The following is a 57,671-nucleotide window of genomic DNA, read 5'->3' as shown; positions in this document are numbered from 1 at the left end:
CTATTTTTCGGTTGTTAGTTTTCGAGAATATTTTCAAATAAATGTAGAAGTGGATGTCACAAATAAACCATCCCGATTGTTATACGACTGAATAAAGGAGGCGAGCGAACATGCCGGATGCTTCAAATCGAAGCGAACATGCCCGAGTACAATCGATTGTAGAGCAGGTGCAGCAGGGCAGCACCGAAGCCTACAGTGAACTTATACACATATTTCAAAGACGCATCTATGTCTATTGCCATTACCTGCTTAGCAATAACGAAGAGGCAGAGGATGCCTTACAGGAAGTGCTGGTGAAAGGATTTTACGAGATCCGCCGCTTCCAGCCCGGTGTATCTTATTCGGCCTGGCTCTACCGGATTGCCTATAATCACTGCATGAATGTGCTGAAAAAAAGAAAACGACAGCGCTCTATCATACAAGATTATATCTATAGTTCCAGCAACCGAATAACCGGCGAAATGGATCATTCCGACCAGATTGATCAGCTGCTGGAGCAGTTGAAGCCGGAAGAAAAGCATATTCTGATCCTGAAAGTCATTGAGCAGTATACCTTTGATGAGATAGAAGCCATTACCGGTATCCGCAATGCCACACTTCGCAAAAAGTACGAACGAATACGCAAAAAGCTTAGCTCTACCAAGCAAAAAGGAGGAATACTGCATGCACGATCCTACGGAACGACCAAATGAGGAACAACTCAAATTATGGGAAGCGAGTATTCGAACCATGCATAAAAGCGATGTAGATTTAACCGACCAGATTATGAACCGCATTCGTGAGCAATCCACCAGCAATCGTAACAACGAACGACCAGAGATCAAGCTCGCCCGGACCGGCCTGATTGCCGTATCTGTAGCTGCCGTACTGTTTTTGGGGTTGGCCAGCAGCGCCTATGTCTCACCCTCCATGGCCAAAGCGCTCAAAGAAATTCCGGGGGCCAGTCGTATTTTCGCCATGACTGGAGATGCCGGACTCAAAACGGCAGACGAACAGGAATTGCTCACCCGTACCTCACTGGCTGACAGCCATGATGGTATCCATCTGATGGCACCCGAATTTATGTATGATGGCACACGGTTGTCAATTGCATTGAAGCGCCAGCCGGGTGATGGACAGACACCGCAGCAGAGCCTGATCCAATCGATTCACGATGTGCAGCTGCAGATTGATGGAGAACCGATGAGTAGGTATGCCGGCGCCAATGGAGATAACACGGTCGATCCGATGATGATACCCGGCTACGATCCCGATACGCTTATTATGGAATTCTCGGATCGGCGTAATCAGCAGGGGCCAGCTTTTCCGGATCAATTTCAATTAACCGTACAAATGAAAATCGATGGAGCCAAGCAGCCTTTCACTATTCATCTGCCGATTCAGAAAAATACGCAGGCGATGAAGATCGTTACGCCAAATATACAACGTCAGGACAAACATGTTCAGTTTACTGTAGCCAAAATGGAGTTTACACCGGTCACTACGAATATTACGACCAAAATCCAGTTGTCTGGCGGGCAGAAGATCGATTTGGATACTATCATGATACATTATGATGTGGTGGATGATCAGGGCCACAAGCTGTCTGAGCTAAGTGGAGGAAATGGTTATTACGAACATGACGGCAGTACACTGACTACGGATAGTCGCTTTGCTCCTTTTACTACTCTGCCCAAATCCATTACGATCAAGCCTTATCGACAGCTGCTGAAGAAAGATGATCCCAGCCAGTTCCAAATGGACGCAAATGGAAATATCAAAGTCGAATATTTACCGGAACTAGAGGTTACCATTCCACTGAGCCAATAAACCCAAAAAGCAAGGAAGCGTTCATCCGCTTCCTTGCTTCTTTATGTTCGCTTATTTATGCCTGCTATTTCTGTCAGCCAGGTACTACAGTAAATGTATATACACCCAGTGGTTGGCCATTTGCTTTGTATGCTTGTACATGTGCTGTACCATAGCCAATCATGATCGCATCATTGCCTGACAACCTCACCACATTGCTGCCCTGCAAAATACGCCAGCTAGAACCGTTCATACCGAATCTACCACCCAGTCCCCGGAAAGTTTGCGACAGATCCTGTGTATACATGCCTCCAGAACCGGCATGTATATCGGGCGTAAATGTAACCGTCACCGTAGCATCCTGCAGTGCAGATGCTTCCACTGCTGTAGGTTGGAAGGATGCTGCAGATACTTCCGCTGCTCCGCTAACCGACCAGGCAAGCGCTGCCGCTGTTAAGACCACAATTACTTTTTTCATTCTAATTTCTCCCTTTTATGTAAATTTAAGTAAATATAGAAATCTAGTCTATCCTTGTACGCAGGTCAACACTTTTAATTTTAAATACGCTAACCAGAAAAATTCGTCAACTGTGGTCCACAAATCACCTTAAAATCCAAGTCTTATATTTGTCATTTTTTACATTTAAAATAGAAGGTGCAGCTTGTATTAGGTTGCTTCTTTCTATGCCTATTTGCAGATGCTGCTCAACCACCATGTGATCTCACCAACCAAGAAGGAGTTGTATGATGTCTAACCCTATTCAACATGCAGTTGTTATCGGAGCCGGAATCGGAGGATTATCTGCTGCGATTTCCCTGCGAAAAATCGGTCTCCATGTAACAGTATGCGAAGCCAGCGCCGAAGATGCACCTGCCGGAACCGGAATTACCCAGCCTCAGAACACATTCAAAGTACTCAAAGATCTGGGCATCTATGAACAATGTCTGCAAGAAGGTATCCAGCTGGACAGCATGCAGATCCTGAGCCGGGAAGGCCGGGTATTACTGGAAGTAAACCAGAAGTTCCTGAATGAAGACCTCCCCGGACGCAACTCGATCTGGCGCTCCAGCCTGAACCGGATTCTGCTATCTACTGCACTTTCTCTTGGCGTAAACGTCCAGTGGGATCGCAAGCTGAAAACCTACGAAGAAAGCGACACGGGCGTGACGATTTACTTTGAAGATGACCATATCCTTCATACCGATCTGCTCGTGGGCTTTGACGGTATCCGTTCCCGGGTACGTAATATTATGCTGCAGCGTGAAGTGAAGTCCCGCTTCCTCGGTATGGGTTCGTGGCGTGTGCCGATTGAATTCCCGGCAGGCACGCTCACGACAACCAGCTATATGCTGCTGAATGGCAGCAGTAAAGTAGGGATCTTCCCGTTAACATCAACCACGGGCTATCTGTTTATCCTGAAGCCGGTTGCCGAAGATTACTGGGACCCTAGAGAGCAGCGCTACGAGACTGTCCGCGCCATGCTGGACCCATTCCAGTGGAAGCCGGATTTCCTGCGCAGCTGTTTCCAACCGGATAGTCCCATTCTGTTTAATATGATTCGTGAAGTGGTACTGGAGGAGAAGTGGTTCAGCCAGCGCGTCGTCATCGGCGGCGATGCTGCTCATGCCAGTGCACCGAATCTGGCCCAAGGAGCAGCGATGGCTATGGAGGATGCTATTGTACTGTCAGAAGAAATTGCACGTGGCGATTCCCTGAACGAGGGGCTGTCGGCTTATTACAATAGAAGATATCCACGGGCGAGCGAAGTTCAGCGCCTGTCTGCCGAACTTCTGGCAAATGAAATGTCGGGCAATTCCGACCAGCAGACTATTATTCAGCAGTGCGACGCGCTACTGGAAGAAGCCTATTAACCCATAGATTGCCATCTGTAAATAAAGCAATCGGTAATACCATCTTCATTTCAACCGATATTCGATTCAAAAAGCACCTGTAAAGGTGCTTTTCATTTGCTCTGATTTGCTCCAAAGATGATAAATTCCTTCCGATTATGATACGCTGGTTATAAGCCATTTTTTTGCCGGCATACTGGCACACTATTTTACTATCCGCTGGATGTCGCCGACAACAGCGTAATGGACTTACTATATAACCGGAGGTACATGTATGAATTTGATTATTTTCGGCGCTACTGGCCGGACTGGACGTGAGCTGGTCTCCCAGGCATTGGAACAGGGACACGCCGTAACTGCCTTCGTACGTGATTCAACCCGGATGCATATGACCCACGATAATCTGAAGATCGTTCACGGCAATATCGATAGCTATCCGGATATCCTGAGCGTTGTACAGGCTACCCGCTATGATGCTGCCCTGTTCGCATTGGGTTCCAAAAGCCCATTTCGACGTAATCCTGTACTGAATAACGCCATGCAAAATATTATTCGCGCCATGGAAGACAGCGGCACCGAGCGTTTTATTCATATTTCCTTCGTCGGTACCCGTTCGGATGCAGGCAGACTCGGTATGATGTACCGATTCGTTATTCCGGTCTTCATGCGCAATCTGCTGGCCGATCACCGGGAAAAGGAACAGCTGCTTCAGAGCAGCAGCCTGGACTGGATGATCGCCCAGCCACCGATGCTGACGAATGGCCCGCGTACCGGACAGTATACGTACAGCGCTGGTATCGATAAAAGCAAAGCCGGCAAGCTCAAGCTTTCCCGTGCCAATCTTGCCGAGTTCATGCTCAAGCAGCTGGAAGACCATGCCTACAGCCGCAAAGAAGTTTTCGTAACCGAATAGATAGGATCACACACCAAACAGACCACTTCGCCATGAAGCGGCCTGTTTCTTTTTTTGGGGGAGGTGATCTACTGATGCAGGGTCTGCACATATTCGTCCAGCCGATCCCATGTCTCGGCAATGCCCTGCTCCATTCCCATATCGAGTACCGTACGCAGCGCTTCGGCAGAGTCATAGCTGGCCCGGCTGATCAGCTTCGTCGAACCATTGTGTTCTTCGAACAGCATCGTGATCCGGCTGGAAGGCATTTCTTCGCTCTCCTTGCCTTCCGTATCCGAAAAGTAATCCGTATAGACAAATTGGTCAGGTTCGGCAATCTCTCCGTAGACTGCTTTTCCCCAGGACTCATATCCGTAAAAGTCTCCCTGGCTCTCATCTACACACTTCATACAGTAATGCCAGACACCGCCTGGACGAAAATCAATATTGCACACCGTTAGCGTCCAACCGCGCGGCCCCCACCAGTTCTTAAGATGCTCGGCTTCTGCAAAAGCGCGAAATACCAACTCTTTCGGTGCATTAAACTCCCGTTCCAGTACAAGTGACTGCCCTTCTACTCTAGAGACCATTTGATTCGACATAGACCATCCTCCTGAAATTGGATTTGATATACGGAAGATACGGATACGGCTGCGAATGCATTCTATGGCTGCTATTTCTTCTCCTTACGTATTCTCCGGTGACTCGCAGCTTTCCTCTGTCATTTCCATGTTATTACAACAGATGATGGCGATCTTCGATCAGCGTCTTCATGCTGACATGGGATTTGGATGGCCCTAGCTGTACCAGCCGCTCCTGAAGACTGGCCAGTTCCTGCATGGAAGACGTCTGCACCTTGATCATATAGTTGAACTCGCCGCTGATCCGGTGCATATCGGTCACCTCTACAGCCTGCTCGCAGAAATCCACGATCTCCTGATCCCGTTCGGTTTTGACCATGATAAAAGTAGTCATCGAACGATCCAGCTTGGCCCAGTTGAATATGGCGCTGTAGCCCGTAATAACTCCTTCTTCCTCCAAACGGATAATCCGCTCACGGATCGATGGTGCCGACAGATTCAGTTCCTTGCTCAGCTGGGCGGCGGTAATGCGGCCATGCTGCTGTAATTTTTGCATAATCTTCAGATCCATTTCGTCGATGGAAGATGGCATGATATCAATTCTCCTCTGTGTACAACACACGAATGTCAATAAAAGGGCAAACCAGGCGAGTTTTTTTGTTCCATATTCCGGTTCGCTAATTTCCTTGGTTTGCTTATCTTGTCAGAACGGTCTCTTTTTATACTAACGCTATCATACCACGAAGAAGAACCCACCATGGGAATAAACAGATGGGCTCATAAGGCTATTCAGGTAGCTGAATTGTAGAGTCTTATAATCTCTGTATATTTGAATGATTTCGGTAATCCAACCAATCAAGAATATCTCGGTACTGCAGCTGCGATATTCTTTTTGCATTTTCAGCAAGGATGCGTAATGATATCTACAGACAGCACTATACGGAAAGGAAGCGATGACCGATGAAAAAGGAGCAATCTTCGCCTCTAGGACACTTTATCAAATCACGCAGGGAACGCCTGCAACCGGACCAGGCAGGGATTCAGCCGCTGCCGGGGCGCCGCCGTACACCCGGATTACGGCGGGAAGAAGTCGCTTATCTCGCCAATATGAGTGTGACCTACTATACCTGGCTGGAGCAGGGACGTGAGACCCGCCCATCTCCCGAAGTACTGGGCAGTATCAGTACCGCGCTGCAGCTGAGTGCGGATGAGCACCAATATCTGCTTGATCTCGCCCGCAGCGAATCTGTCCACCATGCTGACTCTGCAGCAGAGGTTTCCTCGGATACCGGATTTCTGCAAAATATCGTTGATCAGCTGTATTATCCTTCCTTTATTACGGATGAAGGTACTGATGTGATCGCCTGGAACCGGGCAGCCGAGCTGTTTATCACGGATTTCGGCAGTCTTCCACCGCAGGATCGCCATATGATCCATGTGATATTTTTCGATGAAGATTACCGCAGGCGGCTGCTGAACTGGGAAGAGTTCGCGCGTTACAGCGTAGCCATTATGCGCACACGTTTTGAAGATTATCAGAAGCATCCGGTCTATATGGATCGATTCAACAAGCTGCTGAACGATAGTGATGTATTCGCTTCACTATGGGACAAGTACGAAATTCAGCAAAAGCGCGTAACTACTGCGCGGTATCAGTTGGAAGACGGCCAGATCATGGAGTTCACGATTCACTACACCGCTGTTATTGATAATGATCCAGGACTGCACTGGTGCTTTTTCGTTCCGGTTCCCGGATCGGGTACAGAAGAGAGATTGCTGCAGAAGCTGGAGCAGGATCGACAGCAATCACTTTAAAATTTTCAAAAAAAATCATTTCTATCGTTATTAAATTAAGCTAAAATAAAATAGCCTTTAGACTTGCGATTGGAGTGAAAACAATGGATCAGTATAAGTTTAAGCAGACTCATAGCCAAATGATTGTAGATGCAATTGTCAGTGGATATCGTGACTATATCGAACATCGCAAAGATCGTAGAGCACATATGAAAATCAGCTCTGCTTTTGCATGGACAAAAGGTAATTTTATTGAAAGTAAAGTTGCTGATGAATGCGAGGAGCTTGGATTTACATATAAGAAATCGAAAGCTGGACTCACTTGGGATTATTTGCAATTCATTCATGATGAGTCTAAAATTCTTTTTCTTATTAAAAATGCAGCTTACTTTAATCCCAATCATTTTGCTCAAGCCAGCTTGCCTATAGTCACTGATTCCCAAAAGGCTAATCGAACCTATCTTCACGAATTATCAAAAATTAATAAAAACGTTGAATTCCCACTGCAACAATCTGTTCAACAATCTATGCAATTTGAAGAACAATTGGAACAGCTGGCTTTTTCCTTTATACGGGAAAATCAAATACGTGATGAATTGGAGCATTTCAAAGCCTCTTATAATGAATTTCATATTCTTACTTATACGCTGGATGATGCACACCAAATCTCTGCCATAACGCATTATATGCCTAATCCAGAAGATAATATCGCTTATTTGGTGGAGGATCTATCTTCTCTCATCTCGGGTGCAGAACTGGATGATGAAGACCTCGAGATATTTGCACCAGAAGCAGATGAAGATATTATGGACCCTGCTGCATTCGATATCGGCATCATAGAAGAAGAAAAACAAAATTAAGAATGTATATTGTGGTCATTCAAACAAGGAGTGAAGCGGCATGTTCATTGGTTCTAATCTGACCAATCTACGAATCATGCACGGATATTCAAGAAAGCAACTCGCTGAAATGCTCGGAGTCACAGAGCAGGCAGTCTGGCAGTATGAGAACGAATATACTGCCCCAAAATTGCAGACTATTAATGAATTAAAGCGCATTTTTCATGTAAAAAACAAATATTTTTATCATCAAGACAAGCTTGCTACCGGAACAAAATCGGCTAATATTAACATCACTAATATTGCCTACCGTTCAAAAATTCTGAATACGATTTATAAAACACAGGCAGAAGCCAAACATGTAGAGTATTTAGACGCCTTTATAGACGATATTACATCCGGTGTACGAATTCCCTCACTTCAGATTATCCATTTAAGAGATGAGGTAATCGCTTATCTCAATGCGTCACAGGATGACCGAACAACCCAGATTTACCGGGTGGCTGAACTCGCACGAACTAGCCTTGGAATGGCCAAAGATCATAATAAGGACCTAATATTCCTGATCGAAAAAAGCGGTGTGTTTATTTTTGAAAAAGCTATTGGCGAAAAGATTGATGCGTACAGTCTCTGGACACAAAATAATCGACCTTATATTATACTTGGTAATCTAAAGCGTTCATCCGTACGGAGACATTTTGATATCGCTCATGAATTAGGACACTTATTGTTGCATTATCGTATGGAATTTACTCACATGGACCGTAAAGAACATAAAACTATCGAAGAGGAAGCAAATTTGTTTGCTGGTGCATTCCTGCTGCCAGAAGCTGAATTTATCTCAGATATGAAAAATGTTAAGCGGCCTACTCAGCCAGACAGTTATATCGATTTGAAAAAAAAATGGACTACTTCGATTCAGGCACTCGGGTATCGAGCAGCCCACCTTGGCATTATTGATACTCGGGAACGCCGTAACTTCTATGCTGCGCTGCATCGCAAGAGTTATTTGCAAATCGAGCCCTTGGACGAGGTACTGCCTGTTCCAAAACCTACCCGAATCAAGACTATTATAGATCTTATTGCGACCAAAGGAATGCTAGATCTACGCCAGATGATTGAGCATGAATGGAATGTAGATATTGAGTTCTTTTATAAAATGACGGGAATTGAACTTTCATTTTTTCAAAAATATATGACTGACAAGGCAAATTCCAACCTTTATAATGTGACTAGTATGGAAGATCGATTGGTAACAGCTAAACAATAATCTGTCTCAATATATTCAAGTTAACTAGTCAGAATATTATGTTGAGTAGCGTATGAAAATGTATATTTGACGATCAAAAAAAGCCTGTTCGATTGACACGTTGGTCAAACGAACAGGCTTCTTCTGTTTCTTCTGCTGTAGATTTCCTGAATCGGCTGCTACTTCAGTCTTTGTTTTTACTTTTGCGTCGCCGAGGCAATATCACCGGATGCCCAGTATGCTGCCGGAACATCCACCCAGCGGGAAGCTGCTGTGCCAGATGCCGGCGGTATGTTCAGTACCCGGTTGAACAGGGTAACCGCTTCGGCGCGGCTGAGCGCCTGGCTCGGAGCAAACTGTCCATTCGGCATTCCCTGCATATAACCGGCCTGCTGTACTGCTGCAATATCTGCTGCAGCCCAGTGTCCGGCTGTATCTGTAAATGCAGCGTCATCTGTGCTGTGCAGCTGCTGCCAGCGTGCCAGAATAGTCGCCATTTCAGCACGGCTTACCGGACGGTCAGGGGCAAATACATTGCTAGTGTATCCTTTCATCCAGCCCCTTTTTGCTGCTTGTTCAATCGCTGCTGCAGCCCAGCTGTGAGTGTCCACATCCGTATAGGATGGGCTGTTGTTTGGAGACGGAATGATATCAGTTGTATCTCTTGAATCGGCTGCTGGATCTGCCGTATTCGACGATGACCCAGCCAGACGGGACAAGATAGCTGCCAGTTCGGCACGTGTTACCGTGCGCTCCGGCTGGAATGTTCCATTCGGATATCCGTTCATATACGGTTCAGCAGACGCTAGCTTGGAATTACCTACTGGAATATGACGGCCAGCTAATGGCTGTGCCAGCTTGAGCACGGTAAAAGTACTGAATTTGTTCACCTCGAACTGCAGTCCGGCAGGCTGATCCTTCTCCCGTATAACCTTCGGCGTAATCAGCTCTTGTGTACCGTCGCTGTGCTCCACATAGATCGCTAGCTGTTGCAGGAAGATCTCCTGCTGCTGTGGATCGGAAGGCAGGTTCTGCAGGGATAATGGCAGTGTGAGTTGTACCTTCTGTCCTTGCAGATCGCTATCAATCCGGAGCGGTTGCCCGATGACCTGAATATCTGCTGATCCGGCAGCCTGCTGTACCTGTGAATTTTGCCTGGCTCGTGCAGTCATAACATCGAGAGCAGCAGCGGTTTGGATTGGAGCAATCGTGAACTGGTGACTGCTGCTTAGTGCTGATAATGTATTCTCCGGCAGACGCAGGCTGACGTAATGGGTCGCCAATTCCATACTGACTGCACTGTCAGCGAGTATTCGTGCCGTATCCTGCGGCAGGATAAATTGCAGCTCCTTCACGGTATTCGGAGCAACGGGCATCACCAGACGAATCGCAGAGCCTCCGGCTGCCTTCACTTGGTCTGCAGCTTGGCGTGCCTGTGAAGCAGTATAACTGACAAGATCTTTTTGCGTACCATCTGCTCGTGTCGTACGCTGAATAGAAAGGTTCGACAACGTGCTGCCATCGGTACCGCTATCCACACTGCCTGTCAGGGTCTCGTTCCGTCCTGCCGAAGCACTGCCGCCGGATGAACCGCCGGAAGATCCTTTATCCGGTGCGGGGACAGGATTCTCCGGAGTAGGCTGTGGTCCAGGTATAGGATCTGGATTGGTACCCGGATCTGGCACCGGCTGGCTGCCATGGCCCGGTTCACTGCTGTCCAGCTCGCGGGCAAAGGTCAGATAGAAGTCATCCAACGATCCCCATGCACCACCATCTGCCTGAATCGATGCACCTACGCGCAGATGACCATCGGTCACTTTGATCTCGCGGATAACCGGCTGATTCCACTGTGTCCAGCCACTTACACTGGTCTCCTGCTGGACATCCAGACCGTCTGTATGAGCAAACAGATTCATCTTCGCATTGCGGGCATCTCCGCCCTGAATAGACATGGATAACTCGTAATAACCCGGCTTCAGATCATATACATCCTGCTGTACCCGGAAGTTCACCGGCTCTGCCGAATAGTAATGAAGAGAATACTGGCCGGTCCGTGCATCGGAGGCCTTGTTCTGATAATCGGCATGCGGTGAAGCACCCGCTCCGTAACTGATCTGCCACATGCTACGGTCATTGTCTTCAAAGCTGCCGTTACGCAGCAGATTGGCACGCCGAATCTCCAGCTTCGCCTGTGCTGGATAGCCACCTGCTACTGTGCCGGCAATCATGTAACTGCCCGCTCCCTGACGAACAGCTTGCTCCATGGCTTCCTGATCCCATTCCACTGCCAAAGTACCTGTACTGCCATCGTTATACGTCACCGTCACCGAACTTGGCAAGGCGACAGGGTCTCCGGCATTGACGGTTACCGCTGCCGGTTGGATCTGATCCACCTGTAGTGTTGCCACTGCTCCGGTATTCACATAGTTGAATACGTGGAGTGAAGGTAGCGGATGACCGGTAAAGTCGAACAGCGCCTGATTATCGACAGCACTGCCGCCATACCATTTGCCTGCATCATCGGGATCATATTCACCTGCATAGCTGGCTGCCCAGCCGGAGCCATACTTTTCCCATAGCTGCTTGTTCTGCTCCAGATTGGTCTTGGGTCCTACCGGCAGCCATGCGGGTTCCCAGTAGAATACGCCAATTCCTGCACTTCCCACATTGGATACCGCTTCGATTACATTGCGAACCGAAGTTGCCTGACCCTGTACGCTGATCGGGTAATCCAGCACCTGACCGGAACTTCGCGGCGCTGTATTCTCATGTCCGTCGCCATCTTCTGCCGTATAGGCATATGATGTCTCGGCGACCATGACTTTTTTGTTATACGTATCGGCAACCTGCTTCAGCACCGAGGTCAGATTGCCCAGCGTTCCATGCCAGAATGGATAATACGAACTGGCAAATACGTCATAATCCACGCCATTATCTGCGAGAGCTTTGGCATACGAAGCATACCGGCCTGCCGATTCCGGGTTGGTAAAATGCAGCGCGATCAGGATATTCGGATCTACCGCCCGTACTGCCTGACTGCCTTTATTGAAGAGTGCGCTAATATGGGTCCAATTCTTCTCTCCGATAAAAGACTGATTCGTCTCGTTACCGACCTGCACCATGCCTACATCGATCCCCTGCGCAATCAGCTGTTCCAGACTGTGATGGGTAAATGCATACACCTGCTCACCCTTCTGCTCCAGACTCAAGTTTGCCCATGCTTTTGGAGTATGCTGCTTGCCCGGATCTGCCCAGAAGTCGGAATAATGGAAATCAACCAGCAGCTTCATGCCATTAGCCGTTGCCCGTTTGCCAATTTCGATAGCTTTGGCCAGATCATTGGTACCCCCGCCGTACCCTCTGCCATTTGTATCATAAGGATCGTTCCAGATACGCACACGTACATAGTTCACGCCGGACTCATGCAGGGTGGTGAAAATATCCTGCTCGGCTCCCTGTTCGTTGTAGAAGCGCACGCCGCTCTGCTCCAGCGAGATAATACTCGATATATCGACACCCTTGATAAAGTCCGGGCTCAGTCCCTCCACTTTTTTAACAAAAATATCGGCCGCGACCGGCTGGCTCGTATCGGTACTGGTCTGCTTGAGCTCTAATCGATCCAGATAGCCCCATGCTCCTGCCTGACCACGGATGCGGGCACCAATAGTCAGATGGGATACCGGCTCAGTCAGTACAAATTTCAGTGTCACTGTACCCCATTGATTGTAGCCAGTTGTAGCCACTTCACTGCCTTGATAGGTATCTGCGAATACCTGTACATGACCGGCCTCCACATCTGTTCCGCCCATCGATTGTACAGACAGCTCATAGCTGCCCGCCGGAAGCTGGGATAACGTCTGGCTTACCTTGATCTGCTGCTCAGCAGATGCTCCGTTATTGATCCAGTATTTAAAAGCATATGTATCCTCGGAAGGTGTAATAAATGGATCGCTGGCATAGGCATAATGCTGAATATCCGCCTGCTGCCAGTCCGATGCATCGACCTGCCAGGAATGATCCTGCCAGAAGTCTGTCTCGAATCCTCCATTCACAATCGCCGGGCTGGCTGTAAGTGGTGCTGCCGCCACCACTGCTGTATGTACCGGCCATAGACCAAGCACCATAATCATAATCAGCAGCAGAAATGCTGCCTGTCTGTTTCTTCTCATTCCTTTATCCCCTTTCAAAGCAAATACTCTGCGATCCGCTTATTGTAAAGCGCTTACATCATAACCATGATCAATATAGCAGACGCTTATCGTCCGGGACATGAGAAGATTGCAACATTTTGTGTGCTTAGGCAATCATTTGGAGCCAGCAGTGCATTTTGCTTTTACTTTTAACATGATGCCTGGGGTAGGGCATCCATAACTTATGCCTATACAGACAGAACCCCCTTAGCTCCTGGGCTGAAGGGGGTTCATTTGGAACCAGTTTTCTGTTGTTCACGTTCAGGTATAGGCATGACCTGCAGCCAGACGGGAATAGACTATTTGTCTTGACGTTTGGATCGTTATTTAACCGGTTCTCCAAATACCTTGGGCTCGGTGACCATTTTCAGCGAGTCGATATCGGGATGTTTTTCTTCGCTCAATTCCAGCGTTTGGGTGGTAGACACGAAGATCTCATGGAACATGTCCGGATGATCCGCCAGTGCTATGCCGTAGGAAGGAATCATCTCCTTGATCTTCGGTTCCCACTCGTTCATCCGCTGCGGGAAGCATCTTTGCAGTACTTCCAGCATGACATGTACAGCTGTCGAAGCGCCTGGAGAAGCGCCCAGTAGCGCAGCGACCGAGCCGTCGGCCGCACTGACTACTTCCGTACCGAACTGCAGGGTTCCTTTGCCGCTAGGTGTATCCTTGATTACCTGTACACGCTGACCGGCGACGACAATCTCCCACTCGTCCAGCTTGGCATCAGGAATAAATTCACGCAGTTCTTCCAGTCGTTTGTCATTGGACAACATTACCTGCTGGATCAGATACTTGGTCAGTCCCATTTCCTTGGCACCGGCAGCCAGCATCGTGAACAGGTTATTCGGCTTGACCGATCCGATCAGATCCAGATTGGAACCGGTCTTCAGGAACTTCGGCGAGAATCCGGCGAATGGACCGAACAGCAATGCTTTCTTGTTGCCGATATAGCGGGTGTCCAGATGCGGAACCGACATTGGCGGCGCACCGACCTTGGCTTTGCCGTATACTTTGGCATGATGACGGGCGACCACATCCGGGTTGTTGCAGACCATGAACAGTCCACTGACCGGGAATCCGCCGATATAGCGGGACTCGGGAATGCCTGTTTTTTGCAGCAGGGGCAGACTGCCGCCGCCAGCACCGATAAAGATAAACTTGGTAATATGATGCTCCACTTTACCATTATCCAGATTTTGCACTTTGACCGACCACAGACCATCGCTCGTGCGCTTAATATCCTTGATGCTATGTTTATAATGAATCTCTACATTTTTGCTTTTGAGATGATCGAACAGCATGCGTGTCAGCGCACCAAAGTTCACGTCCGTACCGGAATCAATCTTGGTTGCTGCAATCGGCTCATTGGACGAACGACCTTCCATAATGAGCGGAATCCACTCTTTGAGCTTGTTCGGATCGTCCGAATACTCCATACCTTCAAACAATGGCAGTTTTGATAGCGCTTTAAATCTTTTGTTCAGAAAAGATACATTTTTCTCGCCCATGACCAGACTCATATGAGGAATAGGCTTGATAAAGTCCTGTGGATTGCGGATCAGATTGCTCTTCACCAGGAAGGACCAGAATTGCCGGGACAGCTGGAATTGCTCATTGATCTGTACCGCCTTGCTGATATCTACCGAACCGTCCGGTTTCTCGGTCGTATAGTTCAGCTCGCATAGGGCAGCATGACCTGTACCCGCATTATTCCATTCGTTGGAGCTTTCTTCTCCAGCGCTTGCGAGTTTCTCAAACACTTTAATTTCCCACTCCGGTGCTAACTCTTTCAGCAATGATCCCAGCGTCGCACTCATGACTCCGGCACCAATTAAGATAATGTCTGTTTTTTTCTGTATGCTGCTCATAAAAACCTTCCTTATCTCTTATATTTGCAAAAAAGAGCAGGCCCTCCTGCTTAGGTGATACAAGAAGCAAGGCTCCACTCAGGAACATCCCTTTTCTGTATACAGTATAACTAATAATTTCACTCTATTAAAATTTTATCGACATTGTTCCTCTAATTATAAACCATTTGCAGTTGGAAAAAAAAGTGAGAAGTTTACCCATATAGCATTAATAATACAAAACCGACGGTTTAACTCAGCTATTCAGAAATAAGTTCCTTATTCTCATCCGGATGCCGCAATTGCCCCCATTTACTTGTCGGGAGGCAGCTTGCGTTATTTTTTCTGCCGAATGCAGCGGTATGCCGGCTAACCTTTTACCCGGAAAAGGTCGCCGGTATCCTCCATTTCGTATAGAATGCATCTCGAATCCGGCATTCAGAATAGATGATAGAAAGACAATATACGAACCTTTCTACTCCGACAGATCAATACTCTGTAGACAAAGATCCTATAAAGATCCATAGCATTCCGCTCCGGCGGTCTACCAGTGTATAGATAACACATCTGATTTTTTTCATCCCTCAGCACAAACCGATCGTGGGCAGAAATATGCTCCAGACAGTGACCCTGCTGCGGATGGTATACATCCGAGGCTACGTTGTAAATAAGCATAGCGATCAGCTTATTTGGTTACGTTTTCATTTTAAAAGTATATCACTATCTAGCATAGCAATACAGTCAGCTCACTGATAAAAATGCTGCTTCGTAACAAGACATTTATAAAGGCAGCAGATCAGTGGGCGGCTGGCACATAAATATACTGTGCTGATCGGTCATTTTCTCTGAGAATTATACGCCCAGCTGCTGACCCTGCAGTTCCCTAAACAGATCACCGGATTCGGACTGCTCGAAGCCAGTCATCCGCAAGATATAAAGATTAACGACACCCAGCCAGCAGTGATACGTGCTTTGAATCACCTGCTGGACAGTGACTGAACAATCAGCAGAAGCTTGTACAGCTCAGCCGATACGACAAACAGATATTGGCGAAGCGGACACTTTCCCTAGTTTACCGAGTGGTACCTAGCGCTGCAGACGATCCGTGAGTGCATCTCTTGCTGTGATAACAGAACATGAAATCGCGCCGAAATTTCGGTTGGCAGCTTTAACCAAATATATCACTATTTTAGGCGTTTACTAGTATCCATCAGCAGCAAAGGAACCTAAAACAAGGAGGACCTGTCATGCAAAATCTGCATACCAAACCTGTCATTTCCCTGCTCATTGTTATCTTTCTGCAGTGGATCATTTTACAGCTTGCTCTCGGCGTTCATCCATAGAAAGTACAATTGATCATTTATCTCAGATGATTTTATACCTGTCTAATTTGCTTTTTTATTTTTGAAATAACTTCTAAACAATGAGTAATTTAGCTCTATATAATTCATTTATAAAAAATAAATTCTATAATTAATCTATTATTTATAGTGTCAATGATTACATAAGTTTATTTTTTCGACATTTATTTACAAAATAAAAATGATTTTTTAGTAGGGTATAAAATTAACCCCATAATAATTATACTAACTATTGCATTTAAATTTAACTTTATGAAGGAGTATCTAATTTGAAAAAATTTATTTCTACTACTTTATCATTAAGCCTACTATCTATAGTAAGTACGAGCTTAGCTTTTGCCCAGCCCAATGCTTCAATTCAGCTACAAGAGACACCTATATCAGAAAGATCTGCTATTACTGTTTTCAATGATACATATACTACTGTTAAAAGTGATACTTATGCTTTGGAAACAGAGACTACAGTTTCAAATCCAGAATCTATATTCAAAGAAAGAATAAAGGAATTAAATTTAGATTATAAAGTAGGTTCTTCTGAATACTCAAAATTTGTCAATAATTTTTTGTGGGATATGGATTCAAAATTAGCAAATTCACCTCAACATGAAGAACTAGTCGAATATGCTATAAATTATAATGAAACTCAAGCTCCTGTCGCTGATCCTCATGCAAGTAAGAGTCCAAACAACTTTTCTATCACTCATAATGGCCCTTCAATAGCAGCTTCAGCTACTGCCTCTTTGTCTTACAATAGACAGCAAGCTGTTAATTACGCATATAAGTGGGCAGCTAATGGCGCAGTAAAAAGAAATGGTGGTTTTAACGAATGGGGAAATGATTGTACTAATTTTATATCCCAAGTATGGTTGGCTGGTGGTCATTTTAAAAGGATACCTAAAGGCGGGCCATCAGGATATGAAGGTATGTTATATGTAACAACTAAATATTGGTATAGCCAATTATCTGGGGCAGGCGCTTCTAGATTCTCTGAAACTTCTTCTTGGACTGCGGTAGATGATTTTTATACTTTTTGGACTTCTCAAGGCTCAGCTGGTTCTTATTATCCTCATACTCAAGTTTCTTCTTTAATCAGTAAAGCTCAACCTGGAGACATAGTACAATTATCGTATACTTCAGGAAATAAATATGATAGAACCCATTCGATGGTAGTTACGAAAAAAGTAGGTTCTACAGTCTACTTAACCTACCATTCTGGACCAAATAATAAAGATGTAGTAGATAAATCTATTAAAGATTCTGCTTTTGCTAATAGAGATTTCTGGCTAATCAAATTTGATTAATTAATTAAATTGTAATAAAGTACATGAGTATACTCATGTACTTTATTACAATTTTAAGAGGTAACATATGAATAAAAAAATTATAACTTTAATTGTCTTAATTTACCTGATCGCAGAATCGGTTTTTGGCTTTACCACGTTTGCGATTTTTCCTCCCTCTATTCAAGTGACTTCAATAACAGATACAGCTTTAAAAAATGATGAAGACTCCCTAGCTTATTTACAAAAAGGGAAAAATGCTGAAGTGGCCGATGGGCATCATTGGTTAAGCAAAATACCCAATGATATTAATTATGCTGACTATAAGTTAGTTAACCTACCTATCCAAATCACTAATTCTAACTGGATAAGAAGTATGCGTGATGTGCGTATATATTTTATTCCTTCAAACAATGAAGGGTATCTTTACTATACTAATGAAGCAGTAATGATAAATGTGGAGCGTTTTTCTGATCAACAGTATACTTTAACAGTTCTAATGAAAAATTCTTTATATAATGATTTTAAGAATAAAAAAGTTTTAGGTACATTAAATTTAAAATGGGGTCTCGGTTTGACTAAAAGTTTCGAACTTAATCAAGTTCTGAACTACTAAAAAAACCTTGAAGCAATACTTATAATAGTATTACTTCAAGGTTTTTTTGATACTGAACATACTACAAATCTTACTTCGCTTTATCTTTCTAATGAAAGTACTATCATTTTAAAAGTTAATTTAGAAATGATATGCCTATTACTTCAAAATCAACAGCCGGTCATCATTCGCTCCCGGATTGCCGTTGCCACCTGATGTATTGTTGGTCAGCACATAAATCTTGCCGTTATGTACGGCAACATCACGCACACGACCCACACCGGTCAGCACATTGGTCATTTTTTTCGTTTTCGGATCAAATTCCTTGAGGCTCTCGCCTGCCAGTGTGGCTACGAGAATCGTATCATCCGGCGTAACCGCAATACCGGATGGAGCAATCGCTTTGGAGCTTGCTACGTACAGCGGCGGGGTCATTCCTTTGGCGGTTTCTTTGCCCATCACTTCCGGCCAGCCGTAGTTGGCGCCGGGCTTGATCAGGTTGATCTCGTCCAGACCGGTACGGTCGGTACCGCCGCCGGGTATCGGTGCACCGCTCGGACCGTGATCGGAAGCGTACAGCTTGCCGTCAGACGTCCAGGCGATACCCTGGGAATTGCGCAGACCGTAGGCGTAGACATAGGAATTTTTGATCGGATTGTCTTTCGGAATTTTGCCGGCTGTGGTCATGCGCAGGATTTTGCCGCCATAGCTGTCCAGATCCTGGGACAGTTCACGCCGGTTGGTCTCGCCGGAGGTGCTGTACAGCATACCATCCGGTCCGATCGCCAGACGTCCGCCTTCGTGAATACGTCCACCCGGGATGCCTTTTAGCAGTTCGCTCTGCTCTTTCCATGTATTGCCGGTCAGCTTGACCTTGACGATCCGGTTGAATCCTTCGCCGTTCTCTTCATAGGCATGGTAGATATAGGCAGACTTGTTTTTGGCGAAATTCGGATCAAGTACAAAACCGGTCAGACCTGCCTCGCCTACTACCCGGAGCGGTTTTTTGGTCTGTACGTTTTGCAGGGTTTGCTTGCCGTTCTTAACCTGTACGATGCCGCCGACACGCTGCGTAATATAGACGGTATCTCCGGCAAACTGCATCGACCATGGCACCCTCATTTTGGTGGCTGCGGTGGTATAGCCACCTTTGAGTGAATCGGTAAGGCTGGCTTTGGTCTTGGCAGCGGATGATGCCGTATTAGAGGATGATGTGGATGTACTGGTTTCTGATGACGCTGGTGCTGTCTGTTCCGCCGCAGGGGTCACCTGCGGTTCCGCTGCGTAGGCAGAAGCCGGCAGGGCGAGCAGCAGAGCGAGCGCAACCATTTTACCTTTTGTATGCATCTTGAACATTATATTCCTCCTTGGTTCTTTTTCCATTTTTTACTCATTACTACCGGGTTTAATCGGAATTGGACCCAAATTGGACATGAAGGTTTGAAATTATATGCTGCCAGCCGATGATTCACTGTATTCTTTTCTGCGTATACTACCATAATTCTATTATATGATTTGTCTATTTCTCGCTGTGGGTCTCGGACTGATCTGGTGCTTTGAGTACTTCCTGGATCACCGTCAGAGCTGCTGCAGCACGGGGCCAGCCTGTATAAAAGGCCAGATGGGTGATTGCTTCTACCAACTCGTAGGACTGCACTCCATTCTGCATAGCCAGACGCATATGATATGGCATCTGCTCCACTATTCCTCCAGCTGTAAGTGCCGCTACAGTAATCAGGCTGCGGTCCCGCAGGGAAAGCTCCTCACGTCTCCATACTTCTCCAAATAATACTTCTTCCGAATAACGGACAAATTCCGGCGCGATCTCTCCATAAGCTTCTCTGGCGCTGGATCGAATTGCTGGATGAGTCATTCAGACACCTCCTCTGAAACAAGGAGCATCTGGGCGATTCCATTACCGAATGACCAATCGGCGAACTCATTTTCGTTAATAATGATAAATACATCTTCCTGGCGCATCGGTACCATTTTGCTGAGCTGATGTGCCAGCTGACGATACAGTCCTGTTTTCTGCCTGACCGTGCGGCCGGACTTGCAGGTGATATAAATAAATACCAATCCATCGCTCCGCGACACGTTCAGATAATCCGGACTGTAATAAAATTCTCCCTTTCCATGAGCATGGAACACCTGAAAACAATCATCGGTAGGTACATCAAAATGATCTACTAACGCTTCCATCATAACCTGACTCATACGCTGCAGTTGAGCGTCGTCATACTGCTGCTCCATATAACCAACCCGGATAAAAGGCATCTTTCACCACTCCTTAAATAGAATGGTTTCAGTGTACGCCATCCTTCTTCATCTATATAATGGAATAAATACATACAATCAATCGATTTTGTCGATAGAGGTGATGAAGATGGATTTAAAAGAGCTTATTGCTTTTCAAACTATTGTGCAGGAGCGAACTTTCTCCCGTGCAGCAGAGAAATTGAACTACGCCCAGTCCACGATCACTAACCAGATCCAGCGTTTGGAAAAGGAGCTGGGCATCCAGTTATTCCAGCGCGGTTGGGAGGTGCAGCTTACTCCGGCGGGACGGATTTTTGCTGCGGAGGTCGATCATCTGATCCAGCATTGGCAGGATACCGCCAAGCTGGCCCGGGCGCTGCAGCATGACGAGATTGGCAGTCTGCGTATAGGTGGCATCGAGTCTGTGATCCATACCGTAATACCGGATGCCGTGCGTCAATTCCAACAGCACAAACCACGGGTCGCCTGCCAGATTACGGCTGGCAATACCGATATGCTGGCCAGAGAGCTGCTTGAAGAAAAGCTGGATTTTGCGATTTGCGGTTCTCCGTCCGATGCGTCTGCTTTTTACTTTGAGCCTCTATATGAAGAGACCACCATTCTGGTCGTTGATCAGGAACACCCACTGTGCGGGCAGCAGGGAATTTTTTTCGATAATGTTCTGGATTATCCGATGACTGCAGGAGGCCATACATGTCTGTATCATCTGCAGCTAGCCAAATATATGTCCAGCTATCGCAAATCTCCGGCTCTACTGAATACGATGACGCCTATCTCGCTAATCCCCCAGATGGTCAGGAACACGCTGGCAATCGGTGTTGTACTGGAGTCCACACCTTTGATCCCAGGGGTGCAGAAGATTGATGTACAGATGGAATTGCCCTCCATTCCGGTCGGGCTGCTGCAGCTGCGCAAACAGCATTACTCTCCGGAATCTTCGGTGGGATTGCTGCAAAGCATTATCAAAAAGCAAATCAACGGCTGAATCCTTTTCCCCCATACAAAGCAAAAGACCGGAGAATCTCTCCGGTCTCATGCTCGTGCTATATAGCTGTACACTTACAGCAATGCTTACTTAATAACAACGTAATCCAGGTTCACCAGCTTGGCATACGTAATGATCTGATCGGTAGTCAGATTGAGGGATACCACGGTGTGGTGACCGCCGCCATTTTCGATCCATGCTCTTACGCCGTCTTGGAAGTTCGGTTTCACTTCCCACAGTACGCGTGCTACCGGCAGGTTCGGTGCTGGAACAGTAGGTTCGAATGCGGATACTTCGTTGATCAGCAGTTTGTAATGCGTACCAAAGTCAGCCATCGATACAACAACACCTTCGCCTGCTTTACCGTCGAATACGAGACGGGCAGGGTCTTCACGATCGCCGATACCCAGTGGGGACACGACTACTTTTGGCTTGCTGCTTGCCAGGGTAGGATCTACTTCCAGCATGTGAGACTGCAGGATCGCTTCCTGTCCGGCTGCCATTTCGTAAGTGTAGTCTTCCATGAAGCCTGTGTTGAGGTTGTGGCTCATGATTTTCAGCTGGCGATCCAGGGCAGCTGTTTTCCAGTCGCCTTCACCGGCAAAGCCGTAGCCCTGTGCCATCAGGCGCTGAACTGCCAGACCCGGCAGCTGCTTCATACCATGCAGATCTTCAAAGTTCGTTGTAAACGCTGTGTATCCACCGTTATCCAGGAAGCGCTTGATCGCGATCTCGTAGCTCGCCTGTACGCGTACACTGGCTTCCCAGTCTTCTTTGCTGTTGGAACCATATTCAAAGTCGTACAGCTCGGCATATTCTGCCATCAGCGCATCGATTTCCTGCTCGGTTACGGCATTAACGTATTCCACGAGGTCGCCGATACCGTAGTAGTCCACGGTCCAACCGAACTGGATCTGTGCTTCCACTTTATCGCCTTCGGTTACGCCAACGTTGCGCATGTTATCGCCGAAACGGGCTACTTTCAGGTTGAATCCTTCGTTGTAGGCAACTGCTACGTCCATCCAGTCAGCGATTTGTTTTTGTACCGCTTCACGTTCCCAGTAGCCGACAACGATTTTGTTTTGCTTTTTGAGGCGGGCATTGATGAAGCCGTATTCGCGGTCACCGTGCGCTGCCTGGTTGAGGTTCATAAAGTCCATGTCGATCGTCGCCCATGGGATGCTTTCGTTGTACTGTGTCGCCAGGTGAAGCAGCGGTTTTTGCAGCAGTTTCGTACCACGAATCCACATTTTCGCCGGGGAGAAGGTGTGCATCCAGGTGATTACGCCTGCCACTTCATCACGGTAGTTGACTTCTTTCATGATGTTGGTGATTTTGTCTGCTGTTACAGCCAGATCCTGCAATACGAGTGGATAAGGCAGTACGCCGCTTGCGTTCAGGGAGTCCGCGATTTTTTGTGCATTGGCTTTGACTTCACCGAGTGCTTCTTCTCCGTACAGATGCTGGGAACCTACGACAAACCAGAATTGTTTTTCTACTGCTGCTGACATGTAATCATCCTCTTTTCCATAATATATGATGTGTGAAAAGGTCGGGCTGGAGCTACGTTACACTGTGGCCGATAGCCAGTCACAGTGTAACGCACCGATGAACAACTTCTTATTTCTGACCGTAGTAAGCGTCTTTACCGTGTTTGCGCAGGTAGTGCTTATCCAGAATATTCTGCGGCAGCTCCTTGGCAAAATGATTCAGTTCACGTGCATACAGGTTCATTTTGCAGACTTCCTCGAGTACAACGCTGTTCACAACAGCAGACTTGGCATCCTTGCCCCATGTGAATGGTGCATGGCCGTGCAGCAGCACTGCCGGAATCGCCATGACGTCCAGTCCGCGCTGTTCGAATGTCTCGATAATCACGCGTCCGGTCTCTGCTTCGTAGCCACGGTCGATCTCTTTCTGATTCAGGAAGCGGGCACATGGTACAGCACCGTAGAATGTATCTGCATGCGTTGTTCCCATAACAGGCACGTCCAGTCCTGCTTGTGCCCAGATCGTTGCCCAGGTGGAGTGAGTATGCACAATACCGCCGATTTGCGGATAGTGCTTATAGAGAACCGCATGTGTCGCTGTATCGGAGGAAGGTCTCATCTCGCCTTCCACTACATTGCCATCCAGATCGACAACGACCATATCGCTTGGCTTCATCGTCTCGTAGCTGACGCCGCTTGGTTTGATAACGAACAGTCCGCTTTCACGGTCGACTGCACTGGCATTGCCCCATGTGAATTTCACCAATCCATGCTTGGGTAGTTCCAGATTCGCCTGATATACTTCTTCTTTCAGTTGCTCTAACATATTAGTTTCCTCCGTTCTCTAACAGATGATCGATAGCTGCCTGCTCAATCGCCAGGCCCTGACGGTAACGTTCCAGGAAGATCTCGAATCCGTGTACATCGGTATCGTCCGGTGTCACTTCTTCGCCTTCTACATCGTGGAATACTTTTTGCTCCAGGAATACATCCAGACTCTCTTCGGCATCCTTGTTGATCATGTAGGATGCCAGCAGCGCCATACCCCATGCTCCGCCTTCACCGGCTGTGGACATTACTGCTACAGGCACGTTCAGTGCTGCCGATACGATACGCTGTCCGACCAGCGGCGTCTTGAACAGACCACCGTGTGCCAGAACGCTGTCGATCTGTACCTGTTCGTTAGTCAGAATATCCATACCGATTCGCAGTGCACCGAATGCCGTGAACAGATGGGTACGCATGAAGTTCGCCAGGTTGAACTTGCTTTCCGGGGAGCGAACGAATAGCGGACGTCCTTTTTCCATACCGGTAATGTTCTCGCCGGAATAGTAACCGTAGCTCAGCAGTCCGCCGCCATCCGGGTCGGCTTCCAGTGCTTTGTTGAACAATACGCCGAACAATTTTTCTTTATCCGATCCGTAGCCCATGGCTTCCGAGAATTCGAGGAACAATCCGAGCCATGCATTGATATCACTGGAGCAGTTATTGGCATGTACCATACCGACAGGACTGCCATCCGGTGTAGTGACCATATCGATCTCCGGATAGACTTTGGACAGTTCCTTTTCCAGGACGATCATGGCAAATACGGATGTGCCGACCGAGATATTACCCGTGCGCTTGCGTACACTGTTGGTCGCAACCATACCGGTACCGGCATCGCCTTCCGGCGGACATAGTGGAATGCCTGTCTGCAGATCGCCATCCGGGTCAAGCAGCTTGGCACCTTCTTCAGTCAATGTGCCGGCCTGCTCGCCTGCACGATATACGTTCGGCAGCAGATCTTCGACTTTCCATGTGTAACCTTTGCCGGCTACATGTTCATTGAACTGCTTGATCATGGACGGGTGATAATTGTGCGAAGTCTCTTCGATCGGGAACATCCCGGAAGCATCGCCGATCCCGATTGCATGATTGCCGGTCATCCGCCAGTGGATATAACCTGCCAGCGTTGTAATGGAAGACAGCTGAGGTACATGCGTCTCTTCATTCAGAATCGCCTGATACAGATGGGCAATGCTCCAGCGCTCCGGAATATTGAACTGGAACATTTCGGTCAGCTCTCTGGCTGCGGCGCCGGTATTGGCATTGCGCCATGTACGGAAAGGAACCAGCAGTTCGCCGCTGCTATCCAGTGCGACATAGCCGTGCATCATAGCGGAGAATCCGATCGATCCTATGGTCTGCAGATTGACACTGTACTGCTCCTGCACGCTTTGCTTCATTTTGCGATAAGCTGTCTGCATACCGTCAATGATCGTCTCCAGATCGTATGTCCAGAATCCATCTTTGAGCTGGTTCTCCCATTCATAGCTACCGGATGCGATCGTCTCAAAGCGCTTGTTGATCAGTACCGCCTTGATCCGTGTCGATCCAAATTCGATACCAAGCGACGTTGCTCCCGCTGTGATCGCTTCCTTCATATCTACCTGACTCATGATCCTGTATCCCCTCTCTGATTGCCGCTTTACATCCATTGGATGGCGTTGTACGCATGCCTTATTGATTTCAGAAAAGCGCTTTCTAAATTGCTCATATCCATAGGATATCTTCTCTGAATTCATACGGGGTCATGCCAATGTATAAATAGATTCTTCGGAATTCAGCACATCTGTCTATCTGAATTCATGTATGTGTTCATGTATGTGATATAGCAACTTGGGGCTGTTCCATTCTCCGGATGAACCAATATTGTCTGTCCTCTCAAAAAGAATGCGCTCTCTTTTTTCGACAGTTCAAGTATATTTTTTGTACGTACATTTGTCAACATTATCTATAATTTATACCTACATAATAACCGTATTAACCTGATTCACTAGAATTTAAGGATTGATTTAGACAAAAATATAGGGTACATTTCTTTACAGAAAGCCATATTTGTACGGTTAATTTGGAGAAAAAAGTCATTTCATTTCCATCCATACCTAATCATGCTAAAATGTGTACGTACAACTATTTAAAAATGAACGGTGTATGGATGAACAACGATGAAAGAAGTGGTTACGTGAAGCCTAAATATCAGGTCATCATTGATGATATAAAAAGTCATATTCTCTCGGGAACGTACAGTGTAGGGACACAGATTCCTACGGAATCAGCTCTGCAGGACAGTTACAATGTGAGCCGGCAGACAGTACGCAAAGCGATTCTGGAGCTGTCGAACGAAGGATTCCTGCGCAGTGAAAAAGGATCGGGAACGTATGTCAGCAATCAGTACCGTATCCGCTCCGGCGGACATACGGCTACCCGAACGATCGGTGTGATTACTACCTACATCTCGGATTACATTTTCCCGTCCATTATTCGCGGCATCGAGAGCCGTCTGAATGAAGACAATTATTCACTGCTGCTGGCCAGCACTAATAATGACGTAGCCCAGGAAAAGAAAGCGCTGGAGATGATGCTTTCTTACGGCGTAGAAGGCCTGATCGTCGAGCCGACCAAGAGCAATCTGTACAATCCCAATATTGCGTACTACCTGTCGTTCAAGGAGCAGGATGTTCCTTTTACGATGATCAATGCCTTTTACGAGGAACTGGAAGTGCCGTTCTTCCGTCTGGATGATGTACAATCCAGCTATCTCGCTACGCGGGAGCTGATCGCCAAAGGCCATACCCAGATCGGTATTATTGCCAAAATGGATGATCTGCAAGGCAAGTACCGGATGAAAGGATATATCAAAGCACTCGGTGAAGCCAAACTGCGTTTTCATCCGGAGCAGGTACTGTCTTTTGATACAGACTCCAAGCCGGATCTCGCCCAGCATCTGGATACTTTTCTCAAGGAGAATCGGGATATGATGACAGCCATAGTGTGTTATAACGATGAGGTAGGGCTGGAAGTGGTACATGCCTGTCGAAGGCTGGAGATTTCCATTCCGGATGACATGTCGATTATCGGCCAGGACAATTCCTATATCGCCAAAAATGCCAGCATCAAGCTGACGACACTCACCCATCCACAGGAACAGATGGGGCGCGATGCCGCTGAGTGGATCATCAAGAAGCTGCAGGGCAAAAAGGATCTGCCGGATAATACGTGCTATGAGCCGGTACTGATCGAAGGCGAGACGGTGAAAGAGATGGAGATTGAATAATTGCGATTTATAGTTAGTGTCACAGCATAATAAAAAAAGACCGCAGAGAAAACTGGCGGTCTTTTCTTTAACTTACATATAATCAACAATCTTGTATTCTTTGGTGGCATTGATCCAATTCAAAGTAAATGTATGATGATCTTTCGTAATAAATCGATAGGACTGGGGATCACCCTCTACGATAAAGTTTGCAAGATCCAGTTGTTCCGGTTGGTGAATATGAAAATAAGAATCTACTGCTCCATGCTTATTAGCTCTTAGAAGAATAAACTCGCCCCGAGTCTGATCGGTTAAATAATGATTCATTAATTTCTTGGTTATTTTCTCATCGAAATTTTGGTTTAGGGTCGCTTTTACTTTCTTTAAATCTGTACCGTATTGAGGATTTAGCACAGGTTCAACCTTAGGTTGATATGTAGTATTTTTTTCGAAAATATCAGTTGTATTCGATACAGCCTCTTTTAATACTTGGAATGCTTCTTGCTTGGAATCCGGTAATTTTTCTTCCTTGGAGCAGCCGGACAATATTAAAAACAAGATCATTAATACACTCAAAAACCGAAAAAAATTCATCCATCAATCCTCCCTAATGATTTCATTTATATATATTTTTAACATATTTAGTAACTTTAATATACTATAAATAAAATCCCTACCTATACTTTGGCAACCATATGTATATCACATATACGCTTATATCGGCTATTACACTCAACACCATATTACCCGCATTGACCCCTAACTATATGCAACAAAAAGACGCCATTTCAGGCGTCTTTATTTTTATGTTGAAGTATTGGAAGAGCACTGTTCAAAAGCTCACGTTACCGACAATTATTCCATCGACTCAAAATGACTGATCAGTGCCAGTGCTTCTTCATGATCCGGCTCAACCTCCAGCAGTTTGCGCAGGTACTTCTCTCCCTCTTCGATCTGATCCAGTTCAAAGCAGCTGATCGCGAGGCAGTAATAGACGGTCGATACGACTTCTTCCTTTTCCCCGGCAACAGAGATTTCCAAAAAACGCTTGGACTGCTCGTACATATCCATCTCGAACAACACCAGACCGATATCCAGTGCCAGATCATAATGCTGGTGCTCCATTACATAATACGAAGACCACATGGTCTCGATACCGCTCAGGATGTCCTCTTTCTCGTCATCCGTCGCCTCCGGCATCAGGCTGGAGATCTGCTTGGTCGTCTGGATAAAGAATTCCGCATCATAGCCACCCAGCCGCCAGAAGCTTAAGATCTGTTGTAGTCCCAGGCTGTCCAGATGCTGATCTACCCACAGCTTCAGACTGAAGAATTCATCCGGTCCAAACCGCTCTACAGACCGTCGATATGCCAGTCTCATATTCGGATACTTGGCTGACTGCTCCAGGCTCAGAATACAGCCGATATTGATGCTGCTGTAATGCTGGGTCGGGAATAATACCTCTGCGCCCCGCTGCTCATATACTTGCTGCATCGCATGGTAGTTGGCGGTAAAAGAAAAGCTGCCGTGCAGGATCAGCTCAGGCGGTTCGGCGAATTGCCATTTCTCCATCAGATGATCGCCTTTATCCGCCGTAATCAGCAAGAATCCGGCATCGGACAGTGCATTCAGCCGATCCAGGCAGGTAAATGCGGCTGCCGGGAACAGAATATGCGAGTCTTCCATATGTTCCTGATACATGGCGATTACGCTGCGATACGGGTAATCATCCTGTTCATATTCCGGGGCGTGACGGTACGTATAGTCCAGCTGAATCTGGCTGATACGCTCGGAAGCTTTGAGGACGCCATTGGATTCGGGATATTTTACCGCTACATCTACTTCATGGACTTTGCCGTCTCCGATATAGATCAGATCCTGCGGAATCCCATCGAAAAAGTAATTGGCGACAACCAGCACAGGCTGTTTGAGATCGCCCTGCTTAATGACTTTTCCGGATACAGCCAGATGAAGTTCTGTGTCCTCAACCGCATTGAATCGTGCAAAATCCACAATTCCTTCGGCAATAAAGGACTGCAGCGCAGGATGCTGCTGCCAGGCTGTTACATTGTTCATCGCCAGATCCGTCATCACATAGCAGAAATTCGGTACATCAATGCCCGCATACTCGATCAGCTCGCGCAGCTCATGAATGACATGATAAGCGAGACGACCGGCACCCGCGCCTAATTCCACAATGTATACCGGTTCCGAACCAAATCCTTGATTCGCCCGGTCTTGCAGAAATCCGAAGATCATCTCCGCATAGGCATCACCGATCATCGGATTACTCGTTACATATTGAGGCACCTGATCGTTACTCCAGGCTCTCAGCCCTTCTTCTTCATAATATTCCCATAATAGATTCCATATCGGTGCTTCACTGAAGCGATAAACCTGGTTGTTATGCTCTGTCATAAATATAATCCTGCTCTCTCAAAGTTAATAAGGGTAGTGCTTTATAGGGGTGATTCCAGGGTCGAATGTCGGTCAATTACAGCAGTGCATGAAATGTCCGTTACTTGCGCTACAGCAATCAGTATACCATTACGATTGCACCCCAGACAGCCTTTTCCGGGTAAACAATAAAGAAGTCTTGCACAGATACATCATCCATTCATTTCTCTAGGATCAATCGAGATTTTTTTATTTTTTTCAAAAGTCTATTGTAAATGGAACCACGTTCCGTATATAATCGGAACATGGTTCCGCTTGATACTTATACATACCACACCCAGACAGCGACAGCCAACATTTGATCCGAAAAGGAGATTAATTTAAACATGGAAATCACAATGAGTGTCCCGACTCCCATTCTTTCGTATAGTCCGTTGGTGCTTCCTGTTCTTGGCCGTCCTGTCGATCTGCATATCAAAGTTACTGCACCTGCTGAGGGAGATAATCTGCCCATTATTCTGCTCTCTCATGGACAAGGGCCTTCCAATCATCTGTCTTCGCTGCATGGATACGCGCCACTCGTCGATTTCTGGGCAGCGCACGGGTTTGTCGTAATCCAGCCTACCCATCTCAGCTCCCGCACACTGGATCTTGGTTCGGATCATCCTGAAGCGCCGATGTACTGGCGTTCCCGTGCTCAGGATATGATGTATATTCTGGATCATCTGGATGCGATTGAATCTGCTGTGCCGCTGCTTGCCGGACGTCTGGATCACAGCCGTGTTGCTGCAGCAGGTCATTCCATGGGTGGCAATACGATCAGTCTACTTCTCGGCGCCAGCCTCACCGATCCCGTAGATGGAACCGACGTGGATCTGAAGGAACCCCGGATCAAGGCAGGTATACTGCTCGCTGCACCTGGCCGGGGCGGCGATGCACTCAGCGAATTTACTGCACAGAATTATCCTTTCTTCTCGACGATGCATTTCACAGGTATGGATACGCCTGCGCTCGTCGTAGCTGGTGACCAGGATGCTTCCCGTCATCTGACAGTAGTGGGCCCCGACTGGCATACCGATCCTTACGTCCTCGCACCGGGTCCCAAAGATCTGCTCACCCTGTTCGATGCAGGTCACGGACTGGGCGGTGTATCCGGCTATGATGTGGCTGAGACAACCGACGAGAATCCAAAACGGGTGGCCTTGGTGCAGCAGCTCACCTGGGCTTATCTCCGCAGCCAACTATATCCGGGTGATACTTCCTGGGAAGCTACCAAGACAGTGCTGGCAGAAAGCGACAATCCGATGGGTCGCATTGAATCGAAGTAAGATTGTACCTTATACCTGATCAAATAAAAAAGGAAGCCATCCTCGTGGCTTCCTTTTTTATCATATGCTTTGTTTAAACCCTATCCTGAATCACAACCAAATATCCGCTATCTTCCTGTGGTTGCTGGAATGGCAAAATAATGTTCCTTCTATATAAATGAATTCAACATCAACCAATCGCTCAACCCTTCTGCATCCCGATGACTCTGCCAGCTTAGCGATTCGCCCGGTAGCGCAGCCCATCTACGAGCAGGCCTACCATGTGACGCGCCTGCTGTGGGTCTCCTTTTGCTCCAGCTGCGCAGAGACTTGCGCCTGCACGCAGCAGATCATCCGGCTCGGCATCTGCACCGATTTCGCCAGCTGTTGCCGCTGTCTCCAGCAGATCGGCCAGCGCCGGTTTGAGTCGCTTGTCAAAGTAGGCCGGCAGCATCTCATATGCCGGATCACCTGAATGCAGTGCCGCAGCAAGTCCGCGCTTGGCAGTAATAAAGTCCACATACCGCTGCATCCATCGTGCCAACGCTTCTCCTGGCCCGTACTGTGCAGACAATTCTGTCGCTGCATCGGCGCAGGCATCGACCTCCTGCCGAAAGACCGCTTCGATCAGATCCGAACGTTGCGGGAAATGGCGATAGACTGTACCGACACCCACTCCTGCCTGCTCCGCAATCTCCCGTACCGGCGCATCCACTCCCGAAGAAGCAAATACATTCATCGCTGCCTGCAGCAGAGAATCCATATTGCGCTGCGCATCTGCCCGTATACGACGGGGCTGGGATTCTACATTTTCTGCATATTCTGTCATAGCGGATTTCTTGTCATTCATAACTGTATCGCCTCCTTCTATAAAGCTGGTAATTTAATCTTATTTTCAAAACGATCCGAAACCCTATATCTAAATAATTATATTATGAGTCATTTTGCAGCTCAATGATCCCTTACTTCTTACTAACATTTCGCTTGATACTCCAGCCCACATTTTTCCAGACAAATATCATCTATATCCGTTTTTATTTTCCTTATTGTGTTAATAGTTATTAATAATTGGTTTTTATTCAATAAAAAGGAGGAATGGTTTACACACAACGATTGAAGGGGCGGCATGCTTATCTTACCAGCATCCCACTTACTTAAGTAATCTATGAAACACATATTTGTTAGGGTCCCACTACTATATTATAAGGGGAGTACATGAATGAAAAAATGGATAGCATCCGGGAGCATTTTCGCTTACAGCAGATATGCGTTACTATTCGTTATGCTTATGTTTGTATCTTATTTGGTACCATCTACTGTAACAGAAGCTGCAGGATCTGTGTTAAATAACGGGAAATTACGTTTTGGTGATGGAACAGCAAATTCGATCAACGAGAACGGTAATCTTTTGCAGCCCTTCTATTATGGAACGGTAAATGGAGTACCCGATTGGTATCAACTTACTTTTAGTACGTATCCATTAGACAATTCTTTTGGAATTGGAGGAGATGGAACGACAGAGTGGAATCAAAACGGTACTATTATAGAAAATCCTTTATTGGAAAATCAGGTAATTAATACATCAGGGTATGTTAATACCGGAAACAATACAGGATATGGAACCATTATTTCTACAGGAGATATTACGATTAATGGACAGTTACTTGAAGTACGCAATACGTATAATCTTGGACAAGATGCTTCCTTTGTCAGAATTAATACGCAGATTACGAATAAAAGCAACAGCCCGGTGAACAATTTGCGCTTCTGGACAGGTACCAGAGATGATTTTGTAGGGAGAACAGACTCACCTACCAAACTCAGAGGTAACCTGGAAACAGGAGGATTCCAGAAAATCACGAGTCCCGAACAGCGCGCTGCATCACTTGAAATTTACTCTGGAGATACAGGTGTTTTATTCTATTCTCCCTCCGATCGAGCCAATGTATCCATTAATTCATGCTGTGAATTCACAAATGCAACCAGCCAGAATCCTGCTTCATCTGAGATTCAAGCAACCGACGATGGCTCCTATGCCTTGTTCATTCGTATGAAAGACCTGGCTCAGGGAGAGAGCGACCAGTTTACATGGTACTATGCAGCTGGCGATCTCGACAAACTCGGAGATGTAGCGGAAGATGTAGCAGGCGAAGAACAGCCGTCCACTCTTGTGCCACCCGGTGGTATCACGACAAGTGCAGGTGACGAAGAAGTCGGATTAAACTGGAATACTGTTACAGGCGCTACGTACTACAACATATACAGAGGAACATCTTCATTAGCTTATGATCCAGTACCTATCGGTACTGTAAGTGGGGATACTTATCACTATACAGTACCGAATCTTACAAACGGTACTACGTATTATTTTGCGATCACATCAGGTAATACGAGTGGCGAGAGTCCATATTCCAATGAACTGGTTGTTCAGCCCCGTTCGCTGACACCTGGCGCACCGGAACTGCTTGCTCCTGCTCCAGGCAACAGAAGTGTCAATCTCATCTGGAATCCTGTAGACTTGGCGAGCGGTTATAAAGTATACATGCGTGAAGCCTCGGGTAATTTTGGAGAGCCTATAAGTACAGTCAGCCAATCGGTGTACAGTCATAGCGTAACAGGCTTAACGAATGGTACCACTTATTACTTTGCCATCAAGGCGATTAATGGAGGCAGAGAGAGTGGTTATTCCAATGAAGTAAGTGCTGCTCCCTTCACTGTTCCTTCGGCACCAACAGACGTAAGGGCCAGCTCGGGAAACCATCGTGCAACTATTACCTTTACACCGCCGACAGATAATGGAGGCAATACGATAAGCGGATATGAAGTGATTGTATCCCCTGGAGGACAAACAGTAACCGGAACGCAAAGTCCGATTACCATCAACGGATTAACCAATGGTCAATCTTATACATTCACAGTGGTAGCAGTCAGCAGCGGAGGCCGAAGTACAGCATCCGAGGTCTCCAATACAGTGACACCAAAAAGAGACAAGGACGATGACGACGACGATTCAACTCCATTACCATCTACAAGTTCGCCATCATCCGGTAATTCAGAGCCTTCAGCTCCATCTGCTCCAGCACCAGCAACATCCAGTGCAGAACTGCAGGTTAATGGTGTAACGAATGATGCAGCTATTATTACGACGGCTACGGATAATGGACAGACCACATCAACAGTTACATTTGATGCTGATCGACTGAAGGATATTGTTGCATCAGCCGGAACCGGTGCTCTGATTACAGTTCCAGTCAACACCAACGCTGATGCTGTCAATGTTCAATTGCAGGGAACAATGCTTAATATACTGCAGCAGCAGCAGGCTATTGTACAGGTGAAGACAGAGGAAGCTCTGTATACCCTGCCTGTATCGCTCATTAACAGCCAATCGCTCTCCAGTCAGCTGGGAACAAATACGGATAATATTATGCTGCAGATTCGAATCGCAGTCCCTACAGCCCAGATGAATTCTACTATTGAAAGTGCTGCTTCCAGAGAAGGCTTTACAGTCATTGGACAGCCAATGACCTTTACGGTTACAGGGATATATGGTGAGAAAACTGCCGAAGTCTCTGACTTCAAGGAATATGTGGAACGCAGTATCGCTCTACCACAAGGAACAGATCCGAATCAGATTACTACAGGAGTAGTCATTAATGCAGACGGCACTGTACGCCATGTTCCTACCGAAGTGGCTCAAAATGCCGGAATATACTATGCGAATATTAATAGTCTGACCAACAGTACGTACGCGCTCATATGGAATCCTGTTACTTTCCAGGATGTACAGCAAAATTGGGCACGTGATATTGTAAATGATATGGGCTCACGCAAAATTGTCGAAGGTGGAAGCAACAACAACTTCCAACCGGGTCAGGAAATCACACGAGCAGAGTTCGCAGCTATTATGGTACGCGGACTAGGCATGCAGCCTGAAACCGTATCCGGTCAGTATAAAGATGTCGCTCCGGAAGCCTGGTATAACGGCTATATTGGTGCAGCACAGAAGTATGGCTTGATCAACGGGTTCCAGGATGGTACCTTCCGTCCTAATGACAAAATCACTCGTGAACAGGCTATGGTTATTGTAGCCAAAGTTCTGGACAACACAGGACTGCACAGCAAGATTAAATCAAATTCTGCAAATAGCAGCCTGAATTCTTTCTCGGATGCAAGTAAAGTTGGTGCCTGGGCATCTTCCGGTATTAATGCCAGTCTGCAATCGGGTATTGTAACAGGAAGAACAGGCTCTACACTGGCACCAAAATCGTATATTACCAAAGCTGAAGCAGCCGCTATTATTAGCAGATTGTTGCAAAACTCAAGCCTTATTTAATAAATATAATTTAAAAAGCAGTGACCAGATTTCGAATATCTGGTCACTGTTTTTTTATCTTTTTATCTCTGAAATGAATTTTAAGCGTACCCACCTGTAACTATTTCATGTATCGGTTACGTGAGCACTCTGAATACTTCTTTTTGCTTTGCGAACTCGCAGAGAATACAGCACCAGCAGCAGAATAAACCATAGCGGCGTACACAGCAGCGCCGGACGTGTCTCCTGGGCGATCAGCATAATTACCAGGATCGCAGCGAACAGTGCCAGTACCGCATAGTTGATAAACGGAGTCAGAGGCGCTTTGAACTTGGATGCCTGGTGCAGATCGCGGCGGTTTCTTTTGTATCGGATATGGCAGACCAGAATCACGCCCCATACCCAAATAAAGCAGATCGCACTGATCGATGTTACAATCTCAAAAGCCTGTCCCGGAATCAGCTTGCTCAGCAACGCGCCACCGGAAATAACCAGCGTCGATACGAACAAGGAGCTGCTTGGTACATGATTGCGGTTAAGCTCACCAAACTTCTGGGGAGCCTGCCCTTTACGACTCAGATTATACAAAATACGGCTGGTCGAGAACATGCCGCTGTTGCACGCGGATGCTGCCGAGGTTAGTACGACAAAGTTGATAATGCCTGCTGCTACCGGAATACCAACCAGAGTAAATGTACGTACGAACGGACTTTCTGCCGGACTCAGCTGTGTCCACGGATTGATGCACAGCAATACGATCAATGCGCCTACATAGAAAAACAGAATGCGCAGCGGAATCTTGTTGATCGCTGACGGAATATTTTTCTGTGGATCTGCCGTTTCCGCGGCCGATACACCGACCAGCTCCACACCCACATAGGCGAAGACGACCATCTGGAACGAGAACAGGAACCCGGTAACCCCATTCGGGAAAATGCCGCCGTGCTCCCACAGATTACGGACGGTGACCGAGCCTGCATCAGTCTTGAAGCCCATGATCAGCAGCACGACACCAAGCCCGATCAATGCCAGAATCGTGATCACCTTGATCAGGGCGAACCAGAATTCCAGTTCCCCAAAATTCTTGACTGTCATCAGATTGAGCCCGAGCAGAATAATCAGGCACAGGACTGCCGGCATCCACTGCGGAATATCGAACCAGTACTGCACATATACGCCCACGGCGATCACATCCGCCATTGCGGTCATAATCCAGCAGAACCAGTAGGTCCAGCCGGTAATAAAAGCGGCTTTGGGTCCCAGATAATCTTCGGCAATATCCGTGAACGACTGGTAGCCTGCTTTGGAGAGCAGCAGCTCACCCAGTGCTCTCATCACGAAAAAGATAGCCATGCCGACGATCAGATACGTGATAATAATCGAAGGTCCTGCCTTCTCGATCGCTTTGCCCGATCCGAGGAATAACCCGGTTCCAATCGTACCTCCGATCGCAATCAACTGTACGTGCCGATTGGCAAGTTCTCTTTTTAATTCTTTCTGTGCCATGCTGATTTCCCCCTCAATCCTTGCGTAATTTACGTAAAAGTCCATAAAAAAAGAGACTGGATGTCATCCAATCTCCGGTGCACAAGAATATCAAAATATACACCTGCCCTATGGATCGCAATGATCCGCATGACAAATATATATTCGGTACTCTTCTGTCCTTTTGCCTGAGATTGTGAACCCTTCGGCGCCGCGGTTAATCCGCAGTCTCTCCAGAAGCTGCTCCTGCTATAGTGTGATCCATAGCAATCATAGCCCTTGAATAATTATGAAGTTATAAAACGGTATTGCTATGCTACCATATTACCGGCAATGTAAGCAATCCATCAGTGAAAAAAATTACAATTGCCTTTTTTATCCTTTTCATGTCTTTATATACTCCATGCTTAACCGAGCGCCTGTTTTTCTTCACCCGGCTGAGGTTTACGGTAAAATCGAATAAACATTAACAGTCCTACTAATGCCACAATAATACCTGACCAGAAAAACCATACCTGGACGCCATACCGGTCCACAACCGGGCCAGCCAGTGCGAGTCCGATCGGCGAAGACAGCAGTCCTATACTCGTAATCAGTGACAGAACCCGCCCCAGCATCTCCGGTTCATAGGCTTTCTGGATCATCGCCATATACGGACCGTTGAATAATGGAGCCGCCGCGCCCATCAGAAAAGACAAGGCAGCGAATCCCCAAAATGCTCTGCTGCCAATCATGCCGCTCAGCATACAGGTTATTCCGATAATGCCCAGACTCAGACTGATATAAGTGGAATCTTTCCATTTGGAAGCCAGTACGGACAGCAGCATACTGCCCAGGATCATCCCTATGCCAAATACGGCTTCGATCAGACTGGCACTGTATCCGCCGCGTCCAAAGTGCGACAGTGTCATTAGTGGAAATAGCATCGCCAGCGGCATAAATACGACACTGAATACAGCCATGGCGATGGTGATCGTCACAATGGATTGATCCGAGATCCATGTCTTCCAGCCCAGAATGAATTCCCGGCGAAAGGAAGGCTTCTCCTGAATCTCCTGCTTGGGTTGATCGATACGAACCAGCATCAGCATCGTATTGGCGATCAATGCCCCTACGACATCGAGCAGCAGCAATGTTCCCAGCGAAGTAGCCGAATATACGGCAATACCCAGCGCCGGTCCCAGCACACTGGAGGCAGAGAATACGAGCTGGTGCCAGCCGGCTACCCGTGTCAGCTGATCCTCCGGCGCAATCAGCGGAATCGCTGCCTGAAAGGAAGGTCCATGAAAAGCCGAAGCTGCCGAGCGGACAAACAGCACCACATAGACCACCCATAGACTCGGCTCTCCTGCCAAATAATACAGCCCGAGTGCAAGGCTGGATACCGCTATTACGCTGTCCGCTACGATCATGGTAATCTTGCGATTCCAGCGGTCCAGCCATACTCCGATAAAGGGGCCGAGCAGTGCCTGCGGCATAAACCCAACCAGCGCAGCAATCATTAATATTGAAGCCGAACCTGTGGTCTCGGTCAGATGCCAGATAATAGCGAATTGAACCATCGAGGAAGTCAGGATCGAGAAGATCTGTCCACTAAAAATGAATGCGAATTTCCGTTTCCAATCTGCATGCATAATGATACCCTCTCCTTTTCTGTACATTTGAAGCAACAAAAAAGCAGATCTGTGCCCATAGGGGCTCCGATCTGCTTCATAACGTACAGGAACATAGCAGGACAACATAACATACAGCCGTCCGGATCGCGTTCAATGTCCATATACGTAAAGATAAGCATCACAAAAGAAGCCCTCCTCAACAGGGATTTTTCTTTTTCGGCTGCTTAACGTAAACGCATGGAATGAATCATTGAGCGCCATCCTCCTTTGTATTAGATGGGTTCATACTATCATTAAAGTAATTATATGTAAATTAAAGAACGAGAGAATTCTGTCTATATATCGTATACATGCCAAAAAGAGAAAGAGACCTTAATGTCTCTTCCTCTTCTGAATGTTTGAACAATTTGCCAGCTTATGTAGCCAGTCGTATACCTCTTAGTTCAACGTCTGATGATCTCGTCTTGCATAGGTTTCCTTAATTGTCCCTACCGTAAATGCTCCAATGACCAGCAGCACACCCGAAATCAGGATCATGACCGGCATCGATGAACCAAGTGCCGGGAACAGGGCAAAGCTCAGACAGGAAGCAATAATCTGCGGTAGGCAGATACTGCCGTTGAACAGACCCAGGTACGTACCCATATTTTCCCCGGACAATGCATTAGTCAGCATAGTGAAAGGGAAAGTCATCATCGCTGCCCAGGCAATACCGATCAGCAGGAAGGATACGACCAGGGCTCCCTGGCTATGAATGAAGAAGACCGAGCCGAACCCGATACCTCCCAGCACCAGACTGAGTGCATACCAAATTTTGCGTTTGTTGTTCGACATGTTGGCGAGTACGAGTGACCACAGTACAGCGGCTACCGATTGTACTGCCGACAGAATACCGAACCAGTTACCCGCCGCCTGATACGCAGCAGTGGAAGGATCGGCTGTGTTCCATACATTTGCTGCGACCGCTCCGGTACCGTAGGTCCACAGATACTGGAATCCCATCCAGCAGAACAGCTGTACCAGAGATACCGTCCAGAATACCCGTGGTGCAGTGCGCAGCAGACTCCACATGCCTGCTTTGGGCTTGCTGGTCTCATCTGTAATACCGTGGTAGGCTGCATATTCAGCTGGCGTATATTCTTTGACTTTGAATACCGTGAATAAACTGCAGACGATCAGCACAACAGCGCCGACATAGAACGAAATAACAACAGACTGCGGAACCACGCCCGGAGCTGCATTATTCGAGACGCCCAGCATCGTCAGCAGGAACGGGAAAATACAAGCGATAACCGCACCGCTATTCGACAGAAAGCTCTGGATGGAATAGGCAAATCCCTTTTGCTCCTCGTTGACCATATCGCCAACCATCATTTTAAAAGGCTGCATGGCTACGTTTGAGGATACATCCATAAACAAAATCGTAATCGCGCCAAACGTGAGCGCTGCCATTGGACCAAATCCAAAGCTGCCCGAGTTCGGCAGCAGGCACATCACGATAACCGCAACAATAGCACCCATCAGCAGGTACGGAATCCGTCTTCCCAGCCTTGGCATCCATGTGCGATCCGAGAAATAGCCCACTAGTGGCTGTACAATCAGCCCTGCCAACGGCGGCAGGATAAAGAAGAATCCAAGGCTATGAGGATCGGCACCAATCGTCTGAAAAATGCGTCCCATATTGGAACTCTGCAGTGAGAACGCCATCTGTACTCCCAAAAATCCAAAGCTGATCATCCAGATCATGTGAAGGGGAAGCGCAGGCAGTTGCTGACGGGTAACTTTTTTGCCTTTTTTATTAAGCTGTTCTGCTAACATAATATCCTCCTAATCCGATTCCATAGATTGTTGCTGTTCTTCATCGGTAATGGCCAAGAAGCCGTGTTTGCGCAATCGTTTGCTCAAAAGCCAAAGTAAGGGTTTTCAGTAAACTATGTAAGCTAAAGTGTAAATAATTGCGTGTTACCAAGGTTCCTGGGATAACTGTGTAGAAACAGACGATTGAATATGTAGTGCATTTGGTATGAAATTATAAGTTATTATAGTATTATCTTGCGATTTATGCAACCGTTTGCATCAAAGGATATGTAAAAATATTTATCCATTTTGTGAATACTGTTCTAATCGGACAACAAAAAGGTACTGGTTCTTTTCAAAACCAATACCCTTTTTGACTTTGGTATGTAAATGAACCTAGACACGGGCAGCCTATCTGCTTGCTAAAAGTGTACGTTAATTAATAACATCTTCTGCTATCCTTTGACGGTAGACTTCGAAATGAGCTTCCATGCAAATGGACCGGTCATGAACAATGCCCCTGTCAAAAGAAAACCAGATCCATATATAAGCAGACTTGTATCTTGCGCGGGTATTAGTAATCCAGCTCTATAAATAGATTCTCCGCGCGCCGTCGTCATGAGAACATCGATACCTTGAAATAGAAAATACACACCAGCCGCCAAGCACAAGATCATCACTACTTTTTTCATTACTTACCTCCCTTCTATATGAACAATATAATAAAAAAGGTCTTCATCACCCAGTCCCAATTGGTATTTTAATACAGAAACCGCCACAAATAAAACGTTGCATATGATTCCCATAGCGACCACCCGGCAGACAGCTCCAAAATATGTGCCTTGGTCGGCTTGGCCTCCAGACCCAGTACATGCTTAATCGAGTTATGCAGCCCTACATCGTCAATTGGAAAAGCTGACGGCATTCGTAGACAGCGCATCAGCACATAATGAGCCGTCCATGGACCAATGCCGCGGATCTGTACGAGCATTTTCTCCGCCTGTTTCACATCTGTGGCCTGGAGCAGCTGTTCCTTGGACAATGTGCCTTCGGCAATGCGTCTGGCGGTATCGATCAGGTACTCGCATTTCTTCACGGTCGTGATGCCGGCAGCAGACAGCTGCTCTACCGTCAGGCCAGCAATTTGCTCAGCGGTAGGGAACAGCCAGTAGGTCTGCCCTTCCCGTACCAGTGCCTGTCCGAAATGCTCGACGAATCTTCTTTTGAGCGTGTAGGCAAATCCCAGATTGATCTGCTGCCCCAGAATTCCCCAGCAAATCGCTTCATACAGATCCGGAATGCCCATATTGCGCAGGCCGTAAAAGGATACTACCGCTTCCTTGAGCAGTGGATCACTTTTGGCCATTGCATAAAAAGGCCCCAGGTCGGTACCCAGATCAAACCAGTCATACACATACCTGGCTACACCAGCACGTAGATCTGCCGCCTTCCAATCCGGCTCGTCTATAAATTGAATCCGTATATGCGTGTTCTCATGAGCACTGATCCTGACCACGGTTGCCTGCTGGTTGACGGCGATCGCTTTGTAGATGCTGCCGTCTTGCAGTGTGTACAGAGATTCATTGGTCGCCGTCGCCAAATGGCTGTAATTTTCGGCAAAGCTAAATTCACGTGGAACCGGAATCAGAATATCGGCACCATCATCGTGCCAGCATGCAGGTGTTGCGGACAGATCGGTATGGGTATCGGGCTGCTGCTGTGACGACAGGGAATGTTCTGGATGAGCGTTGGACATAGGATGCAAAGCCTCCGTTCATATTCTCCATAGAGAGATGGGTTATTCCCCTATTAACCGTCTGACTCTATTCGTTAACTGTATCTGCTCCAAAAGAGTGACTATGCGTGTATCTTTTACCGACAAATAAGCTGCTTTTGTACCTTAATCCTTGCTATACTGGTTTCAACTGGAAATCAACTTTACCCGAAAGGATGTGTCATTTCATTTCACACAAAAAAGTAACCTGGCTGGAGCTGTTCTACGATCTGGTCTATGTCGCTGCCGTCTCGATCACTGCACATGTGCTGGCTCACTCGCATCATGGCACGATCCCACTAGATGTCATTCTGAAATACATACTGATTTTTGTTCCACTCTGGTGGGCCTGGACGGGCTTCACCGTATACGTTAACCGTTTTGGACAGGACGATAGCGTCCAGCGGATCGCCTACTTTGTACAGATGGTGTTCGTCATTATGATGGCGGCGAGTATCAATCTGGATTTTGGAGCGTATTATCTGTTCTTTATGCTCGGCTATGTAGGCATTCGTCTGTCTACCGTATTCATGTATATGCGCGGCTGGATGCAGCGGGAAGGCGAACCCCGCCGTATCTCCCGCTATCTGGCGATTAGCTTCCTCATCGGGGCACTGATCAGCTTCTCATCCGTACTGGTGCCGGGAGATGGCAAATTCATCGTGCTGTACACCGGTATTGTGGTCGATATTCTGCTGCCGCTGCTGGGGCGCCGCCGTGTACTGAGCAAGCTGCCGGTACATCATCCGCATCTGCTCGAACGATACGGACTGGCGACAATCATCCTGCTGGGCGAGCTGATTCTGGTTATTGTCAATGGACTGCGTGAAGATCATATTACCGGGGCGACTGTCATATCTGCTGTACTCGGATTCATCATCGCGGTATCGGTCTGGTGGCACTACTTTGAATCGTCGGAGCATATCGCCGGGGAAGACCGCAAAAGCTCCGGACAGTCTGTCATTTACGGTCATCTGCTGACGTTTATGTCGCTGGGGATCGTCGCCAACGTGGTACATTACGGCTTCCACCATGAGCTGAATGCGAGTAGCTTTGCCTGGCTGTCAGTGGCGGGATTTGTGCTGTATGCGATATCGGCAGCGATTATTTTCCTGCCGGGCAAGCATCGGGCGCAGATCGCCCGTAGTCTGATACGTACGGCTGTGTTTGTACTGGTGGCAGTAGTGGTTTTACCTTTGCTGTCTTCGGTGGAGATGATCTATGCGGCACTGGCGGTTTGTTTTGCAGGGTATGGTTTGGCGGAAGGTATTGTACGTAAACGCGGCAAACAAGCGGGGAACTGAGATACTAATCTGAACCGCTGTTTATAATGCAGAATTAAGCTAAGACAAAAATGGATATAAGATAGCACACTTCATTTTCCGAAAAAAGTATGCCTAACAGGAACAGCTTGGATATGTATCGTCTATCCTGCTGTTTCTTCAATTAGTGATCAAGAACACCCAAGCTTATTAGATCAGATATATACATAAGAAATTCAGCTAGAATACGAATATATGTCGCAATCATACAATAATCATCTGTTTTACAATCGCGATATTTTAAGGAGTGTCTATTCAATGTCTTCTACTGTGTTAAAAAACAATGTACATACCGAGCGCATAACAGCTCTTGACCAGCTTAGAGGCTTTGCCTTATTGACTATTTTTCTGGTTAATCTTAATAAATTCGGTGGCTTAAATCTGGATCATATGTTCTGGATATATTCTTCCTTTTCTTTATCCGATCGCCTGCATGAAATTATTTATATTCTTTTTGGTAATAGTTCCCGTCCTCTGTTCGCCTTTATGTTTGGAATTACCATGGTTATTGTGTATAATCATGCGATTCAGCGACAGCTCAATCCCTATCTCATCTTATTCAGAAGAATGTTTATTTTACTTTTAATTGGGACGGCACATTATTTATGGATTTGGGATGGCGATATCTTATTCATGTATGCTTTGGATGGGATTTTACTTTTACTCTTTGTATCAATGCCGGCTTGGCCACTTTTTATGTTTGGACTGTTGGCCATGTTTCTGTATCAGCCTGCACCTGTGCCTATATCATTATTTATAAATGGAACGAATATGGATATTTCGGATTACTTTGTAATTTTGTCTACAAGTAACCATTGGTTTCTAAAACCATTAACGTGGTTGCATCCCAATTTTTCTGATGAATTTAGTGAAGCCATGCAGCATCTAAGCTTTTTCCTATTTGGTATGTCAGCATATCGTGCAGGATTATTTCATCTCAAGCACCCGACTTTTAAAGGAATAATTGGCTGCATATTCTTGGCAATTGGAGTATGGGGAAAATATCAAATTTACACTTCAAATGATTTCCAATGGTTAAATCTGACGATCATCTGGGACTTTTCTGTTTCTATTGGATTTGCTTTAATCTTTCTGTTTCTTTCTTCATCCAGGTTCTCTTGGTTGGTTCATCCGTTTGCCTGGATTGGCCGTATGAGCTTAACCAATTACTTAATGCAATCCTTAGTGTTTGGTTCTATTTTTATAGGAGGAAGCATGGCTGCTTTAGGTGAAATTGCTTTCGTTCCTCCGATCCCGTTTGCGGCTTTACTACCGATTGGAATTGTATTCTTTATACTTCAAATTGGGGTTAGCAAGCTGTGGCTTAAGCACTTCAATTATGGCCCTGTTGAATGGCTATGGCGTACGGGGACTTACTGGAATGTCTCACCGATGCGACGCAAGGAAAGAAAAACAGCTGCTGTACGTCATGCAGATGAATAGATGAATTTCCAAGATATCACTTGGATTGCTTTCTGTTAAAAAATAAAAATAACCAAAGTTGCCTATGATCATCTCGTTTAAACATCATTTCATTTTGCACGTTAAAAGGTCACTTCTTAAAATCAGAAGTGACCTTTTACATATTACTTTATAGATTTAACCTGTTAATTGTTCTCAATTGCTGAGTTGATAGTATTCATGATCTTCGTATAATTGGTAGTAAAAAGTATGTAGTTATTGGTTTTGGTCTGGATAGCTACTCGATCGGTTGTGCCATACGGTGCACCGACCCGAATAGCATTTGTCTCTTTGCCACCATACGTATCATCCAGAGAGACACTGATAATATCGGCAACAGGAATGACCAGCTTTGTAAACTGATATTTAATAATAATATCATCATCTACCTTCTTGACGTCGATTCCCAACATTGTTCCATTCCTCCTTTAATTTAATTCATGACTCCCTTATGATACCCTATTTAGTATACCATTGGTATATTCCTGAATTCAGATAAGGAGGTACCCATGAAAAGTCCGCTTCGAAATATAACTGTCGATCATCGTGCATTTGTGTACTGGTATTCCAGCGGTACCTGCTTTACCTTAAACCTATCACCCAAAGAGAACAAAAACATCAAAATCACACTCCTGTTCAAAGCGAATCCACCTGACGAAGATCCTTATACCTTTTGGGCATTTTACGATATTTCAGCACAGCGGGATGGACTGGACACTACGATCCATCTGGGCAAACCACGACATATTGCAGAGATTCTCTCTTATCTGCTGACCAGTCATCAGGAACTCTGGACGCAGACCACACCGCAGATTATAGATCATGCATGGGAGATATTAGAGGAGATGGGCTATACGAACCCAACACCTCTTTGGATTGGAGAATGGTAAATAGGATTACGTTTCTTTTCCCTCTAGAAATTCTACATACTCATCCTTGGTCAATCCGAACAGGATGCAGTCCTGGTACCGTCCATCGGTATAGAACATTTGCCGGCGAATTCCTTCCTGGATGCAGCCTACCTTGCGCAGCATCGTAGCCGAGGCTATATTGCCTTCCAATACATAATTATTGAATTTGTTCAGTCGTCTCTCGAAAAAGGCATACTTCAACAGCAGATGAATTGCGCTCGTACCGTATCCTTTACCCCGATGATCCCGATCGACCTGAATGCCGATACTGAATGTTCCATTGCGTTCGTCGATACTGTTGAGATTCAGGGCTCCTACGTTCTCCCCATCCAGTGATTCCATGGTGAACATCAACCGATTGTTTGCAAATCCGGCATACGTCTCGGCGAATCGCTGCGCTTCTACCATCGTCGGCGGTAGCTCGACTGCACATTCCAGCAGCCGCCTTGCCTGCGTATCAAAGCGATTGATATAGTGGTCTTCCCAATCTTCCGGTGCCAGCGCCCGCAGACGTATGCGGTCATCCTGCCAATAGTAACTGCTGTAATCAATCGTTCTCAAGAAAATTCCTCCCGGACAAGCAAGTATGTAACCAGATATTTCCTGTCTCCAGTATATAGGAAAACAGCCCTTTTCACTACGGGCTGCCTGTTTCGGGAAGATGCAGCTATAATCGCTGAATATGTGTATCTTTGAAATGCGTCTCATACTTCAATCCATACCCCATCATCCGGTCCATCCCGATATGCACCATCCAGATCAGACCGCCCATGAGCAGAGAATCCATCGAGAACATCATACTTACCAGCAATAATAGCAGCGGCGCAATGAATGTATGACTGACATTATACAGATATGCCCCTGCCTTTGAGCCAAACATATATCCTGCCATGAATATATCAGGGACGAACAACAGCAACAGAAAGATCCACCAGCTGTATCCACTGGTAAAATAGATATAAATGCCGAGTATCATGACGATCATGCCTTCGATCTGGATCAACTTTTTATTCATGGAGGGGTTCTCCCTTGGTTACAGAAGCAGATCGTACACCAGCCAGCATCCAATGAATCCCTGTAGTTACCTGTTCATGGGATAATGGTTCCGAAGACAGCAGTACAGGTGATTGCAGGGTTAATCCATCGAAGACTGCCTGGATCAGCGCGGCCAGTGTTTCCTTTTCACGATCCTCCAATGGCAGCTCCAGACGACCGAGAATCTCGATAATGCCTGACTTCATCTCTGTATACAGCTGCTGCAATTCTCTGGCGAGCTTCTCATTATTTACGCTCTCTGTCCAGAGGCTAATCAACAAGGTAAACCACTCGGGATTGGCTTTGCGAAATTCAACGACATGTAGAAGCGCCTGCTGCAGGATCTCGGCAGGTGCAGCTTGCAGGTTGAGATTGGCAAATGCCTCCTTCATTCCTTTGTTAATCATCCATTCCCGGACAACTTCCACCAGCAGCGTTTCTTTGGTAGTGAAATGGTAGCCGATCAGCCCTTGTGCTACCCCTGCTTTGGCAGCGATCTCTTTCATCGTTGCTTTGGTATAGCCTACTTGTCCGAATAGAGTGAATGCGGCCTGTATAATCGAATTTTTACGCTCTTCTTGAATAGATGATTGTGATGTGTTCATTGCTTCTCTCCCATACTGTTTGATTGAACAGTCAGTTATTATGTGTTCATCATAAAACTGTTTGTTCGAACAGTCAACAATTTTATGAAATGAAAATTCTCCATAAAATAGACTGCAGCCTACAGCAGCTGCAATCTTCATGATGATCCTGCTCATTGGGGCAGTAGCCTTATTCAGTATGAAGAGTCCTCTTACTTCTGCCCTTGTGGTCAAGCAGCCTGCAGCTTCCCTGAACGCGGAAGATTCAGAACTGATGCCTACCAGAGGTCATAACGAGATGGTTCTGATCACTGGTAAAACAGATAAAAACTATCCCCTTCTTATTCATGAATGCCTATTCAATGAGAAAGGAATAACTATCCAATATTCTCTGAAGCACACCAATCGGATATCGGATACAGAATGGTTGAAGCGCTCAATCAAGCCTCGTTTCCAGATCGATTCTTCTACGAAACAGGCAGTTCCCGGTATCAATGTCACGAATACAGGCGTGACACTGTCCCGAAATGGTACGATTCATTATTCGTTTGCCGGGACACCTCCAGACAAATTCTTGTTGAAAGTAAACGTTAAAAGTCTCCTCCTGTCGGATAACAAGGATCATCTCACTACACTTTCCGGGGACTGGAGCTTCCAACTCCCGGTGGAGAGAAATTACAGACTCAAATTCAATGGCCAAAGTGAACCGTTGGAGCATTTTCAGGCGAATAATCAAGATAGTTGACCATAAAAGTGGTATCTGATTATACAAAAACAAAGGCTGCTTACCATCATCTGATGATGTGAGCAGCCTTTGCTATGGAGTCGTATCAAGTCATATGCTGTCGGGTGCGGATTGTACGTTTGCAATCGCAGTAGATAGCTTGTCTTAGCCACGTACCGCCTGTACATATTCGCGAGCCGATACATTCAGGTCTTCATCAGTAATGGACATGGCGTTATGCTGAATAAAATAAGGCAGCAGTTGGATTCCAATCAGATTGCTGGTGGCATGAAACGGCTTCAGCAGCTCTTCCATCGTATATTGGTTCATACCATCCGGATGATAGGCTTCTTGGGGACTTCCTGTAGAGATCGCCAGCAGTAGCTCCTTGCCATGCAGCTTGTTGCCTTCACTACCATATGCCCAGCCATAGGTTAATACATGATCCTGCCACTTTTTCAGAAGGGGTGGTGTGCTGTACCAGTAGAACGGGAATTGGAATACGATCCGGTCGTGCTCCATCATCAGCTGCTGTTCGCGCGCTACATCAATTTGCTCATCCGGATAAGCTTCGTAGAGATCATGAATCGTCACGTCGGGCTGACCTTTTAATTCTTCAACCCAGCGTTTATTGACTTTGGACTGCTCCAGATTGGGGTGTGCAACGATAACGAGTGTCTTCATGGATTTTCCTTCTTTCTCGAAATGTTTGTAAGTATTTGGTTTTGACCTAATGTGACAATAATAGTTACAACAAGTTGTTCCGTCAAGTATTTATCCAAATCTATCTCCTGTTATCCGAAGCAGCTGTCGTCCTACCATTGGATATTCCCCTCTCCCTACTACCCTTTTGGATAGTACCTATCGTATTTGTGCGTACTGTTGCTTTGCTGCTACGCGGTTTATACTAGCCTTAATTCACAGCAAAGGGGCTCATACAATGACCACTATTCAAACCTACAATCATGATCTTTGGGATCATGGAATCTCGCAAGGCTATCGCGTCGACAATACTGTCTATATCTCCGGCCAGTTCTCTCATAACGCTCAGGGTGAGTTTATCGGAGCTGGTGATATTCAGGCACAAGTACTGCAGACGCTGGAGAATCTGGATACTGTACTCGCCGAATTTGGCCTAACCCGTTCGAATCTGGCTTATGTGGAGCTGTATTTGACGAATGCTCAGGAACACGGAGAAACTGCGATTGAACTGTTCAAACAATATGTTGGAGAGCATCGACCAGCGGGCAGTATGATCGGAGTAACGTATCTGGCTTTGCCGGAGCAGTGGGTGGAGATTCGGGCTGTAGCGCACGTAGGATAAATGAAAAAGAAGGAGCTTCGCTTCCATCGAAGTTCCTTCTTTTTTTGAAATCATATCCGATATTTTGAAGCCACTACTCCATTACAATCGTCTCGCAGCCATGGAATAATGCGAATTTCTGAAGACACTGGTTCAAGGCTGTTCGCAGCTCTACCGTTTGCTTTACATCATGCTCGTACCAGATATTTTTGACAAGCAGTGTACTTGTTTTACGCTCTGCGATAATCTCGGCTCGTCCAATGAAATGATCTCCGTATAACAGAGGCAGCACATAATAACCGAATTTTCGTTTGACTGCCGGCGTATAAATCTCCCAGGTGTAATCAAAGGCAAATAATTGGTTGATCAGCTTACGATCCCACATGAGATTATCCAGAGGAGCAATCAACTCGCAGCGCCATCCCGGCTCCGGGTTAGTCAGAACAGTTTCTATAAGCGGCAGATCCTCTACAAGGCAGTACAATAGATCCTTCATCTGTTCCACAGCGACAGCAGCGATACGCTTTTCCAGTAATAACTCGCGGAAAACTTCATTACGCTGTGCCGCTTTTAGCCCCCATATGTTCAGCCAGGCATCCGATGCACGATTCCATAACAGACCGACAGCACCAATACGGCGCAGCACCCGCCACTTGTGATGCTCAAGCTCATCTTCCAATGGCTCCGGTGCATTCAGCAAATCGGGCTGTATGTACTGGGTAGCGATATCGTAGTATTTACGTGTTCCTTTTTTGCGATGGATAATCAGCTCGCCTGTTGAATACATCTGTTCCAGCACCGAGCGAGAAGAGTTGTTGCCGCTGCTCCAGTGAATCGCCGATCGCCAGGCAAAATCACCTTCCAATTTCAAATCATCCGAGCTGATTGCGCCGTGATGCTGAATATGTGTCCGCACTTGTTCTGCTAATGCTACCATCTCCGGATAACGTTCGGCATGCTGCCGGGCGGCCTCTCTGTATCGTTCAAAGTATGGCCAGTCCTCAACAGGGATAATCGCCAGATTTTTGTCCGGATAATCAACCAGGCTTCGATCTTCATACAATACCTCAGCGAGCATATCCTTGGTAAATCCCTTGATTCGCGACTGCAGCACCAATTCGGCATTTTTGCCGCAGACGTCGATAGGGTCATACTGAATACAGCCAACCTGTCTGGCAAAGTCCAATATACCCTGCTTTTCTTCAAATCTATAATCGCCCAATAGCCCATGCTTCAATAACAGAAATTGCCGGGCCTGACGATTGGTTAACTGGATCATATTCACACCTGCCTCTGCTTGGAGTATAAAGCGTAGACTTCAACGAGCCATGATTCGCGTATATACTGGAGGTATTTCATATGCTGTCTGATGGTATTAGATAACGCTGTTAATTATACTCGGTAGTCTGGTTAACTTTTCCATTCCTATTTCCTTTATCATACAAAGGATGGGTTCAAAAGAAAAGAAATATATACAAACAAACGTTCCTGTATTTATCATATTCCATATTTTCCATCGCTTGTTCACGTTCTTCCAAATGGACGAAGATATATACTCATAGCTATCCCGAAATCCATATATCAAAAAGACACTGCGCTATTACTCATCAGTGTCTTTTTGCTGTTTATTCTTTGCTACTATCGGGTCTTATGGTTCAATCCCGATTGGATTGATTTGCATATCGTCGCTATACGTTACAGCAGCTTGATCAACGCTTCCAGCTCATCCACCAGCACTTTGGCAAGCTCGAAATTCGTATCTTTCAAAGCCAATTCGATTTTCATTTCAACCTCTTTTTTGTTTTGTTCCTTTTCCAGATAATCTTTGTCAAAATGACGCTTATAGATCATCTGTCTGAATTTGCGCATGCTCATTTTGCGGATCGTCTTGTTGTCGATGATCAGCACATAATCCATACCGTTAACGACAGAATAGAAATCATGGGAGATCATGAGGATCGCGCCTTTGTACTCCTTGATCGCTTTCTCTAGGGCAATTTGTGTATAGATATCAAGATGGCTCGTCGGTTCGTCGAGCAGCAGCAGATTGGCATTGCTGGAAGCAATCTTCGCCAATTGCAGCATATTCTTCTCACCACCGGACAGCGATTGAATCTTCTGATTCAAGATTTCCCCTTCAAAGCCATAACTGGACAGATATGCTCTAATGTCATCATACGTACTGAACCCGGCTTCGATAAACTCATCCAGAATGCTGTTGGAATCGGTCAACGTCTCGCCTTGCAGCTGGGATAGATAACCGATCTTCACGTCGTCATGGATCGTAATCGACTCTTGCTGGTTTCGGAAAATGTCTCGCAGTAACGTTGTTTTTCCCGTTCCATTGGCGCCAATAATCGCCACCTTATCTGTCGATTTCATTTCAAACTCCACATGCTCCAGCAGCAGTTCGTCAAACGAAACACCATAATCATTCACTTGCACGATAACGGTATCTTCCAGTTCATGATCCAGACCAAAATCCATACGCGGCTGCTTGATATCCACGAATGGTGCCTTGATCCGGCTCGCTTCAAATCGTTCCTGTACCTTCATTCTTGCTTTTAGCGCTCTGCCTCTGGATTCATCGGAATTGTACGTTGCGATGGTACGCAGATTATCGATCAGCGCCTCATTGCGCGCCACTTCTTCTGCTTCGGCAACGGCAATCTCTTGCATCTCCATCTTCATTTGCAGCAAGGAGAAGTTGTAATCGATATAACGTCCATCGAACTCCTGAATCTCGGCATTTTCGAGATGAATGATTTTATTAAAACAATGATTCAGCAGATAGCGATTGTGCGTTACGACGAGCAGCATGCCTTTGTGCGAATTAATAAGATTTTTGAGCGAATTGAGATTTTCAAAATCCAAAAATACATCCGGCTCATCCATAATCATCAGATCGGGACGATTTAGCATTTCCTTCATCACTTGAACCAGCTTGAATTCACCGCCGCTCAAGGAGGAGACATCTGTATCTTTCAGCTTCATAAGATTGGCGAGATTGAGCTGCTTATTGATTTTGCTCTCAAAATCATCGCCCCCCAGGGCTTCAAGCGCATCCAAAGCCAGCTGATACTTTTCCATAAGTGCATCCATATCCGATGTGGTCGCCATCTCGGCATAGATATCTGTAATCTCATCCTGGATCTTCATGAAGGGTTCTGCAATATATTCAAAAACAGTGATTTCTTTGGTCGAATCGACTTGGGAGAACTGACTGACATATCCAATGGTGTAGTCCGGATCGATTTCCAATTTGCCATCGAACAAATAGCGCTGCGGGTCCATCAGGATATCGATCAGGGTACTTTTCCCGCTGCCGCTTGTGCCGATAAACGCACAATGCTGCCCTTCTTCAAGCGTAAACGTGATGTTGGTATAGAGTTCTTTCTGGGGAAACGAGAAGGACAGGTTTTCAATTTTGATCATAGTATTACCTTTCTGTATAGCTAAAATGGTGATTATTTTAGTAGGGGTAGTACAAAACGTGGATGTTGTGTTTGCCACTCCTCAGAGTACCATTGTTTGGAGGGAAGTACAATTGATTTGTGGGTTTTATTCAGAGTTTGAGACAGTAATATTTAATCGAGCCAATGTCGTACATTGCCTTTGCTATATTACTCTTCATCAGGACAATATTTTTGCTTTGATCCTGCTCATGATCTCTATCTAACTACATATCCCGAAGCCGCGAAGTATCCAAATATTCGTTTCCCAAATAACCGCTGCAGAGAACCGGACGATTGGCTATTTCGTAAAATTTCTTCATATCCATCACACCGTCTATCTCTTCAGACCACGTTTCGAATGAGTCGAACTCTTCTTTGGAGATCTGGTGATACTCCGGGGAATCGGTTACCCCGGTTAGAACCTCATAGGCATAAATATCCTCGCCAAACTTGCCTACCGATTGATATCTACCTTTCTTCAGGCGTACATAGTCCGTGTATCGTGTCGGCATAATCTCACTCATCCTTTCCTGTGTTACTATCTTTAGCTTTTTAACCCTGCAAATGATGCCAGTGAAGCACTGACAGATGCGCAGCTGAAATTGCCAATAGTACTCAGGAGAATTGCCAAAAACCTGCTACAGGATGCTCAATCTCCAGTGCTTTTATTTTTGCGTAAATATATAATGCCCCAAAACCAAAAGGATAGCTGCCTTCTTCGTGAAGCAATGTTTCCGGATAACCTTCTTCATCGATCTGAAATAGAAAAGAAAAAGAGTCCTCTTTGAGCTTCGCCGCATAATAATCTTCCTGCTGAATCAGTCTTGGATGGCCGCCCACTTTGATCAGAAAAGGCTGGTCGTTCGATTCTTCATCCTTGCTTTGCTTCCCGCGAGAGATGGTGTGTTTGATCAGATGCGGATGAGCAAACGTAGTGTGGATACTTTCTATTGCAGCAGGATGCTCTATCACTTGGATCGAACAATCTGGATACATGTTGTTGTCCAAGTAGTCTTCATAGCTGTCCGGGATAAAAATAGAGATCATATTTCCCGGTCGAAACGGATGAATAAGACTGAGGTAAAATCGATATCGGGAGTTTCCCTGATGGATCAGATCGGATCGATTATCAAAGAAAGCAGGTGCATTCCCACCGATCCAGCCAGCTCCATATTTGTCTGTTCCAGCTGGATGAGCATGATACAGGATACAGTCTGTTCGTTGATGCAATATGTTATCTTGATTCTCCACAGTCATTTTTCAGCTCGCCTCCAACGAATTACAAATAATGAAAGCCCAAGCGACTTGTCTGCTTGAGCTTTATCCTATTCCTACCCTAGCTTCGGCTATAACCGACTATTTATAGTCATTTAAAGGTCCTTCATCCATGATTACTTCTACCATATTCGAAGATCCCATTCGGAGCATAGGTCGGTATTCCGAATCCGGTCTGCTGTACAGCTCCAATGGGCTAATAATAACCCCATCTGGTGTATTATGCAGGATTCCTGGTACACAGGTATAGATCTGATCATTATTATTGGCATTCTTGGCGGAGATCGTCACGGACGTTCCTTTATGGTTATCGATACTCATGGATACCTTGTATCGGTAAAATGAACCAGTGCCATTGGACTGCGCGGAATACACCACAGGAACGACAGCCAGCACATCGTCTCTTAATCTTAATTTGATAATCTCTGTTTTCTCTGATTTCTTGCTTCTCCCTACATCGCCCATATGCTCTACGGTCCCGTTACCAAAACTGCGAAGAGGAGGCACTCCCTCCGCGCCAAACATGGCTACATCGATCTGCTCTCCATTTTTGGTATAGACCAGAGCATAGATGTCGTAATCCGTTCCCGTCTTCCAGGATACCGTAGCTGTAATCTCGGGTGTTTTCTCAATAATGACTGACTTTTGTCCTTTATCGAGATTGACCTTGCCGGTTACCTTTACGAGGTTGATAGATGAAGGTAGCTGCTGGTTATTGGGAGGTGCAGGAACAGATACAGGCGCAGCAGGCTGTCGGGAGGTAGGGTTGGGCATAGTCTCGGTTACAAAAGATAGATCGGGCTCGTCCGCTTCAACCTCAACCCCGTAGTTTTGACATAATCCATCCAGTCCGGAATTAAATCCACGCCAGATTGATTTTGCTTTGGTCTGTCCATTACGTAGGTATAACTCCAGCACGATAATTCCATTTTCGCTCGTGAACATAGATGGAGTTAACTGAATATTCGTATTGTCGGCATGGATCTCGGCTTGCAGATTCTTTACATTTGCAAATCCCGTGCTGTTATCCTCTGTTAGGGTTACTGCTATTTTGGTAATACCTTCTGGGACTTTATCCATGTCAAAATGAAGTTTATGAACTTTGGTATTGCCTACTTGCTCGGATGGGAGAAGCGTAGCTACACCTGTGGCGCTGGTTGGTTGATTATAAAAGATGATCCCGCTATCTCCCTGTACTTTGTCGGCATCGGTTAACAGGAAGGCTGTTAATGAAATATCGATTATATTGGACACTTCATGGCTGATCGTAATATGGCCTTTTGCAGTATTTAAGGTTGTATTGGCTCCCATTTGCAGAAATTGATTCACCCGTACCTACTCCCGTCTGTTCCTGGCTTGTATTCGAGCTGTCTTGTTCGCTACCACAATTCAAAATATGTACTGACTCACTTATATTAACACAGCAAGGAAATGCTCAGAATATATATAAATATATAAGCAAAAAGCTGTTCTCGCAGCAATAGTTTGCTGAGTAATTTTCTTTGATTTTGCTTTGATAAACTGCTGTTCTTCATGAAGTGGATAGGTAATCAGGCGTTCTTTTCTAAAGGCAGCGCCAAGATTTTCTTGAAATCATCCTATTGTCTGCCTATACCATTTTCTTCAAACCATTCAAATACCGTTAGACACACCTTTAATTTCTTGGTGTTCGATAATTTCAATGAGAGTCGGGTCACTTAGATCCTGATAAACAAAAATAGTTACCATTATGTACGTCCTCCATATCTCTTTTAGCCTTGTATGTTGACTATTACCTTGCTCTTCTACCATTACTGTAGATTGTTATCATGTCATTATACAAGACCAAAAATGTTGAGATACAGAAGTGAAATCTAACGAAAATCACGAAAATATTCGTTCCAAATATTATTGCCTCAAGTCTCGTTCCAATCCAACTATAACTCGAAGTATATGCTCATCTACCATGTTCATTCTGTAAAGAACTTTATAAATAGCCGCTTTACTCAAGAATTGGATATAGCCGGTATGAGTGTTTCCCACTGTTCTCCATTCAACGTTCCGCTGAAGCGATATACCGGTTGGTAATATCCTTTTGAATCATACGTATACGCCAGCTCATATTGCTTAACTCGGAGCAGATCGCCTTTCTTCATATCGTTATACACTGAGAAATTTCCTTCAAGGACTTGCGCATAGGCTTGTGCCGGACTTATTACCTCCACTTTGCGCACATACTTATTCTGATTCATCATATAAAACAAATCACGAGGCACCTTCTGACCAACAGCAGAAGGCATAATCATGACCATCCCGTTGGCAAAATCCTTTTCGCCCTTTGCAATAGCATCCACCGGTTTTCGAATATCCCATCTCAGCGTATCTTCGTTCTGTAGGCTGAATACAGTATCCGCGGACAGAATATCGTTGTCACGCATCCATTTCTCATAGAACTCTCTATGCTTCACTACTTCTTCTTTGGTGAGCTTAACCGCTTCTCCGCTCTCGCCATATAACTGCCATCCACCGTCCTGCAGATTATAATTGAACGTGTAGGAGATTCCGCTACGATCTGTAAATAACCAGATTCGGTTCATTCCATCTACTCGTTTTCCCTGCTTTTGCTGAAGATCAAAAGACTGCTGAATCAGCTCAGCCATATGCTTACCATACTCCAGATTGTAAATGTGATCATTGACATACAGTGAAACCATCTCTGCTTTCTCCGGAAGCTTGGCATCAAGGTCAACCTTCACCCCGTCCATCTCCTGCTTGATCGCCGGTCGAATCGATAGATTACCCAGATCTTTTGCCTGATAGATAGCTAGTGCACTGGTGAACAATAGAACAAAGGCCATTGGAATACATAGCGCCAGTCCTGCCGATTTGAAATGCAGCTTACGCTGCTGCACACTGTCCAGAATCGCCTGCATGATCAAGTAGCCTGCTATACTGCCGAGCGTGTTGTGGAAAATATCGTCTAACTCAAAGATGCCTCTTCCGCTAAGCATCTGGATCAGCTCGATCCCAATCGTTACGATTAAAGAAATGATGAGCACAGGCGTAAAGCGCCGTGTTCGAATGCTCAGAAGCGGCAACAAAAAACCAAGCGGCATAAACATCATCATATTAAAAATAATGAGTTGAAACTCGCTGAGAGACCACTGATTCCATGCACTCCAATAGCCGCTAAACAGTCGGAAATTTACCCAGCCCTCAAAGTTTGCCCCTCTGCTGAAAGTTTGCCCCTCTGCTGAATGTAGTTAACATCATAACCAGGCCAAACCATAGGATAAGCAAATAAACTGCTGCAAACTGTGTGACCGAAAGCTTTCTCTTGCCGCCCTTTTTTCGATATAGAACATAAAAAAGGGAGATAATGCCTAAAAGCACTAACGCTATAATGATTACCTTCGGTAGAAGCGGTAATAGCGTGCCAAGTATCCCTTGAATACCCATGTGTGTACTCCCTTCGCTTTGGCTCTGTGAATGATAATAAGTTTTTCTATAAGTAAGACGCCGCTTACTCGTATTATGTAGCAATCTGTCAAAAAAATGATTGGCGGCTTCATCTATTATCGTGATAATGGCGTACCTTAATAGATCTAAGCACATAGCCAGATTCGCTACCACTCACACATCTGTATATAAAACCAAAATGAGTACAATAAGTCCTCCACAGCCAAGGAAGACATATAGATTTCGTACTTTAACGAATAGCAGATCATCATTTGCGATACGAAAAATGTAAATTTAGTAAATAAAAATCCATTCTCTAAGAGGATGGGTTTTTATTTTATTTAATACTAGGGCGTGTTTTAAAAC

The 57,671-nt window shown here is 46.0% G+C and carries 49 protein-coding genes and 1 riboswitch; of the genes, 18 read left to right on the top strand and 31 right to left on the bottom strand.

Going from position 1 to position 57,671, the window contains the following annotated elements; all coding sequences use genetic code 11:
* The first annotated feature begins 110 nt into the window (after positions 1 to 110).
* Positions 111 to 692 carry an RNA polymerase sigma factor gene (locus H065_RS0111970; protein WP_017813304.1) on the top strand — a complete coding sequence of 194 codons (582 nt, stop codon included), beginning with the start codon at positions 111 to 113 and terminating at the stop codon, positions 690 to 692.
* Positions 664 to 1,809: a DUF4179 domain-containing protein gene (locus H065_RS0111965; RefSeq protein ID WP_017813303.1), complete on the top strand. Its 1,146-nt coding sequence runs from the start codon at positions 664 to 666 to the stop codon at positions 1,807 to 1,809. Before H065_RS0111970 ends, H065_RS0111965 begins: the two co-directional genes overlap by 29 nt.
* Before the next feature lie 73 nt (positions 1,810 to 1,882).
* Here the strand turns inward: H065_RS0111965 and H065_RS0111960 are convergent, their stop codons facing one another.
* On the bottom strand, positions 1,883 to 2,266 hold the full coding sequence (locus H065_RS0111960; protein WP_017813302.1) for a BLB8/JUQZ-1 family protein: 384 nt from the start codon (positions 2,264 to 2,266) through the stop codon (positions 1,883 to 1,885).
* 266 nt (positions 2,267 to 2,532) lie between these two features.
* On the opposite strand from H065_RS0111960, the gene H065_RS0111955 reads away from it, so the two are divergent.
* Together H065_RS0111955 and H065_RS0111950 are read left to right on the top strand one after the other, a co-directional pair.
* A complete protein-coding gene (locus H065_RS0111955) occupies positions 2,533 to 3,660 on the top strand; it encodes an FAD-dependent monooxygenase (RefSeq protein WP_238557949.1) in 1,128 nt (375 codons plus the stop codon).
* 253 nt (positions 3,661 to 3,913) lie between these two features.
* The gene (locus tag H065_RS0111950; RefSeq protein WP_017813300.1) at positions 3,914 to 4,552 is read left to right on the top strand and encodes an NAD(P)-dependent oxidoreductase; all 639 of its coding nucleotides are present in this window, start codon (positions 3,914 to 3,916) and stop codon (positions 4,550 to 4,552) included.
* Positions 4,553 to 4,620: 68 nt separating this feature from the next.
* Here H065_RS0111950 and H065_RS0111945 read toward each other — a convergent pair whose 3' ends face one another.
* Together H065_RS0111945 and H065_RS0111940 are read right to left on the bottom strand one after the other, a co-directional pair.
* Positions 4,621 to 5,133, bottom strand: coding sequence for an SRPBCC domain-containing protein (locus H065_RS0111945; protein ID WP_017813299.1), 513 nt, complete (start codon positions 5,131 to 5,133; stop codon positions 4,621 to 4,623).
* Between the two features lie 133 nt (positions 5,134 to 5,266).
* Positions 5,267 to 5,704 carry an Lrp/AsnC family transcriptional regulator gene (locus tag H065_RS0111940; protein ID WP_017813298.1) on the bottom strand — a complete coding sequence of 146 codons (438 nt, stop codon included), beginning with the start codon at positions 5,702 to 5,704 and terminating at the stop codon, positions 5,267 to 5,269.
* Positions 5,705 to 6,072: 368 nt separating this feature from the next.
* Here H065_RS0111940 and H065_RS0111935 point away from each other — a divergent pair, with 368 nt between their 5' ends.
* From H065_RS0111935 to H065_RS0111925, 3 genes are all read left to right on the top strand, one after another.
* Positions 6,073 to 6,927, top strand: a complete 855-nt coding sequence (locus tag H065_RS0111935) for a helix-turn-helix transcriptional regulator (RefSeq protein ID WP_017813297.1) — start codon at positions 6,073 to 6,075, stop codon at positions 6,925 to 6,927.
* Between the two features lie 83 nt (positions 6,928 to 7,010).
* A complete protein-coding gene (locus tag H065_RS0111930; RefSeq protein WP_017813296.1) occupies positions 7,011 to 7,766 on the top strand; it encodes a spr1630 family ClpXP-sensitive toxin in 756 nt (251 codons plus the stop codon).
* A gap of 40 nt (positions 7,767 to 7,806) precedes the next feature.
* On the top strand, positions 7,807 to 9,015 hold the full coding sequence (locus H065_RS0111925; protein WP_017813295.1) for a spr1629 family repressor/antitoxin: 1,209 nt from the start codon (positions 7,807 to 7,809) through the stop codon (positions 9,013 to 9,015).
* A 176-nt stretch (positions 9,016 to 9,191) separates the two neighbouring features.
* Here H065_RS0111925 and H065_RS0111920 read toward each other — a convergent pair whose 3' ends face one another.
* The 3 genes from H065_RS0111920 to H065_RS28450 all read right to left on the bottom strand — a co-directional run bounded on the left by H065_RS0111920 (position 9,192) and on the right by H065_RS28450 (position 16,018).
* Positions 9,192 to 13,163: a glycosyl hydrolase 53 family protein gene (locus H065_RS0111920; RefSeq protein ID WP_017813294.1), complete on the bottom strand. Its 3,972-nt coding sequence runs from the start codon at positions 13,161 to 13,163 to the stop codon at positions 9,192 to 9,194.
* Between the two features lie 344 nt (positions 13,164 to 13,507).
* A complete protein-coding gene (locus tag H065_RS0111915; protein ID WP_017813293.1) occupies positions 13,508 to 15,058 on the bottom strand; it encodes a malate:quinone oxidoreductase in 1,551 nt (516 codons plus the stop codon).
* Between the two features lie 831 nt (positions 15,059 to 15,889).
* The gene (locus H065_RS28450; protein ID WP_274517938.1) at positions 15,890 to 16,018 is read right to left on the bottom strand and encodes a hypothetical protein; all 129 of its coding nucleotides are present in this window, start codon (positions 16,016 to 16,018) and stop codon (positions 15,890 to 15,892) included.
* 649 nt (positions 16,019 to 16,667) lie between these two features.
* Here H065_RS28450 and H065_RS0111905 point away from each other — a divergent pair.
* On the top strand, positions 16,668 to 17,699 hold the full coding sequence (locus tag H065_RS0111905) for an amidase domain-containing protein (RefSeq protein WP_017813291.1): 1,032 nt from the start codon (positions 16,668 to 16,670) through the stop codon (positions 17,697 to 17,699).
* A gap of 67 nt (positions 17,700 to 17,766) precedes the next feature.
* Positions 17,767 to 18,294, top strand: coding sequence for a hypothetical protein (locus tag H065_RS0111900; protein ID WP_017813290.1), 528 nt, complete (start codon positions 17,767 to 17,769; stop codon positions 18,292 to 18,294).
* 138 nt (positions 18,295 to 18,432) lie between these two features.
* Here the strand turns inward: H065_RS0111900 and H065_RS0111895 are convergent, their stop codons facing one another.
* From H065_RS0111895 to H065_RS0111885, 3 genes are all read right to left on the bottom strand, one after another.
* Positions 18,433 to 19,629 carry a PQQ-dependent sugar dehydrogenase gene (locus tag H065_RS0111895; RefSeq protein ID WP_017813289.1) on the bottom strand — a complete coding sequence of 399 codons (1,197 nt, stop codon included), beginning with the start codon at positions 19,627 to 19,629 and terminating at the stop codon, positions 18,433 to 18,435.
* 163 nt (positions 19,630 to 19,792) lie between these two features.
* Entirely contained in the window at positions 19,793 to 20,146 is a 354-nt protein-coding gene (locus H065_RS0111890; protein ID WP_017813288.1) for a carboxymuconolactone decarboxylase family protein, read from the bottom strand.
* Positions 20,143 to 20,550, bottom strand: coding sequence for a tautomerase family protein (locus H065_RS0111885; RefSeq protein ID WP_017813287.1), 408 nt, complete (start codon positions 20,548 to 20,550; stop codon positions 20,143 to 20,145). The genes H065_RS0111890 and H065_RS0111885 overlap by 4 nt, the downstream gene beginning before the upstream one ends.
* Positions 20,551 to 20,659: 109 nt before the next feature.
* Here H065_RS0111885 and H065_RS0111880 point away from each other — a divergent pair, with 109 nt between their 5' ends.
* Positions 20,660 to 21,538 (top strand): LysR family transcriptional regulator, encoded by an 879-nt coding sequence (locus H065_RS0111880; RefSeq protein WP_017813286.1) that lies wholly within the window; start codon positions 20,660 to 20,662, stop codon positions 21,536 to 21,538.
* Positions 21,539 to 21,624: 86 nt separating this feature from the next.
* Here the strand turns inward: H065_RS0111880 and araA are convergent, their stop codons facing one another.
* The 3 genes from araA to H065_RS0111865 form a co-directional block, all read right to left on the bottom strand.
* Positions 21,625 to 23,049, bottom strand: a complete 1,425-nt coding sequence (gene araA, locus H065_RS0111875) for an L-arabinose isomerase (RefSeq protein WP_017813285.1) — start codon at positions 23,047 to 23,049, stop codon at positions 21,625 to 21,627.
* Positions 23,050 to 23,158: 109 nt separating this feature from the next.
* Positions 23,159 to 23,854 (bottom strand): L-ribulose-5-phosphate 4-epimerase, encoded by a 696-nt coding sequence (locus H065_RS0111870; RefSeq protein ID WP_017813284.1) that lies wholly within the window; start codon positions 23,852 to 23,854, stop codon positions 23,159 to 23,161.
* 1 nt (position 23,855) lies between these two features.
* Positions 23,856 to 25,469: a xylulokinase gene (locus H065_RS0111865; protein WP_017813283.1), complete on the bottom strand. Its 1,614-nt coding sequence runs from the start codon at positions 25,467 to 25,469 to the stop codon at positions 23,856 to 23,858.
* Positions 25,470 to 26,035: 566 nt separating this feature from the next.
* Here H065_RS0111865 and H065_RS0111860 point away from each other — a divergent pair.
* On the top strand, positions 26,036 to 27,127 hold the full coding sequence (locus H065_RS0111860) for a GntR family transcriptional regulator (protein WP_017813282.1): 1,092 nt from the start codon (positions 26,036 to 26,038) through the stop codon (positions 27,125 to 27,127).
* Positions 27,128 to 27,199: 72 nt separating this feature from the next.
* Here H065_RS0111860 and H065_RS0111855 read toward each other — a convergent pair whose 3' ends face one another.
* Both H065_RS0111855 and H065_RS0111850 read right to left on the bottom strand, forming a co-directional pair.
* Entirely contained in the window at positions 27,200 to 27,700 is a 501-nt protein-coding gene (locus tag H065_RS0111855) for a hypothetical protein (protein WP_017813281.1), read from the bottom strand.
* A 261-nt stretch (positions 27,701 to 27,961) separates the two neighbouring features.
* The gene (locus H065_RS0111850) at positions 27,962 to 29,524 is read right to left on the bottom strand and encodes an SAM-dependent methyltransferase (protein ID WP_017813280.1); all 1,563 of its coding nucleotides are present in this window, start codon (positions 29,522 to 29,524) and stop codon (positions 27,962 to 27,964) included.
* 365 nt (positions 29,525 to 29,889) lie between these two features.
* Here H065_RS0111850 and H065_RS0111845 point away from each other — a divergent pair, with 365 nt between their 5' ends.
* Positions 29,890 to 30,831, top strand: coding sequence for an alpha/beta hydrolase family protein (locus H065_RS0111845; RefSeq protein WP_017813279.1), 942 nt, complete (start codon positions 29,890 to 29,892; stop codon positions 30,829 to 30,831).
* A 214-nt stretch (positions 30,832 to 31,045) separates the two neighbouring features.
* Here H065_RS0111845 and H065_RS0111840 read toward each other — a convergent pair whose 3' ends face one another.
* A complete protein-coding gene (locus tag H065_RS0111840; protein WP_017813278.1) occupies positions 31,046 to 31,660 on the bottom strand; it encodes a TetR/AcrR family transcriptional regulator in 615 nt (204 codons plus the stop codon).
* Between the two features lie 369 nt (positions 31,661 to 32,029).
* On the opposite strand from H065_RS0111840, the gene H065_RS27000 reads away from it, so the two are divergent.
* Positions 32,030 to 35,146 carry an S-layer homology domain-containing protein gene (locus H065_RS27000; protein WP_017813277.1) on the top strand — a complete coding sequence of 1,039 codons (3,117 nt, stop codon included), beginning with the start codon at positions 32,030 to 32,032 and terminating at the stop codon, positions 35,144 to 35,146.
* Between the two features lie 105 nt (positions 35,147 to 35,251).
* On the opposite strand, the gene H065_RS0111830 is transcribed toward H065_RS27000, so the two are convergent.
* From H065_RS0111830 to H065_RS0111810, 5 genes are all read right to left on the bottom strand, one after another.
* The gene (locus H065_RS0111830) at positions 35,252 to 36,631 is read right to left on the bottom strand and encodes an amino acid permease (protein WP_017813276.1); all 1,380 of its coding nucleotides are present in this window, start codon (positions 36,629 to 36,631) and stop codon (positions 35,252 to 35,254) included.
* Positions 36,632 to 36,776: 145 nt separating this feature from the next.
* Positions 36,777 to 36,857, bottom strand: a riboswitch (glycine riboswitch).
* Positions 36,858 to 37,017: 160 nt separating this feature from the next.
* Positions 37,018 to 38,244, bottom strand: coding sequence for an MFS transporter (locus tag H065_RS25835; protein ID WP_017813275.1), 1,227 nt, complete (start codon positions 38,242 to 38,244; stop codon positions 37,018 to 37,020).
* Between the two features lie 420 nt (positions 38,245 to 38,664).
* The gene (locus tag H065_RS0111820) at positions 38,665 to 40,044 is read right to left on the bottom strand and encodes an SLC45 family MFS transporter (RefSeq protein ID WP_017813274.1); all 1,380 of its coding nucleotides are present in this window, start codon (positions 40,042 to 40,044) and stop codon (positions 38,665 to 38,667) included.
* Positions 40,045 to 40,478: 434 nt separating this feature from the next.
* Positions 40,479 to 40,715, bottom strand: a complete 237-nt coding sequence (locus H065_RS0111815; RefSeq protein ID WP_017813273.1) for a hypothetical protein — start codon at positions 40,713 to 40,715, stop codon at positions 40,479 to 40,481.
* Between the two features lie 68 nt (positions 40,716 to 40,783).
* On the bottom strand, positions 40,784 to 41,779 hold the full coding sequence (locus tag H065_RS0111810) for a DNA-3-methyladenine glycosylase family protein (RefSeq protein WP_017813272.1): 996 nt from the start codon (positions 41,777 to 41,779) through the stop codon (positions 40,784 to 40,786).
* A gap of 194 nt (positions 41,780 to 41,973) precedes the next feature.
* Between H065_RS0111810 and H065_RS25830 the strand changes: the two genes are divergently transcribed.
* Positions 41,974 to 43,101, top strand: a complete 1,128-nt coding sequence (locus H065_RS25830; RefSeq protein ID WP_017813271.1) for a low temperature requirement protein A — start codon at positions 41,974 to 41,976, stop codon at positions 43,099 to 43,101.
* A 276-nt stretch (positions 43,102 to 43,377) separates the two neighbouring features.
* A complete protein-coding gene (locus tag H065_RS0111800) occupies positions 43,378 to 44,562 on the top strand; it encodes a DUF418 domain-containing protein (RefSeq protein ID WP_017813270.1) in 1,185 nt (394 codons plus the stop codon).
* Positions 44,563 to 44,726: 164 nt separating this feature from the next.
* Here H065_RS0111800 and H065_RS0111795 read toward each other — a convergent pair whose 3' ends face one another.
* Positions 44,727 to 44,993, bottom strand: a complete 267-nt coding sequence (locus H065_RS0111795) for a SunI/YnzG family protein (RefSeq protein ID WP_017813269.1) — start codon at positions 44,991 to 44,993, stop codon at positions 44,727 to 44,729.
* 96 nt (positions 44,994 to 45,089) lie between these two features.
* On the opposite strand from H065_RS0111795, the gene H065_RS0111790 reads away from it, so the two are divergent.
* On the top strand, positions 45,090 to 45,470 hold the full coding sequence (locus H065_RS0111790; RefSeq protein ID WP_017813268.1) for a hypothetical protein: 381 nt from the start codon (positions 45,090 to 45,092) through the stop codon (positions 45,468 to 45,470).
* A gap of 6 nt (positions 45,471 to 45,476) precedes the next feature.
* Here H065_RS0111790 and H065_RS0111785 read toward each other — a convergent pair whose 3' ends face one another.
* From H065_RS0111785 to H065_RS0111775, 3 genes are all read right to left on the bottom strand, one after another.
* Complete coding sequence (locus tag H065_RS0111785; protein WP_017813267.1) at positions 45,477 to 46,052, bottom strand: GNAT family N-acetyltransferase; 576 nt, start codon at positions 46,050 to 46,052, stop codon at positions 45,477 to 45,479.
* 106 nt (positions 46,053 to 46,158) lie between these two features.
* Positions 46,159 to 46,506 (bottom strand): DUF4260 domain-containing protein, encoded by a 348-nt coding sequence (locus tag H065_RS0111780; protein WP_017813266.1) that lies wholly within the window; start codon positions 46,504 to 46,506, stop codon positions 46,159 to 46,161.
* Entirely contained in the window at positions 46,499 to 47,131 is a 633-nt protein-coding gene (locus tag H065_RS0111775) for a TetR/AcrR family transcriptional regulator (protein ID WP_036629870.1), read from the bottom strand. The genes H065_RS0111780 and H065_RS0111775 overlap by 8 nt, the downstream gene beginning before the upstream one ends.
* Positions 47,132 to 47,270: 139 nt before the next feature.
* On the opposite strand from H065_RS0111775, the gene H065_RS0111770 reads away from it, so the two are divergent.
* A complete protein-coding gene (locus H065_RS0111770) occupies positions 47,271 to 47,855 on the top strand; it encodes a hypothetical protein (RefSeq protein WP_017813264.1) in 585 nt (194 codons plus the stop codon).
* A gap of 144 nt (positions 47,856 to 47,999) precedes the next feature.
* Here the strand turns inward: H065_RS0111770 and H065_RS0111765 are convergent, their stop codons facing one another.
* Entirely contained in the window at positions 48,000 to 48,518 is a 519-nt protein-coding gene (locus tag H065_RS0111765; RefSeq protein WP_017813263.1) for an NAD(P)H-dependent oxidoreductase, read from the bottom strand.
* A gap of 256 nt (positions 48,519 to 48,774) precedes the next feature.
* Between H065_RS0111765 and H065_RS0111755 the strand changes: the two genes are divergently transcribed.
* Entirely contained in the window at positions 48,775 to 49,158 is a 384-nt protein-coding gene (locus H065_RS0111755) for a RidA family protein (RefSeq protein WP_017813261.1), read from the top strand.
* Positions 49,159 to 49,231: 73 nt separating this feature from the next.
* On the opposite strand, the gene H065_RS0111750 is transcribed toward H065_RS0111755, so the two are convergent.
* From H065_RS0111750 to H065_RS26995, 6 genes are all read right to left on the bottom strand, one after another.
* Complete coding sequence (locus H065_RS0111750) at positions 49,232 to 50,416, bottom strand: winged helix-turn-helix domain-containing protein (protein WP_017813260.1); 1,185 nt, start codon at positions 50,414 to 50,416, stop codon at positions 49,232 to 49,234.
* Positions 50,417 to 50,832: 416 nt separating this feature from the next.
* Complete coding sequence (locus H065_RS0111745; RefSeq protein ID WP_017813259.1) at positions 50,833 to 52,572, bottom strand: ABC-F family ATP-binding cassette domain-containing protein; 1,740 nt, start codon at positions 52,570 to 52,572, stop codon at positions 50,833 to 50,835.
* Positions 52,573 to 52,816: 244 nt separating this feature from the next.
* Positions 52,817 to 53,116 (bottom strand): hypothetical protein, encoded by a 300-nt coding sequence (locus H065_RS0111735; protein ID WP_238557948.1) that lies wholly within the window; start codon positions 53,114 to 53,116, stop codon positions 52,817 to 52,819.
* Between the two features lie 91 nt (positions 53,117 to 53,207).
* Complete coding sequence (locus H065_RS0111730) at positions 53,208 to 53,849, bottom strand: hypothetical protein (RefSeq protein WP_017813257.1); 642 nt, start codon at positions 53,847 to 53,849, stop codon at positions 53,208 to 53,210.
* 99 nt (positions 53,850 to 53,948) lie between these two features.
* Positions 53,949 to 55,196, bottom strand: a complete 1,248-nt coding sequence (locus H065_RS0111725; protein WP_017813256.1) for a TerD family protein — start codon at positions 55,194 to 55,196, stop codon at positions 53,949 to 53,951.
* 656 nt (positions 55,197 to 55,852) lie between these two features.
* Positions 55,853 to 57,043: a VanZ family protein gene (locus H065_RS26995; RefSeq protein ID WP_081604117.1), complete on the bottom strand. Its 1,191-nt coding sequence runs from the start codon at positions 57,041 to 57,043 to the stop codon at positions 55,853 to 55,855.
* Between the last annotated feature and the right edge of the window lie 628 nt (positions 57,044 to 57,671).

It is taken from the genome of Paenibacillus shenyangensis (assembly GCF_000346635.1).
Lineage (GTDB): Bacteria > Bacillota > Bacilli > Paenibacillales > Paenibacillaceae > Saccharibacillus > Saccharibacillus dauci.
Note: the sequence above shows the minus strand (reverse complement) of the source record. Positions and strands in the feature narration are given on the sequence as shown.

Coding starts and splice junctions, on each gene's coding strand:
- H065_RS0111970 (WP_017813304.1), top strand. CDS start 111: ATGCCGGATGCTTCAAATCGAAGCGAACATGCCCGAGTACAATCGATT.
- H065_RS0111965 (WP_017813303.1), top strand. CDS start 664: ATGCACGATCCTACGGAACGACCAAATGAGGAACAACTCAAATTATGG.
- H065_RS0111960 (WP_017813302.1), bottom strand. CDS start 2,266: ATGAAAAAAGTAATTGTGGTCTTAACAGCGGCAGCGCTTGCCTGGTCG.
- H065_RS0111955 (WP_238557949.1), top strand. CDS start 2,533: ATGATGTCTAACCCTATTCAACATGCAGTTGTTATCGGAGCCGGAATC.
- H065_RS0111950 (WP_017813300.1), top strand. CDS start 3,914: ATGAATTTGATTATTTTCGGCGCTACTGGCCGGACTGGACGTGAGCTG.
- H065_RS0111945 (WP_017813299.1), bottom strand. CDS start 5,133: ATGTCGAATCAAATGGTCTCTAGAGTAGAAGGGCAGTCACTTGTACTG.
- H065_RS0111940 (WP_017813298.1), bottom strand. CDS start 5,704: ATGCCATCTTCCATCGACGAAATGGATCTGAAGATTATGCAAAAATTA.
- H065_RS0111935 (WP_017813297.1), top strand. CDS start 6,073: ATGAAAAAGGAGCAATCTTCGCCTCTAGGACACTTTATCAAATCACGC.
- H065_RS0111930 (WP_017813296.1), top strand. CDS start 7,011: ATGGATCAGTATAAGTTTAAGCAGACTCATAGCCAAATGATTGTAGAT.
- H065_RS0111925 (WP_017813295.1), top strand. CDS start 7,807: ATGTTCATTGGTTCTAATCTGACCAATCTACGAATCATGCACGGATAT.
- H065_RS0111920 (WP_017813294.1), bottom strand. CDS start 13,163: ATGAGAAGAAACAGACAGGCAGCATTTCTGCTGCTGATTATGATTATG.
- H065_RS0111915 (WP_017813293.1), bottom strand. CDS start 15,058: ATGAGCAGCATACAGAAAAAAACAGACATTATCTTAATTGGTGCCGGA.
- H065_RS0111900 (WP_017813290.1), top strand. CDS start 17,767: ATGAATAAAAAAATTATAACTTTAATTGTCTTAATTTACCTGATCGCA.
- H065_RS0111895 (WP_017813289.1), bottom strand. CDS start 19,629: ATGTTCAAGATGCATACAAAAGGTAAAATGGTTGCGCTCGCTCTGCTG.
- H065_RS0111890 (WP_017813288.1), bottom strand. CDS start 20,146: ATGACTCATCCAGCAATTCGATCCAGCGCCAGAGAAGCTTATGGAGAG.
- H065_RS0111885 (WP_017813287.1), bottom strand. CDS start 20,550: ATGCCTTTTATCCGGGTTGGTTATATGGAGCAGCAGTATGACGACGCT.
- H065_RS0111880 (WP_017813286.1), top strand. CDS start 20,660: ATGGATTTAAAAGAGCTTATTGCTTTTCAAACTATTGTGCAGGAGCGA.
- araA (WP_017813285.1), bottom strand. CDS start 23,049: ATGTCAGCAGCAGTAGAAAAACAATTCTGGTTTGTCGTAGGTTCCCAG.
- H065_RS0111870 (WP_017813284.1), bottom strand. CDS start 23,854: ATGTTAGAGCAACTGAAAGAAGAAGTATATCAGGCGAATCTGGAACTA.
- H065_RS0111865 (WP_017813283.1), bottom strand. CDS start 25,469: ATGAGTCAGGTAGATATGAAGGAAGCGATCACAGCGGGAGCAACGTCG.
- H065_RS0111855 (WP_017813281.1), bottom strand. CDS start 27,700: ATGAATTTTTTTCGGTTTTTGAGTGTATTAATGATCTTGTTTTTAATA.
- H065_RS0111850 (WP_017813280.1), bottom strand. CDS start 29,524: ATGACAGAGCATAACAACCAGGTTTATCGCTTCAGTGAAGCACCGATA.
- H065_RS0111845 (WP_017813279.1), top strand. CDS start 29,890: ATGGAAATCACAATGAGTGTCCCGACTCCCATTCTTTCGTATAGTCCG.
- H065_RS0111840 (WP_017813278.1), bottom strand. CDS start 31,660: ATGAATGACAAGAAATCCGCTATGACAGAATATGCAGAAAATGTAGAA.
- H065_RS27000 (WP_017813277.1), top strand. CDS start 32,030: ATGAAAAAATGGATAGCATCCGGGAGCATTTTCGCTTACAGCAGATAT.
- H065_RS0111830 (WP_017813276.1), bottom strand. CDS start 36,631: ATGGCACAGAAAGAATTAAAAAGAGAACTTGCCAATCGGCACGTACAG.
- H065_RS25835 (WP_017813275.1), bottom strand. CDS start 38,244: ATGCATGCAGATTGGAAACGGAAATTCGCATTCATTTTTAGTGGACAG.
- H065_RS0111820 (WP_017813274.1), bottom strand. CDS start 40,044: ATGTTAGCAGAACAGCTTAATAAAAAAGGCAAAAAAGTTACCCGTCAG.
- H065_RS0111815 (WP_017813273.1), bottom strand. CDS start 40,715: ATGAAAAAAGTAGTGATGATCTTGTGCTTGGCGGCTGGTGTGTATTTT.
- H065_RS0111810 (WP_017813272.1), bottom strand. CDS start 41,779: ATGTCCAACGCTCATCCAGAACATTCCCTGTCGTCACAGCAGCAGCCC.
- H065_RS25830 (WP_017813271.1), top strand. CDS start 41,974: ATGTGTCATTTCATTTCACACAAAAAAGTAACCTGGCTGGAGCTGTTC.
- H065_RS0111800 (WP_017813270.1), top strand. CDS start 43,378: ATGTCTTCTACTGTGTTAAAAAACAATGTACATACCGAGCGCATAACA.
- H065_RS0111795 (WP_017813269.1), bottom strand. CDS start 44,993: ATGTTGGGAATCGACGTCAAGAAGGTAGATGATGATATTATTATTAAA.
- H065_RS0111790 (WP_017813268.1), top strand. CDS start 45,090: ATGAAAAGTCCGCTTCGAAATATAACTGTCGATCATCGTGCATTTGTG.
- H065_RS0111780 (WP_017813266.1), bottom strand. CDS start 46,506: ATGAATAAAAAGTTGATCCAGATCGAAGGCATGATCGTCATGATACTC.
- H065_RS0111775 (WP_036629870.1), bottom strand. CDS start 47,131: ATGAACACATCACAATCATCTATTCAAGAAGAGCGTAAAAATTCGATT.
- H065_RS0111770 (WP_017813264.1), top strand. CDS start 47,271: ATGATGATCCTGCTCATTGGGGCAGTAGCCTTATTCAGTATGAAGAGT.
- H065_RS0111765 (WP_017813263.1), bottom strand. CDS start 48,518: ATGAAGACACTCGTTATCGTTGCACACCCCAATCTGGAGCAGTCCAAA.
- H065_RS0111755 (WP_017813261.1), top strand. CDS start 48,775: ATGACCACTATTCAAACCTACAATCATGATCTTTGGGATCATGGAATC.
- H065_RS0111750 (WP_017813260.1), bottom strand. CDS start 50,416: ATGATCCAGTTAACCAATCGTCAGGCCCGGCAATTTCTGTTATTGAAG.
- H065_RS0111745 (WP_017813259.1), bottom strand. CDS start 52,572: ATGATCAAAATTGAAAACCTGTCCTTCTCGTTTCCCCAGAAAGAACTC.
- H065_RS0111735 (WP_238557948.1), bottom strand. CDS start 53,116: ATGAGTGAGATTATGCCGACACGATACACGGACTATGTACGCCTGAAG.
- H065_RS0111730 (WP_017813257.1), bottom strand. CDS start 53,849: ATGACTGTGGAGAATCAAGATAACATATTGCATCAACGAACAGACTGT.